A 57,487-nucleotide genomic window follows, 5' to 3' on the forward strand; every position below is an offset into this window, starting at 1 on the left:
CTACGTCACCTGCCTGGACCTGGGCCAAGCCGGCGCGCTGTTCACGCGCGGCTGGGAGCGCAAGGTGGAAATGGTCGGCAACGCCGCCAAGAAGACGAAACGCGAGATCAACACCCTCTGGATCTATCCGCCGAAGGCCGAGCGCGCCGCCGCGCTCGCGTCGGCCGATCCGGAGCGGGTCACCGATCTCTGATCCTGCAATCCACCGCCAGCAGTATTCAACAGGAGCTAAAAATGAACCAAATGGTCAGCAACATTCAAACGCAATCGAAAAAGAGTCCGATCAAGCGCGATACCCATACCGACATGGGCCTGGTCAACCCGCCGCAGGAGCTGGTGCCCTCGCGCTACGCGCTGCGGCTTGGCAAGCTGGACGTGCTGGTGATCAGCGACGGCGTGCTGCCCCTGCCCGCTTCGACGATGGCCACCAATGCCGCCCAGGCCGACCTGGCGGTCTGGCTGGACGAGAATTTCCTGCCGCAGGAGACCTACGACTGGCCCTTGAACGTGATGGTGGTGCGCAGCGGCGACCAGACCATCCTCATCGACGCGGGGCTGGGCGGCCAGTTCCCGGGCTTCCCGCGCGCCGGGCAGTTCCCCCAGCGCCTGGAGGCTGCCGGCATCCGGCTGGAGTCCGTGACCGACGTGATCATTACCCACATGCATATGGACCACGTGGGCGGGCTGCTCGTCGACGACGTGAAGAACCGCTTGCGTCCGGACGTGCGCATCCACGTGGCCGCCGCTGAGGTCAAGTTCTGGACCTCGCCCGATTTCTCCCACACCGACATGCCGAAGCCGGTGCCGGACGTGCTGCGCTCGACCGCTGCCAGCTTCCATAGCGAGTACCGCGACCGGATCCGGTTATTCGACGACAAGTACGAAGTCGCGCCGGGCGTGGTGGTCCGTCTCACCGGCGGTCACACGCCGGGCCACAGCGTGGTCGACCTGGAATCGGACGATGAACGGCTGGTGTTCGCCGGCGATGCCATGTTCCCGGTCGGGTTTGACCATCCGGAGTGGCAGAACGGCTTCGAACACGACCCTGAGGAGTCGGCCCGCGTACGCATTCGCCTGTTCCAGGAACTGGCGGAGAATGGCGGATTGCTGGTGGCCTCCCACTTGCCGTTCCCCTCAGTCAGCCGGGTGGCGAACCACGGCGGCGCCTTCCGTTGGGTGCCGGTGATCTGGGACTACTGACCGCCAAGCTGCCGCTGCACCGCCAGCTTGCAAACGCCACCGTTCCGGGTGGCGTTTTTGTTTAGCTGGCATTCGCGGCAGGAAAGTCGCTCATGTGTAGCTATACTGTCCTGTCTCCATAAGAAAGCGAATCCATGCGCCTCCTTCTGACTTTCATCGGCACGGTTCTCGTCCATGGCATTGCCGCAGCCGGCTGTCCGCCTGCGGGCGCCTCACGCGCGCAGCTCGCTGAACTCCAGGCGACGAAATGGGAGATAGCGGACGACGCGAGGCGGCAGGCCCTGGCGCTCGGCATGCTGGACTGCCTGGGCGATCCCGATCCCGTACTGCGCGACGGCATGGCCTATGAGGCCCTGAACGCATGGATGCGGACCGGGAAACTGGACGCGGCAACGCTGGACCGTGTCCGCAGCAGCCAGCTGGCCGCCCTGCGGGAGCCGGATGCAGCCGGCTTTGCGCGGCCCTTTGCGGCCCTGGTGCTGGCGGAAGTGGCGCGCACCGACCGCATCAAGCCCTGGCTGAGCGAAGCGCAACGGAATGAACTGGTGGCGGAGGCGAGCGCCTATCTCTCCACCGTGCGGGATTACCGTGGCTACGACGAGAAGGAAGGCTGGCGCCATGGCGTGGCCCATGGGGCCGATCTGATGCTGCAGCTGTCGCTCAACCCCGCGCTTGGAAAACGCGAGCAGAAGCTGATCCTGTCTGCCGTGGCTGCCCAGCTGTCCGCCACCGGCGCCGCGGCATCCGCGCATTTCTTCCATTACGGCGAAGGCGAACGGCTGATGGCGCCGGTGTTTTATCTGGCCCGGCGCAGCGAACTCGATGCCGCCGAATGGGAGGCCTGGATAGGCAGCATCGCCATCACGCCGGCCGATCCCTCGTTCCGCACCCAGGCGGGCCTGGCACGCCGGCATAACCTGAAAAGCTTCCTGCTGCCGCTCTACCTGTCCCTCAGCGAAAGCAAGGACGACGCCCAGCGCGAGCGCCTGCTGCCTGCCGTGCGGAAGGCGCTCAGGCCGGCGGGATAAGGCGTACCGGGGCAAAAAAAGCGCCGGCCCATATAGGCCGGCGCTCTTCACTTAACACATGATAACCCATGCCCGTGCTGCCGTGGTGGTCTGTTTCAAACCATAACAAAGCCGCCGTTGACGCCGATCTGCAATATTGGCAAGGTACGTTCCTGGCCTTTTGCGGAGCGATGAAAAATGAGCGGCATCGACACCACTGAACCCCTGTACCACGGCACCCGCGCCGACCTGAAACCGGGCGACCTGATTGCGCCGGGCTTCATGACGAACTACGGCACCGGTAAGAAGGCCAACCACGTCTACCTCAGCGCCACGCTGGAAGCTGCGGTTTGGGGCGCCGAGCTGGCGCAGGGCAGCGGCCGGGAACGGATCTATATCGTGGAGCCGACGGGGCCCATCGTGGACGACCCCAACCTCACCGACAAGAAATTCCCCGGCAACCCCACCAGGTCCTACCGCTCGCGAGATCCGCTCAGGGTGGTCGGCGAAGTGCTGGAGTGGCAAGGCCATTCACCCGAAGCACTGGCGGCGATGAAGGCGGGCATCGAACGCCTGCGTCAGCAGGGCATGGAAGCGGACGACTGAGAGGCGGCCAAACAAGTGCGGGACAGGCTTAGGACTTCACGCCGGCCGCACTGCGGCGCTCATTGAAGCAGGACTCAAGCTGGGCGCGCAGTTCGCGCACTTCGGCCTCGAAGCTGTCGCGTGCCGTGACGGCGCCGACCAGTTCCATTTCGGCCGCCAGGCGGCGGTCCGATTCGGCCGCCGAAGCGGCCACATTGCGCTCGATCTGGGCGCGCAGGTCGGCCAGCTGCAGATCCTTGCCGTCGATGGCCAGCTGGTCCTTCGCCTTGCTGACCAGGGCATCGGTGGCGATCTGGCGCGCATTGCGCAGTTCCGCATTCAGGCGCTCAATCTGTTCCGCGCGTTCCGCCGCCAGCGCCCGCGCGTCGTCGCGCGCTGCGGTCAGGGCCGCCACTTCATCGGCCAGTTCGGCGCGTGCCGCTTCCAGCTGCGCGCCCGATACCGCCATGGCATCCAGCTCGCTCTCGGCCTGTGCCAGCGCCGCGCGCGAACCGGCGCCCGCATCCTTCGCATACTGCTTGACCCAGCTTTCCAGCGCAGCGGCGACCGTCTGCGGAATCTCCACCTTGGGCATCTCCACCGGTCCCGCGTGCACGGCGCGCCACTCGGCCAGGTGCTTCTGGATTTCGCCGAGGGGAGCGTTGCCGAGGATCCCGCTGACAGCCTCGATGGACACCCGTTTGCCCTCGTCCTGCAAGTTCTCGGCCGCTTCCGCAACGTCGTCGAAAGTGACTTCCTGGGGCTCCATGGCCGTCTCCGATGGGGAAAGAGTTGTCATTTGTGAATACTTCAAAATCGTCTGCGAGTTCAACACGATACAGGATGACCTTACCTGCCATCAAGACTTTAGCCGACATAAGGCCCGCCGATTGTTGTTTCCGGAAACGCTTGTCCCCATCAGCCGTGCTCAAGTAGACTGTTTGACACGTTTTATTTGAAAGGAAAGCAATGACTGCCCAGCGTCTCCGCCTCGCCTGCCTGCTCTCTGCCGCCCTGCTGGCCGCCGCGCCCGGCCATGCCCAGGCGCCTCAGGGGGGTTTTGCCGCAGCCGTGTTTACGGACACGGACCGCGCCGCCCGCATCGAGGCCCTGCTGCCCGAGATCGACAGGCTGTACCAGGAACAGGCTAGCAAAGTGCATGCGCCGGGCCTGGCCTACGGCATCGTGGTGGATGGCAAGCTGGTGCATGCGAAAGGCCTGGGCTATGCGAATGTGGAGGATAAGCTGGCCGCCGCGCCCGACAGCCGCTTCCGCATCGCTTCCATGAGCAAGAGCCTGGTGGCGCTGGCCGCGCTGCAGCTGCGCGACGAGGGCAAGCTGCGGCTGGACGATCCGGTGTCGAAGTACCTGCCGGAAGCGGGCAAGCTGCGCCGCCCGACGGTGGATTCGCCGCCCATCACGGTGCGTCACCTGATGACGATGAGCACCGGCCTGCCGGAAGACAATCCCTGGGGCGACCGCCAGATGGAGCTGAGCAATGCCGCGCTGGCGCAGTTCGTCGGCGGCGGCCTGTCGTTCTCGAACGCAACCGGTCCGGTCTTCGAATACAGCAACCTGGGCTTTGTGATGCTGGGCAAGGTGGTGTCGAAAGCATCCGGCATGCGCTTCCAGGACTATGTGCAGCGGCGCATCCTGAAGCCGCTGGGCATGGGCAGCACCGGCTGGGAATACGCCAGCATGCCGAAGGATAAGCTGGCGCTCGGCTACCGCTGGACCGGCAGCGCCTGGGAGCTGGAGCCCATGCTGCATGACGGCGATGCGGCGGCGATGGGCGGCCTGATCACCACCATCGAGGATTTCGCCCGCTATTCCGCCTTCCTGCTGAGCGCCTGGCCGCCGCGCGACGAGGCCGACAACGGCCCCGTCAAGCGCGCCACCTTGCGCGAGCTGCAGGCGCCGCAGTCCTTCGCCGGACTGCAGGCCGACGCCAAACTGGCGGACGGCAAGCCCAATCCCACGGTCGGCTTCTATGCCCACGGCCTGGTATGGTCGCGCGACAGCCGCGGCGTTACCGTCGTCACCCACAACGGCGGCCTGCCCGGATTCGGCAGCCATTACCGCATCCTGCCGGACTACGGCATCGCCATCATGGCCTTCGGGAACGTGCGCTACGCCTCCCTGTCCGGCACCAGCGGCAAGGTGATGGACCTGATACTGGACAAGGGCGGACTGCAGCCGCGCACCGTGATGCCCTCGGCGATCCTGCTGAAACGCCAGCCGCAGGTGCTGCACATGCTGCAGCACTGGGACGCCGCGGCCGATGCCATCGTGGCCGGCAACTTCTTCCTCGACCGCTCGCGCGCCGACTGGGCCGAGCATGCGGGCAAGCAGCTGGCGGCGATCGGCAAGATCACGTCCGTAGGCCCGCTGAAGGCGATAAACCAGCTGCGCGCCAGCTTCCAGCTGGTGGGTGAGCAGGGCACGCTGGAGGTCTTCTTCACGCTGACGCCGGAGCGCGAGCCCAAGGTGCAGGAGCTCCAGCTCAAGCCGGTGAAGGCGCAGTAAGGGCCGGCCCCGCCGCCGGCGCGGCCGGCTTTATCTGCGCGGCTTGCCCGCCGCCTTGCTGGCCAGGTAGATGGTTTTGGCGTCCTTGTGCGCCTGGTCGATATTGCGCATGGACGCCACATCGTCGTGCTGTACGAAGAACTCTTCGTCCTGCGCTTTCACCACCATGCGGATCGCCTCCTCGTCCGCCACATCGTATTTTTCGGTGATGAGGGTCGTTACCTCATCCAGGTATTCTTCATAAGTCATCGCAGGCTCCTTGGTCCGGCAGCATTGTAGCGCCCCGCCCCCGGCAGTGACAGGCTGTGCAATACCGCGTACTATTGGTAGAACAGTAACATCAACCATCTGTTCGGGGAGCTTGCAATGGAAGCGCGAGACCATCTCGCTCATTGGCGTGCGCAGATCCTGGCGCGCATCCTGCTCGTGGTCGTCACGCTCGGCGGCCTGACCGCCATCCCAAGCATCCTGCTCGCCATCGGCGAAGGCCTGTGGTCCGTCGCCGTCATCGATTCGGTGGCCATGGTCTGGATCACCGCCATCTGGCGCATGAAGCACCTGAGCCACACAACGCGCTCAACGCATTTTCTCGCCGCCGCCTTCATGGTCGGCGTGGGCCTGCTGGCCAAGGTCGGGCCGGTCAGCCAGATCTACCTGATGGCCGTGCCGGTGCTGACGGCGCTGCTCATGGGCCTGCGTCCCGCACTGGTGGCGCTGCTGGGGGCCACCGTGGCGGTGCTGGCGCTCGGCTACCTGCCCTCGCCCGGCGTGGAGCTGGTCGGCCTGCCGCAGGCAGGGCTCCTGAAGGGCGCCATCCTGGCCCTGAACTTCCTCTTCATTACTTCGGTGATCACACTGTCCTGTGCGGTGCTGCTGCGGCATCTTGAACGCTCGCTGGAAGAACTGGCCAACAGCGCCGAGTCGCTGGAGAACAGCCGCAATGCGCTGCAGATGCTGAACATGGAACTGCTCACCACCATCCAGGAACGCGACCGCTCGGCGCAGGACATCCACCAGCTGGCCTTCTACGATCCGCTCACCGGCCTGCCGAACCGCCGCCTGCTGCTGGACCGCATCAGCGCCCTGCTGGCCAGCTCCGCGCGCAGCCAGACCCTGAGCGCCGTGCTGTTTATCGACCTGGACCGCTTCAAGGTCATCAACGACGCGCGCGGCCATGCCACCGGCGACGCCGTGCTGAAAAACACCGCCGCGCGTCTGCTGCAGCTGGTGCGCAAGAGCGATACCGTGGCCCGCATCGGCGGCGACGAATTCGTGGTGCTGCTTGCGCACGTGGGCACCAACGCCGACGGCGCCATCAGCACCGCCCTGCGGGTGGCCGAAACGGTGCGTTCCGCGCTGGCCGAGGAAATCGAAATCGACGGCCATTCCTACAGCTCCTCGGCCAGCATCGGACTCTCCCTGCTGCCGAAGGAAGGCCAGACGGCGGACGACCTGCTGCGCGAGGCCGATACCGCCATGTACCGCGCCAAATCGCAGGGCCGCAACAGCATCGCCTTCTTCGAAGACGCCATGCAGGCCGACGTGGAACGGCGCCTGACCATGGAAAGCGAGCTGGCGGCGGCGATGGACGAGGGCGCGCTGCAGATGCACTTCCAGCCGCAGTTCGACTGCCACGGCAAGGCCATTGGCGCGGAGCTGCTGATGCGTTGGCCGCGCCAGGACGGCAGCATGGTGCCGCCTTCCGTCTTCATTCCGCTGGCCGAGGAGTCGGGACTGATCGTGCGGCTTGGCCTGTGGGCCCTGCGCGAGGCCTGCGCGGCGCTGAAGGAACTGGGGCAGCGCGGGCGCATCATGCCGCTGTCCGTCAATGTCAGCCCGACCCAGTTCCGCCAGCCGGACTTCGTGGATACGGTGCGCCAGGCGCTGGCGGAATCCGGCGCGCCGGCCCACCTGCTGATCCTGGAAGTGACGGAAGGCCTGCTGGTCGAGAAGATGGACGAGACCATCGCGCGCATGCACGAGCTGACCGCCATGGGCCTGCGTTTTTCGATCGATGATTTCGGTACCGGCTATTCGAGCCTGGCCTACCTGAAGAAGATGCCGCTGTATGAGCTGAAGATCGACCGCAGCTTCATCATGGACACGCCGGAAAACCCGAGCGGCACCGCCATCGTGCAGTCCATCCTCGCGATGTCGAAGCACCTCGGCCTGCGCGTGGTGGCGGAGGGAGTGGAGACCGCAGCGCAGTCGGCCTTCCTGGCCAGCCAGCGCTGCGACGCGATGCAGGGCTATCTGTTCGCCCGCCCTGCACCGCTGCCAGCCTTGCTGGCAATGCTGGAGGCAGATGGCCTGGCGGCATCTGCCTGAGCACACTTACTTCAGCGGCACCGTCATCGCCTTGCGGATGGCGACGCAGCGCGCGTCTTCCTGGTGCGCGATCAGCAGGCCGCGGCGGGTGCCGGCCGCCAGGTCCTTGTACTCGTCCGCAGCGGCCTTCAGGCGCGCCACGTTCTCAGGCGTGCAGGTCATCGGCAGCATCGAGGTAGCATAGGCGCGCATGTAGACCGGGCCTGCGGCCTTGTCCAGCGCCGGCAGCTGCTTCAGGCGTTCGGCGGCGGTCTGCTCGTTCAGGCGGGACTGCGCCATCGGATAGATATTCTCCATCATGGTGCGCACGCGCGAGAACGGCAGCTTGGTCTGCAGATCGTGGATCTGCGCCAGGCGCTCCGCCTTCACCTTGGCATCCGGCCGCAGCACGGTGGCTTCCAGCGCGGCGGACTGGCCGCTGTCGGACTTGTCGCGCTCCTGCTCGGCGGCGATGCGTGCATCGATGCCGGCGTAATTGCGCAGGCTCAGGGCCTGCAGCATGGTCCAGCGCAGGTCCTGGCTCAGCGTCACGCCTTTCAGTTCCTGCTTGCCGTCCAGGATGGCGGCCAGGCGGTCCAGGTCAGGTTTGCTCATGGCATGGCCGATATAGGAGTTCAGCCAGCGGCGCTTGTAGTTCTGGTCGCCCTTGTCGGACTGGCTCAGCTCCCATGCCATCTTTTCGAAAGCGTCGTTGGTGCGGCGGGAGTAGGCAGCATCCGGCGCCATCTTCTCCAGGGTGCTCAGGCCGGCGCCGGTTTTGTCCAGCACGGAGCCCAGCAGCGCATAGTCCTGCTCCGCCGGCAGGTTGTTCAGCGCCGTCTGCAGGAATTCGTTCAGCGGCAGCTGGCCATCCCGCACGCTGTCCCACATGCTTTGCCACAGCATGGTGCGCAGCATCGGGTCGGTGACCTTGCTCACGCTGCTGCGCGCGGTGGCGAAGGAGCGCTTGTCCAGGCCTGCCTTGACGAAGCCCCAGTCTTCATAGTTCGGGTACACCAGCGCCGGGCAGGCCGCGCCTTTCAGTTCCGGCACCTCGGTCGAGGCGCCCTTGTAGGTCACGGCCAGCTTGCGCTCCAGTTTCAGTTCCTTGCCGGCGTCGCTGAACAGGCCAAGCTGCACGCGCTGCTCGCGCAGCACAGGGTACTGGGCGCCGGCAGTCTGCTTCAGGCGGAAGCTGCTTACCTTGCCGCCCTTGCAGCTGAAGTCCGCGGCAATGGTGTTTACGCCCGGCTGGTACAGCCAGTCCTGGGTCCATTGGCCGAGGTCACGGCCCGCCGCTTCGCCCAGGCTGCCGATGAAGTCATCCAGCTTCGCGTTCTGCCAGCTGTATTTCACCAGGTAGTTGTGCACGCCCTTGCGGAACACTTCCTCGCCCAGCAGGTGGCGCAGCTGCTTGAGCGTGGACGCGCCTTTCGAGTAGGTGATGGCGTCGATATTGTCGAAGGCGTTGGCCGTGGTCGGCACCGGCACCTCGATCGGGTGGGTCACGACCTGCTGGTCCAGCACATAGGCGGCCGTTTTGCCTTGCGTGTAGAAGTACTGCCAGGCGTTCTTGAATTCGGTCGCCTCGGCGGTCGCCAGGGTGCCCATGAAGGAGGCGAAGCTCTCGTTCAGCCACAGGCCGTTCCACCATTTCATCGTCACCAGGTCGCCGAACCACTGGTGCGCCATCTCGTGCATGATCACGCTTGCCAGGCTGTGGCGCTGCGCCGTGTTCATTTTGTCCTTGTGCAGGAAGCCGTGTTCGGCGAAGGTCACGGCGCCCGCGTTCTCCATGGCGCCGTACAGGAAGTCCGGCACCAGCAGCTGGTCGTATTTCTCGTACTGGTAGGGAATGCCGAAGTAGTCGTCGAACCAGGCCAGGCCCTGCTTCGTGAAGGTGAACCATTCCTCCGGTTCCACCTGCGCCGCCACCGACTGGCGCGCAAACAGGCGCATCGGGTACTTGGCGCTCTTGTCTTCCCATACCTTGTACGGGCCGGCGTGCATGGAGAAGTTATAGGTGCTCAGCTTCTTCGAGACCGGGAAGGTCCACAGCTTGCCGCCTTCCACGTCCTTGACCGAACTTTCGCGCGTGGTGGACACCACGGTCCAGTCGGCGGGCACGGTCACGTTGAGCTGGTAGGTGGCTTTCAGGTCCGGCTGGTCGAAGCTGGGGAACATCTGCTGCGCCGCGGCAGGTTCGAAGTGGGAATAGGTGTAGACGCGTTTGTCCACCGGGTCCACCATGCGGTGCAGGCCTTCGCCATTGGTGCTGTGCTTGCGCGTGTAGTTGATGACGATCTGGTTGCGGCCCTGCTTCAGGTCTTCCGCCGCAATGGTCAGGAAGGTCTGGTTATACGCTGGCTTGACGGCCTTGCCGTTGGCGGTGACTTCACCCAGTTCAGCCTTGTTCAGGTCGATCGTCAGCGGCTCGGAAGCGTCCTTCAGGTCGAACTGCATGGTGGTGCTGCCGCTGAAGCTTTCCTCGCCGGTGAGGCGGAAGGCCAGCGTGTAAGTCACGTTCGATACGCGCGCCGAACGGGCTTCCGCGTCGGCTTGCGACAGCCAGGGTTTGTCAACACGGGGAGCGCTGGCGGCCTGCACGGCCGGCGCAGCAATGAAGAGGGAAGCAATCGTCAGCGCGAGCGCGCGGGGTACCAATGATTTCATCGTCGTCCTTATGTTTTTTATTGCCCCCAGTCGGCCCCGATTGGGCGGCGCAGGAATGATAGCATCGAAGATTGTCACAATTTGTCTTTTTATTTCACATGAAAAATCCCCTCGACACGGCCGGCGACGGCCTGCCAGCGGACACGCTGACACTGCTGCGCGAGCGCACCCGCGCCTTTGCCGATGCACGCGACTGGGAGCAGTACCACACGCCCAAGAACCTGGCGATGGCGCTGTCGGTTGAAGTGGCGGAGCTGGCCGAACACTTCCAGTGGCTGAAGACGGGAGCGCCGCAAGAACTGGATGACAAGGCGCGCGAAGGCATCCGCCACGAGCTGGCGGACGTGCTGCTCTACCTGGTGCAGCTGGCCGACCGCAGCGGCGTGGACTTGCGTGCCGCCGCACTGGAGAAGATGGCCCTGAACGCAGTCAAATACCCCGCGCCGGGCGCCTAGAGGCCGAGTGCTTTGCGGATTTCGGCGGAGACGATTTTCCACGAAGGCGAGGTCGCGGCCACTTCGTCGTAGTGGCTGCCGCCCGGCAGCAGCACCACGCTGGCGGTGTCGCCCGCAGCGCGGGCGCGCCGGGCGTAGGCTTCGCCGGTCGAGATGGGCGATACGGTGTCATGCTCGCCGTGGACCAGCACCGTATGGATTTTCGCGGGCAGCATTTCGGCGGGCGAGGTGTCGAGGAACACATCGGGACGCGCCGCGCTGGGTTTGCCCGCCAGCTGTTCGGTATCGCGCTCGCAGCTGCTCTTGATCAGCGCCGCCTGCAGGCGCAGGTCGGCCAGGCCGCCCAGGCTGATCACCTGCGGAATGGCCAGCGGGTCCTTCACCCAGGCCGGGCTCCAAGAGGGCAGCCTGTGGCGCGACGCGGCCCACTGCGCCAGGTGCCCGCCTGCCGAATGGCCGACCGCCACCACGCGGGTAAGATCGAGCTGGCTGGCGGCCGCTTCCTGCTTCAGGCGGTCCACCGCAGCCGCCACGTCCTGGTACATGCCGGGGTAGCCGCCGCCCGGTTCGTCGTAGCGGCGGTATTCCACATTCCACACCGCGATGCCCTGCGCCGCCAGGCTGCTCGCCATATTGCGCATCTGCGTAATGCCGCCGAACTGCACGGTCCAGCAGCCGCCATGAATCAGCACCACCACCGGGAACGGGCCCTTGCCGGCGGGCCGGAACAGCTCCACGAACTGGGATGGCGCTGCGCCGTAGGCAATGTGCTTGTCCGGCGCGCGGCCGTTCAGCGCCAGGTAGTCCTGCAGCGACATGGGCGCGGCGGCCGCGGCGGCGCTGCCGGCAACGGCGGCGGCGCACAGCGAATGGCGGATGATCCTGAGCATGCGATCCTCTGAACGAAAAACGGGGCAAGGCGCAGCATACCGCGCCTTGCCCCGCCTGTCATGCACGCTTAAAACTTGAAGCTGGCGCGCGCGTAGTAGTAGCCGCCGTTGATGCCGAAGGGCGAGAAGGTCGGCAGCACCGTCACCGCGCTGTTGTCCAGGTTGGCGCGGTAGACCGACAGCAGCTCGGCGTTCACGCCGTCCGGGTACTTGTTGAACAGGTTGTTGGCGCCCACGGTGAGGGTCCAGTTGCTGTTGTAGCGGTAAGCCACTTCAAGATCGGTAATCGCGGTATTGCCGATTTCGTTCTTGTAGTAAGTGCCGCCGTCCGGCGATTCCCAGTTATAGGACTTGCCGTACAGCGCCTCGCGCAGGTTGAGCGTCCAGTTCCCCACCTTCCACAGCGCGCCCAGGTTGACGCGGGTGCGCGGCGATGCGGTTTCCAGGTTGGAGATCGCCGTGCGGTCCAGCAGGTTCTGTGGCAGCAGCTGGGCCGGAGCCTGGTTCACCTTCGTCACGCGAACCTGGTTCCAGTTGGCGGCGGCGCTCCAGTCCACGCGGCCCATGTCGCCGTAATTGCTGTTCAGGGTGGCCACAACTTCCAGGCCGCGCGAACGGGTGTTCACCGCATTCGAGAAGATGTTGATGCCGGTATCGCTGACGGTCGGGTCGAGCACATTGCCGTTGGCCAGGATCGCCGCCACCACGGCCGGCGAGTTCACCGCGCCGCCGGATCCATACAAGGCGCCGGAACCGACGATACGGTCGCGGATCTTGATCTGGTAGGCATCGACCGTCAGCGAAACATTGCGCGCCGGGTTGATCACGATACCCGCACTCAGGTTGGTGGAGGCTTCGGGTTTCAGTCCATCGATGCCCACCAGCTTCGCGCCCTGCGAGTTCGGCGCCAGCTGCACGAAGGCGCTGGTCGGCGATACGTTGGTGGCCGAGTAGTACTGCTCCGCCAGCGTCGGCGCACGGAAGCCATTGCTGAAGGTGCCGCGCAGCGCAAAGGCGTCGCTGAAGTCGTAGCGCGACGTAAGCTTGCCCACTTTCGCCTTGCCGAAGTCGCTGAAGTCCTCGTAGCGGCCCGCCAGGTCCACCGTCCAGCCCTTGAGCGGGAAACTGATGAAGTTGAGGTAGATGGCCTTGTTGTTGCGGTCATGCTTGCCCGCGTCGGTGAGCGAGAAGCCGGGGTAGGACTGCGAGCCTTCCTTGTAGCGCGAATATTCATCGCCGGCGCGGATCTCGTATTCATCCTTGCGATGCTCCAGGCCCATGGCGAAGGTGGATGGCTTGGCCCAGCCCATGTCGAACTCGCGGCTGATGTCGAAGTTGTTGGTCCACTGGGTGGCGATGAAGTCGCCGGCATGGAACACGGTCGGGGTAAAGCCCTTGTCCTTGTAGAGCGAGACGTTGCCGGTATCTTCCACGCCGATTTCCGCCTTGTCGCGGCCATAGGTGGTGCTCAGCTCCCAGTGCCAGCCAGCGCCCAGCTTGCCCTTCGCGCCCGCAGTGAAGGCGTAGTCGGTCTCCTTCATCGTCTCCTTGGGGTCGAAGCCCAGCGGATAGACGGCAGGCAGGCGGTTCGGCATCCGGTAGTTCTCGTGCGCGCGCGCCTGCTTCTTGCCCCAGGTGGCGAAGGCATAGAGCGATGTGTCGTCGTCGATGTCGTAGCCGGCATTCAGCGCCAGCGTATGCAGGTGGTATTGCGCATCGCCCGCGATCTTGTTCAGGTGCGGATAGCCGGGCGCCTGCAGCAGCGGCATGTTCTTGATGTTGTTCGGGTCCAGCACGCGCGGGTCGATGCCGCCGCGGTCGCTGTAGCCGTGGTACTTGGTTTCGGCCGTCAGGCTGATGAAGGCGTTCTCCATCGGCGTGAAGCCGATATTGGCCGTGCCGTCGCCGGTACGGCCGCCGCCATCCACGTAGCCGCCGCCGTTCACATTGCCGCTCACGCCCTTGTTGTTCGATTTCAGGATGATGTTGACCACGCCCGCAATCGCATCGGTGCCGTATTGGGCCGCGGCGCCGTCCTGCAGCACCTCGATATGGTCGATGGCCGCCACCGGAATGAAGTTCAGGTCGGCCGCCGCACCGCCCTGGTATGGTCCGCCCAGCACGGCGAGGTTGGAGGTTCCGTGGCGGCGCTTGCCGTTCACCAGCACAAGGGTGTTGTTCGGGCTGAGGCCGCGCAGGCGCGCCGACAGCGTGAGGTTGGCCGTATCGCCGCCGAAGGCCTGCGCCGTGAACGACGGCAGGTTCTGCGCCAGCGCCTGCACCAGGTCGGGCTGGCCGGTGCGCAGCAGGGATGCTGCGTCCAGAACCTGGATCGGCGATGCGCTGTTTTCCGCTTTCAGGCCGCTGGCGCGGGTGCCGGTGACAATCACGGCCCCCACCGAAACCGGTGCGGCGCCCGCCACATTCTCGGATTGCGGATCGGCCGGTTCCACCGGTTCAGGATTTGCAAGTGCCAGGCCCGAATGCAGGACCATGGCGGCGGCGCCCGTTTTGATGATTCCCTTGTGCATGGATATTTCCTTTTTTATGAGTGAAACGAATCGGTACGGCGACTTATTTTTTTGCAGCGACAACTTCGATCTCGACCAGCCAGCCCGGCACATTCAGCGCCGCCACCTGCATCACGGCGCGCGCAGGAAGGTTCGGCTGCGCTCCGCCGAAGAACTGGGTATAGCCCTCCATGAAGCCCTTGATATCGGCCTTCCCGTTTTTCGCGGGGTCGCCTACCAGGAAGACCTGCATCTTCACGACATCGCCCATGGCCAGGTTCATGGACTTCAGGATTTCTTCGATCTTCTTCAGCACGCCGACCGTCTGCGTCTTCGTGTCGCCGTAGGCGGCGATGGATTCCGGAGCGGCGGCCTTGTCCACCACCGGCGGCACCTGGCCGCTGATGAAGTGGATGGTGGAACCCGGTGGCAGCGTCACAGCCTGCGCGATCGGGAAGTCGGAGCCGGGAATCTTGTGGCGGACGATGCCCTGCGCCTGTGCGGACGCGGCAAGCAGGGACAGGGACAGGAAAGCTGCGGTGGTGAAGCGTGGTTTCATGCGGTCTCTCACTTTCATCAATGTTTGTTGGACATGCGGCCGCCGGCGAACTTCGGCACCTGCAGCGTGGCGCGCAAGGCCGCCACCTGCGCTTCCTCGATGCCGTCCGCCTTGTTGCCCCAGCTGCTGCGCACGAAGCTCAGCACCGCGGCGATTTCTTCATCGTTCATGGCGCTGCTGAAATCGGGCATGCCGCCCCGCCCTTTCAGCAGCACTGCCGATACCTCGTCGGGCGCGCCCTGCACGAAGGCGCTGCCGGCCAGCGCGGGGAATGCGCCCGCGATGCCCTGGCCTTTGGCCTGGTGGCAGGCGGCGCAGTTCTTCGCGAACAGGGCCTTGCCGTCCGCGGCCTGTGCGGCATAGGGCACGGCGAATGCCAGCAAGGCGAGAAAAATGATGTTGGACTTCATGCACTGGCCCTTTCATGGATGCGGGCCAGCTGTTGCCAGGCCGATTCGATGGCGCCGGCCTGCCAGCCGGTGAGATAGCTCAGGTGCTCGCCGGCGAGCAGCACCCGGCCCTCACCTTCCAGCAGCACCGGGTAGGCGCTCTTGCGCGACTCCTCGCTCCATTCGGCCCAGCCGCCCAGGTTGTACTGCACGCGGTGCCATGCCACGGAGAAGGACTTCTCGAAGGAGGCGCGGTAGGCAGGGAATATCTTTTCGCCTGCGGCCAGTGCGAATTCGGCGCGTTCGGCGGGCGTCATCGCGCTCACCTCGATGGCTGCGCTTTGGTAGTTGTAGTAGCCGAGCAGCACCCCCTTCTGCTTCTGCCATTGCGAAGACGGCAGGGAAATGGTGTTGATGCCCTTGAGGTCCGTGAACACGTGGCCGCCGTAGATATGGTCGTCCTCTTCCCAGAAGCGGCGCTTCATCTGCAGGCCGATCTTGCCGACCGGCGCATAGGCGACCGCCTTCACGGCGGCCTTGAACTTGTCGGAGAAATCGGTGTCGATCATGCGCAGCACGGAAAGCGGAATGGTGCACAGGCAGTAATCCGCACTGAGCGATTGCAGCTTGCCGGTTCCGGTGTCTTTGTATGTCACCGTGACGTTCTTCTCGCCGTGGCGGATGGTCTGCACTTCCGCCTTGTAGCGGATGAAGCGCCCGACACGCTTTTCGAAAGCCTTTGCAATCGCATCCATGCCGCCCACCGGCTGGAACATGGTGTTCTGCATCGGGAAGTCCTGCACCGCGCTGTACACATTGCTGACGTGGGAGGCCAGCAGTTCCCTGAAGCCCAGCGGATCGGACGCCGTGCCGGGGCCGGGATTCATGCCCGCGCCGGGATTGACAGCGAAGCCGCGGCCACTGCGGCCCTTGTAGCGCAGATCATCGTTATCGAGCTGGCCTTCATGCACCAGGTAGTCCAGCAGCAGGCGCTGGTCTTCGGCATTGAGCTTTTTGTCCAGCGTGTGGTCCTGCACCGACTTGGCCAACAGCTCGGCAACGTGGCCACGCATATCGGCCTTGATCTGTGCCGGGCGCAGGCGCTGGCGCGACAGCGGGCCGCCGTTCTCCAGGTAGACGATGGAGTGGTCGTTATCGTTGACCATCACCTCGAGTGGAACACCAAAGCTGCGCGTGTAGTGCAGCGTCGACTGATGGTGCAGCGGAATGCGCCAGGGCCCGTGGTTGATGTAATGCCCGTCGTCGAACTCGCAGCGCTGCGGCTCGCCGCCCAGCTCCGCCAGCGTGAAGCCCTTGCGTGCGGTCTGGCAGCGGCCGCCGGCGAAACCGCGCGCCTCCAGCACCTGCACACGGTAGCCGAGCTTCCCCAGCTCATAGGCCGCCGTCATGCCGGCCAGGCCGGCGCCGAGGATAAGGACGGACTTTCCCTTGCCGTTGCCGCTCAGCACCGGCGGTCCCGCCATGCGCGATGCGATGCCCATGCCCCATGCATCCATCGTATTGAACAGGAGGCCGGTTCCTCCCACAGCAGCGGCGCGATAGAGAAACTCGCGCCGCGTGATTGCACCTGAACTTTGCATCTGCTTCCTCCACTTGGCTGGATGAAGTGATCAAAGCAATCGCTGTGCCACGCAGCAGCCGAAAACACTCTATTCGGCGCATCGAATAAACTTGTTTCGGCAGGCTCCCGCATCGAAGCGCGCCAGCAGGCATAAGGCCTTCCGCGAACATACTTTGTTATTCCCCAGCAGCAAAGAAAGCTGCCGTGGCCTTTGTGGTGCGGCGCACCATCGAGATGCGCATCAGAAGCTGGCGTGCATCCCCGGCGCATGCGCCGCGCTCCGCGTTGCGTCCGCAGCGAGATGGCAGACATGAAAGCGCATCGGCGCTACCGGGTCCAGAAGGTAGATGAGGGAGCGGTCGGATGCGTCATACGCCACGCGCACCGGCCAGCGCCGCTGGCGCGCACGCTCGAACCAGCGTTCCGCCAGCGCATGCGCACAGCTGTAATACAGGCCGTGCAGGCAGATGCCATCCGGCGTGACCATGGCTTCCTCTGTCGGCAGCAGGCAGCAGCGCACCGTCTCTTCCGGATACTGGCGCAGGGCTCCGCCACGCTGGCGCAGCCCCCATTCCCACAGCTGCAGCGGCGCCAGCGCCCCCGGGCCTTGCTGCCGCAGGTTGTACTCGAGGATACTGTCGATCACGGCACGGGTGAACTGCACGATGTCGATGGCGGCGTCCATGGCGCCGGAGATGTCATCCGGGGCGCGGACCGGTGCGGCGGCATCGAGCAGCGGAAAGCGCTTGCCGAGATCCTCGCGCCACCATGCGGACTGCGCGGTACCCGCCGTACAGCGCACGCCGAAGTTATTGAACAGCACATCGGTCTGCGCTTCCCCGGCCAGCAGCGGATCGATACGCAGCATCTCCGGCAGCTGGCGTGAAGGCCATTCGCCGGCATGGATGCTGCGGCCGAATCGCTGGCAGTAGCGGGCCTTGTCGGCAGCACAGTGGACCAGCGCCATCATGCCCTGCCGCCAGTGCGGCGCCTCCAGGCTGACGTGGATGCCGGCCACGAGGCCGCTGAAGACATCGGACACCACATATAGCAGCGGCATGCCCGCCAGCCGGCTGCGGTCGTCGGCCGATACCAGCTGCACGTCGGCCCGCACCGCGTCGAGCTGGAACACGGCGCCGGGCCGGCCGGGCTGCGGCACATGCCACTCCGCGGGCAAGGGTGCAGGCCGGCCCGGCTGCCCAGGCACGCCGTCCTGCGTCAGCCAATAGCTGAACTGGCCGAAGGTCGGCACCGCATCCGCTCCCGCTTCGCGCCGTATACGCCGCGTCTCGTGGTCGACGCTGGGCCGGCTGAAGAAGTCGCGGACCATGGCCTCATATACCGCGCGTCGCGAGAAACGGCCCTGCGCCGCGGAATAGCTGGCAGCGGCCACTCGGAAGATGCGGCGCATGCCGTCGCCGACGTTTACACCTGGCGCGGCGCCGTGCTTGCGTGGCCGTCCGCGCTTCACTCCCTCCGAGGAGCGGCGGGTTTTGCCGCGTGCACCGGAATTGGCGTAGTCGGGCAGCAGCGCATTCGGCGTCATGCCGCGCTGCCAGTAGCGGCGCAGGTAGCGGTAGAGCGTGGGATGCGAGAACCCGTGGCGCCCGGCGTAATCGGCAATGAGCGGGCCGCGCTTGCGCGGCTGGTAGATGGCAGGCTCCATGCAGGCCAGGTCGCGGATGATGGACCAGGCCCGGTCACGCAGCTGCAGGTGTTTGGGCGGCAGCAGGTCCTGGTTCACCAGCACGGTGAAGGGATCTTCCTCCAGCCTGTGCGCCCGGCCCTCGTCAAGGTCAGCCTGCAGGCTGGCCAGGGATAGCAGCTCCGCATCGCTGGAGCGCGCGTGGACATCGAATGCATACGCCACCGTGCGGGCCGGGTCGATCCACAGGATACGCAGGACGCGGCGCCGCGGCACCGCCAGCTCGATCAAGTCGTTTCGCGATAGCATCTGCCGCCCTCAGAGGACTAAATGCAGATGTCTATGCAAATACCAGACCAGGCAATGCTGCGCCGGGGCGCAGGGGGAACGGCCCGGGCCGCGGCAGGCTCCGGGCCTTATTCTGGTGCGGCGAAGGGCGGCGCCCGCACCGCAGCCGTGCGCAGGCGCTTACTTCTTCTTGCCCTTGCCCGGCACGGACTTCTTCGGCGGGGTGTGCTTGGCCGATTCCGGCGGCATGCTGTCGGCAAGGCTGATCTTCAGCTGCTGGCCGCCCACCCATACCTTGCCGAGGTGCTTGAAGATCTCGTCGGGCATCCCGTCGGGCATCTCCAGCATCGAGTGGTCGTCGAAGATCTCGATACGGCCGATGTAGCGCGCTTCCAGCCCGCTTTCGTTGGCGATGGCGCCCACCAGGTTCGATGGCGTGGCCGCGTGCCTGCTGCCCACTTCCACGCGGTAGGCGCGGATGCGCATCTCGCCCTTCGGCGCTTTTTCCTTTTTCTTCTTCGGCGCGGGCTCTTCCTCCGCTACCGCCGCTTCGGCGACGAGCGCGTCCAGCGTGCGCGGCTTGCTCTTCTTCGGCGCCGGCGCTGCAGCAGGCGCTTCGCCGTCACGGCTGATGCGCAGGAACTGGCCCGCCACGCGCACGCCGGACAGCGTGGACAGGGTATCGGGGCTCAGGTCGTCCGGCATATCGAGCACGGTGAAGTCGTCGAAGATCTCGATGCGGCCGATATATTTGGAATCGATGCCGCCTTCGTTGGCGATGGCGCCGACGATATTGCCCGGCTTCACGCCGTGCTGGTAGCCGACCTCGATGCGGTAGGTCTGCATGCCCGGCTCGGATTCGCGCGGCACGCGCTCCTTTTTCGGGAAGCTGCGTTCGGCGCGCTCCGGACGCTCTGCACGCTCCGGGCGCTCGGCACGGGCCGGCGCCTTGCCGTCTTCATGCCAGCCTTTCTCGCGGCTCTTGTCCAGCAGCAGGGGCACGTCGCCACGCGCGATCTTGGCGAGCGCAGCGGCAATCTCGATAGCGGGAATATTCTGTTCGCGTTCGAAGTCCTCGATCAGCGACCGGAAATGCTCCAGGCCGCCCTCGGCCAGCGTTTCGCTGATCTGGTCCTTGAACTTCGCAATGCGCACGTCGTTGACGGCCTTGATGCTCGGCAGCTCCATCGGGCTGATCGGCTGGCGCGTGGCGCGCTCGATGGATTTCAGCAGGTTGCGCTCGCGCGGCGTGATGAACAGGATCGCCTCGCCGCTGCGGCCCGCACGGCCGGTGCGGCCGATGCGGTGGGTGTAGCTTTCCGCGTCATACGGCACGTCGTAGTTGACCACGTGGCTGATGCGCTCCACATCCAGGCCGCGCGCCGCCACGTCGGTGGCCACCAGGATGTCGATCTTCCCTTCGCGCAGCTGGCCGATGGTGCGCTCGCGCGCCGCCTGCTGCATGTCGCCGTTGATGGCGGCCGCGGAGAAGCCGCGCGCCTGCAGGCGCTCCGTCAGCTCCTCGGTGCCAAGCTTGGTGCGCGAGAAGATGATCATGCCGTCGAAGTTCTCCGCCTCCAGGATGCGGGTCAGCGCATCCAGCTTGTGCATGCCGCTCACCAGCCAGTAGCGCTGGCGGATATTCTCGGCGGTGCCGGTCTTGGCCGCCACCGTCACTTCGGCCGGATTGCGCAGGTAGGTGGTGGCGATGCGCTTGATCTGGCTTGGCATGGTGGCCGAGAACAGCGCGGTCTGGCGCGTTTCCGGCGTCTCCTGCAGGATGCGCTCCACATCGTCGATGAAGCCCATGCGCAGCATTTCATCCGCCTCGTCCAGCACCAGCGTCTTCAGCTTGCTGAGGTCCAGCGAGCCCTTTTCGATATGGTCGATGATACGGCCCGGCGTGCCCACCACCACGTGCACGCCGCGGCGCAGCGCCGACAGCTGCGGGCCGTAGCTCTGGCCGCCGTACACCGGCAGCACATGGAAGCCCGGAATATAGGCGGCGTAGCGCTGGAAGGCCTCGGCCACCTGGATCGCCAGCTCGCGCGTGGGCGCCAGCACCAGCGCCTGCGGCGCGCTCAGTTTGGTGTCGATGCGCGACAGGATGGGCAGCGCGAAGGCGGCCGTCTTGCCGGTGCCGGTCTGGGCCTGGCCCAGCACGTCGCGGTTCTGCAGCAGGTGGGGGATGGTGGCGGCCTGGATCGGGGAAGGGACTTCATAGCCCACTTCCTTCAGGGATTTGATCAGCGGCGCGCTGAGGGATAGATCGGTAAACAGGGTAACGGGGGATGGAGCTGTTGCAGACATGGCGGCACTCGCTGAAATTATTGTTCGAATCGCCCAATGCGACAGAAAGTGCGTAGTTTACCCTGTCCGCGCCCCCTGTGCCGTTTTCCTATACCACGCCGGCCAGATAAGCCGGGCGCGCGGGCCGCACCAGGCGCAGCTCCCCCTGGGCCTCGGGCGCCAGGCGGAATACGCCGATGGCGCGCGCCAGCAACGAGGCCTGCTCTTTCAGCGCATTGGTGGCGACAGCCGACTGTTCGACCAGGGCGGCGTTCTGCTGCGTTACCGTGCCCAGCTCTGCAATGGCCACGTTCACCTGTTCGATGCCCTGGCTCTGCTCGCGGCTGGCGCCGCTGATCTCATCCACGATGGCGGCCACGCGCTTTACGCTGGCGATGGCGCCGTCGATGGTGCTGCCGGCATGGCTGACGCGGCGCACGCCCTCGTCCACCTTGGCCAGGGAATCGTCGATCAGGCCGCGGATCTCCTTGGCCGACCCGGCGCTGCGCTGCGCCAGCTGGCGCACTTCGTTCGCCACCACGGCGAAGCCGCGTCCCTGTTCGCCGGCGCGCGCCGCCTCCACCGCGGCGTTCAGGGCCAGCAGGTTGGTCTGGAAGGCGATGCCGTCGATCACGCTGACGATTTCCGTCATGCGCTTCGAGGCCTCGGTGATGCGCTGCATGGTCTCCACAATGTCGTTGACCGCCACGCCGCCATCGACGGCGACGCTGGCCGCCGATGCTGCCAGCGCGCTGGCCTGCTGCGCATGTTCGGCGTTCTGGCGCACCGACACGGTCAGTTCTTCCATGGCCGCCGCCGTTTCCTCCAGCGCCGCAGCCTGCTGGCTGGTGCGCGAGGCCAGGTCGTCGTTGCCGCTGGCCAGCTCGATGGCGGCGCTGGCGACGGTATCCGCACCGCGCCGCACATTGCCGACCGCCGACTGCAGGCGCTCGTTCATGGCGCGCAGCGCTCCAAGCAGGCGGCCCGTCTCGTCACGCGTGACGGCGCCGATTTGCGTACTGAGGTCGCCATCGGCCACCCGCTCGGCCACCAGCACGGCGGCACGCAGGGGCGAAGCGATCATGCGGGCGATGCGCCAGGCCAGCAGGCCGCCCAGCACCAGCGCCGCGGCCAGCAGGCCGATAATCAGGTGGCGGGCATGCAGGTAGGCCTGTTCGGCACGGGCCTGGGCGGCTGCGCCGCCGGCCAGGTCGATGTCCACCAGCTTCGTCACCAGATCGGCGCTCTCGAAATTGTATTTGCGCGATTCGCCGCGCACTGCCTGGCGGGCGCCATCGAGGTCGCCGCTACGGGAGATGGCGGCCGCCGCATGGGCAGCCGTGTCGTAATTGCGCAGCGAAGTTTCCAGCTGGGCGAAGGTGCGGCGCGCTTCGGGGCCGGCCTCGATCTGGCTGTAGCGCGCCATCAGCAGGCGCAGCTCGGCCATCTTGTCGTCCATCTTGGCGGCATAGCCGTCGAAGTCGGCCTCCTGGTTCGACAGCACATGCTGCAGCTCATAGGTGCGGTAGCGGATCAGCCCTGCCTTGATTTCGAGGATGGTGCGGATGGCCGGCGACCACACATTGTTCACTTCATACGTCGCCTGGTTGAGCACCCGCAGCTGCGCAATCGAGAATGCGCCGAGCACCGCAGTCAGCGACAGCACCAGCACGATGGCCAAACCCAGTTTGTGGGCAATCCTCAGATTCTGAAACCAGTTCATTGCGATCTCCTTGTTGTCCCGCCCCATGCGGCATGCAACAAAGATTAGGCCTGCGCGCAACGCCGCGCCATGGCATCTGCGTATAGAAACCTATACCTTGGTTTAGGTTTCGGTCCGGCCCGCTGCACAAGCCGGAAGCCTGCTTTATACTCAACAGTCACCATGAACCGCACACCGCCTCCCCCCTTGCTCAAGCCCGTGATCGGGCTGCTGACGCTGGCGATCTTCATGATCGACGCGTTTACCATGCTGGACATCGCCATCGCCGTGCTCTACGTCGTGGTGGTGCTGGCGTCTGTCCATGCCTGGCCGCGCTACCTGCTGCGCATCACGGCGCTGTGCGTGGTGCTGACGGTGGCGGCTTATCTCCTGTCCAGCTGGGGCGACCTGGCGGATGCTTCGGCCGGGCGCTGCCTGGTGAGCCTGTCGGCCATCGGCATCACCGGCTACCTGGCCTATGCCGGCCACCGCGCCAACGAGCGCCTCTGGCAAAAGGAAGAGTCGCTGCGCGAATCGCGCCTGCAGCTGGCCCATGCCAGCCGTGTGACGACGCTGGGCGAGCTGGCCGCCTCCATTGCCCATGAAGTGAACCAGCCATTGGCCGCCATTTCGGCGAATGGCGCGGCGGCCCTGCGCTGGCTGAACCGCCCGCAGCCGGAACTGGAGGAAGTGCGCGCCGCCATTGGCCGCGTGCTGTCCGACACCGAACGCGCCAGCGATGTGATCAAGCGCATCCGCGCGCTCGCGCGCAAGAGCGATCCACAGCAGCAGGCGCTGGACCTGAACGATATTGCAAAGGCCAGCGCGGCGCTGGTGCAGCGTGAGCTGGCCGCGCACCGCGTGCGCCTGCAGCTCGGCCTCGCGCCGCAGCTGCCGCAGGTGGAAGGCGACAGCGTGCAGCTGCAGCAGGTGGTGATCAACCTGCTGATGAACGGCATGCAGGCGATGGACGCCCAGGGCGGCGGCGAGCTTGGCCTGCGCACCTTCGTGCAGGACGGCGCCGTGCACCTGGCCGTCAGCGACAGCGGTCCGGGCATCGCGCCCGAGCACAGCGGCAAGCTGTTCGATGCCTTCTTCAGCACCCGCGCCGACGGCATGGGCATGGGGCTCGCCATCTGCCGCTCGATCGTGGAGAGCCACGGCGGCCGCATTGCCGCGGTGCCGAAGGAGGGCCGCGGCGCCTGCCTGCAATGCAGCTTCCCGCTGCACGCGGCGGAGGCGGCATGAACGCGCCGGACGCCATGGTCTATATCGTCGACGACGACGAGGCGCTGCGCTCGGCCCTGCATTCCCTGCTGCGCTCCATCGGCCTGCAGGCCGAAGCCTTCGATTCCGTGCCGGCCTTCCTGGCCCATCCCCGTGCCGGCTGCGCCAGCTGCCTGCTGCTGGACGTGCGCCTGCGCGGGAGCAGCGGCCTCGACTTCCAGGCGGAGCTGAACCGCCAGGGCACCACCCTGCCCATCGTCTTCATGACCGGGCATGGCGATATCCCGATGTCGGTGCGCGCCATGAAGGCGGGCGCGGTGGACTTCCTGGCCAAGCCTTTCCGCGAGCAGGACCTGCTGGATGCCGTGACGGCGGCGCTGGAGACCGACCGCAAGCGCCGCTCGCAGGACGAAGCGGGCGCCGCGCTGCAGCGCCGCTACGCCACCCTGACGCCGCGCGAGCGCGAGATCATGGCGCTGGCGGCGCGCGGCCTGATGAACAAGCAGATCGCGGGCGAAGTGGGGACCAGCGAGATCACGGTGAAAATCCACCGCGGCAACGCGATGAAGAAAATGCAAGCCCGCACCTTCGCCGACCTGGTGCGCATGGCCGAAGCGCTCGGCGTGACCGCCGCTTCCTGAAGGCCTATACCCTTGTATGATTTCCCGCCGCGCGGCGGGAGGCTATGCTGGCTCCATATTGTCGCGGCATGCGCCGCTCACGGGAGTCGCAAGTGTTACAGAATCAGCTGGTTGCCATTATCGACGACGACGAATCGGTCCGCCTCGGGCTCGGCGCGCTGGTGCGTTCGCTGGGCTGGACGGTGCGCCTGTTCGCCTCCGCCGAAGAATACCTGGAGGCCTGCCATACCTGCAACGCCGGCTGCGTGGTGAGCGACGTGCAGATGCCCGGCATGAGCGGCATCGAGCTGCAGGAGCTGCTCGCCGCGCGCGGCGGCTGCCCCCCTTTCATCATCATGACCGCCTTCCCGCAGGAGGCGCTGCGCAGGCGCGCACAGCGCGCCGGCGCCATCTGTTTCCTCACCAAACCTTTCGACAGCGGCGCCATCATCGCCTGCCTCGAAACCGCACTGGCCCAGAACAAGGAGAAGCCATGAGCACCGTTACCGGACGCCGCCACCGTTTCGCCATCTATGCACTGCTGCTGCTGACGATTGTCTGCGGCGCCATCGTCTCCGTGCTGATCGAGCGCTACGCATCGATGCGCGCCATGGTCCACCTGTTCAACCTGATGGCGCTGGCCACGGCGGCCTTCATGATCTACCACGCCTGGTCGCGCTTCCGCTCCGAGGACGAACTGGCCCACCTGGCCAACCACGACCCGCTCACCGGCCTGCCGCACCGCCGCTCCTTCGAGCACCGCCTGCGCAACCAGCCGGCGCGCCCGCACACCGTGGTACTGGGCACCATCGACCGCTTCTCGCGCGTGGTGGCCGGCGTCGGCCACGGCGTGGCCGACGCCATGATGCAGGGCATAGCGCAGCGCATCCGCGATGCGGCGGCGGCCCACGGCGGCGAAGCGTTCCGCCTCGACGGCGCCAATATCGCCGTGCTCTACCCGATCGACCAGCGCGCCGCCGCCTTCGGCGCCGCACTGGCCGCGCTGCAGGACGAGCTGCGCACGCCCTTCGTCTGCGGCAGGCACGAAATCCATTCGACGCTGAGCCTGGGCGCCGCCACCTTTCCGCAGCATGGCGCCGATCCCGCAGCGCTGCTGCGCAATGCCGACGCGGCGCTGCAGGCCGCACGCCGCGCCGGCGGCGACCTGCTGCTGTCCTATAGCGAGGAGCTGAATGCCAGCAGCGGCCAGCGCCTGGACATGGAAGCCGACCTGCGGCACGCGCTGGAACGCAAGGAGCTGGAGCTGTACTACCAGCCGCAGCAGTCGCTGCGCGACGACGGCCTGGCCGGTTTCGAGGCCCTGCTGCGCTGGCGCCGCAACGGCGAGATGGTATCGCCCGCCCAGTTCATTCCGCTGGCCGAGGAATCCGGCCTGATCGTCAGTATCGGCAACTGGGTACTGGAACAGGCCTGCCGCCAGGCCAGCGAATGGAGCGCAAGCAGCGGCCGCGCGCTGACCATCGCCGTCAATATCTCGCCGCGCCAGTTCGCGCATCCGGGCTTCCTGCCGCATATCGAAGCGCTGCTCGAAGCCACCCATATCGACCCGGCCTGCATCGAACTGGAAATTACCGAAGGCGTGATGATGGAAAACGCCGAGCATGCCATCGCCCTGCTGCACCGCCTGCGCGGCCTGGGCCTCAAGCTGTCGATCGACGATTTCGGCACCGGCTATTCCAGCCTGGCCTACCTGAAGCGCTTCCCGCTCACCAAGCTGAAGATCGACCAGTCCTTTGTGCGCCAGCTGGCAGCGGACGACACGGCCGCACGCGCGGACGCCGCACGCGCGGACGCCGCACGCGCGGACGCCGCGATTGTCCAGGCGGTGATTGCGCTTGGCCGCAACCTGGGCATGAAGGTGATTGCGGAAGGCGTGGAGACGGCTGCGCAGCGCGCCCTGCTGCGCCAGTGGGGCTGCGACGAGATCCAGGGCTACCACTACGGCCGGCCGCTGCCCGCACGCGAGGCGCGGCGCTTCCTGCGCGGCCTGGCCGCGCCGGCCCTGCAGGCCGCCTAAGGCGTGCGCGGCAAGGGATAGAGGCTGACCATATCGGCCGCCGAATACTCCTGGCGGATGCGGCCGATCAAGGCCCCGTCCTGCCGCAACTGCACCAGCAGCGCCGTCAGCTGCGCCACATCGGCCGCCGGCAGCAGGCGCGACACGTACACGCCATTGGTGCTGGGCGGCAGGCCGGCCAGCCGTGTATACCGAATGCGCGGCCCCAGGGTGGCGCGCAGGCCTGCTTCGTCCAGCGCGCCGGCGAAGGTATTGGATGGCATATAGGCGAAATCGGCGCGCCCGGCCTGCATCTTGCGGGCGATGGTTTCCGGGTCCGCCACATACTCCAGCTTGCCTGCCGCTTCCAGCGCGGCCATCATGGCCTGGTAGGCCGGCCCGTAGTTATAGCTGCGCACCGCATTGACGCGGATGCCAGGCAGCGCCAGCAGCTCGCCGACAGTGCGCGGCGGGTGCTCGCTGGTCGACACCAGCATCCATTCGGTGCCGAGCAGGGGAACGTAATGGCCCCAGGCCTCGCGTTCCTGCACCTGGATCGCGCCGACGAACAGGTCGCCGTCGCCCTGCCGCATCATGGCCTCGGCGCGGGCGCGCGGCACGATGGGGAACACGAAGCGGCAGCCGACGCGGCGGCCGCGCTCGCGCAGCAGCTCGGGATAGACGCCGCCCACTTCCTGCTTCGCGGCGTTCACGGTCAGCAGCCGTCCCAGCGCCGACGCAGGCACCACAATGGGGCGCGAACAGGCGGCCGTGGACAGCGCAGGCAGCAGTGCCGCCGCGAGGCTGGCAAGGATGAGGTATCTCATGCGGCCAATGTAGCACGGCGTGCCGCCGGCTGCAGAAAAGCCGTGGGTCAGAACTGCAGCGCGGGCTGGGCCTCACTCTCGTCCAGCAGCTCGCCGAAAGCGGCCGGCGGCAGCGGCCGGCCGAAGAAGTAGCCCTGCATCTGGGTGCAGCCATGCCGGCGCAGGAAGGCCAGCTGCTCCTGCGTTTCCACGCCTTCGGAGATCACCTGCAGCTGCAGGTTGGCGGCCAGCGCAATGATGGTGCTGACGATGGCCGCATCGTCCGGGTCGACCGTGATGTCGCGCACAAAGCTCTGGTCGATCTTCAGCACGTCGACCTCGAAGCGCTTCAGGTGCGACAGGCTGGAATAGCCGGTGCCGAAATCGTCGATCGCCAGCTTCACGCCCAGCTTCTTCAACTCGTGCATCACGCCCACCGCGCGTTCCACATCGTTCATCACCTGGCTTTCGGTCAGTTCCAGCTCCAGGCATTCGGGCGCGATGCCGGTTTGCGCCAGCACCGCCGCTACCGAAGACACGAAGTCCGGCTCCGCCATCTGGCGCGCCGACACATTGACGGCCACCCGCAGCTGCGCCCTGCCCTCGCGCTGCCATGCGCGCAGCTGTTCGCAGGCGCTGCGCAGCACCCAGGCGCCGACCGGCACAATCAGGCCGGTCTCCTCGGCCAGCGGAATGAAGCGGTTCGGCGCCACCATGCCCATCTCCGGATGCTGCCAGCGGATCAGCGCTTCCACGCCCACGATACGGCCAGCTTCGATATCGACCTGCGGCTGGTAATGCAGCACGAATTCGCGCCGCTCCAGCGCCGTGCGCAGCGCGGACTCGATCAGCAGGCGTTCGCCCAGCTGCTCGTTGAGGGCCGCCGTGTAGAACTGGTAGTTGTTGCCGCCCATTTCCTTGGCGCGGTACATGGCGATATCGGCACGCTCCACCAGCACGCCCGGCTCCACGCTGTCGGCCGGGTAGACGGCAATGCCGGCGCTGCAGGTCATGAACAGCTCGGCGCCATCGAGCACCAGGCGCGAAGACAGGCTGTCCAGCACCCGCTGCAGCTGTTCCACGCGCGGCTGCATGGCGCCCGGCTCGGGCAGCAGCAGCAGGGCGAATTCATCGCCACCCAGGCGCGCCACGGTATCCACCGCGCGCACCGCCGACTGCAGGCGCGCCGCCACCACCTGCAGCAGGCGGTCGCCGCCCTTGTGGCCCAGGCGGCTGTTGGTGAACTTGAAGCGGTCAAGGTCGATCGACACCACCCACAGCGCATGGCCCTTGCGTTCCGAATGGGCGATGGTCTGGGCGATGCGGTCCTGCAGCAGCACGCGGTTCGGCAGGCCGGTCAGCGCGTCATGGGTGGATTGGTGCAGCAGCTCGGACTCGTAGGCCTTCATCGCCGTCATGTCGTGCTGGATCGAGACGAAATGCGTCAGCCGGCCCTGCTCGTCGCGCACCGGCGACAGGTAGGTCTCGTTCCAGAACATGGTGCCGTCCTTGCGGTAATTGCGCAGGATGGCGTGCACGTCGCGCGCCTCGGAAATCGCGGCGCGGAGGTCGGCCAGGCCCGGCTGGTCCAGGTCCTCCCGGCACAGGATGCCGGCATTGCGGCCCATGATCTCGGCCGCGCTGTAGCCGCTGCTGCGCTCGAAGGCAGGATTCACATACACCACCGGGTTGCCCGGCCCGGCCTCCATGATGATGATGGAATTGGTGCTCGATTCGATGGCGCGCTCGCGCAGCTGCAGCGCCTTGTTGAGTGACTTGAGTTCCGCCGTGCCCTCCTCCACCCGGCGCTGCACCTCCACATGCCGGCTGGACAGCATGGCCGCGAAGGCGGTGCCCAGCGCTGTCAGCACCAGTCCCAGGGCCAGCACCGCCAGCGAGGCGAGATGGTCGGCCGGCTGCACATGCTGCGCCCCGCCTGCGCGCAGCAGCCAGCGCTCGCCGGCCACCTCCACATGCCTGTCGATGGCCTGCGGCGGAGCCGGGTACAGCCAGTCCAGCCAGGCGCCGGCGCCCTCGCTGCGCAGCGGCGGCGACTGGTAGACCAGGGAGTCGGCGCTGGCGCCGGCTGCCGCATACACTTCCACATTCACCGGATGGCTGCGCTGCTGCGTGGCCTGCGCCCCGTGCAGGCCGGCGTCGGCAAAAATCTTGGCGATCATTTCGCCGGGCAGCAGCGCAATCGAGGTTTCCCCCACCAGGGCGGCACGCCTTTCGGCAACGCTGCGCGGCGCCGCACCGAAACGGTAGACCGGCATGGCCACCACCAGCCCCACGCGGTTGCCGCCGCGCTGCGCCAGCGAGATCAGCCGGCCGGCCGATGGCTGGCCCGTATCGTAGGCACGCTGCCGCGCCGATTCGTCCTTCACCGGATACATGGTGTCCAGGCCGAGCGCCAGCTCATTGCCCTCGGTGGGCGCTACATAGTCGATCACGCGGTATTGCGGGCGGCGGCCGGCCGGCACCGGGCGCCCGTGGCGCATCTCCGTCACGCCGGCGCCGGGCCGGAAACGCGCCAGTTCCGCTTCCAGCGCGGGCCGCTCGGCGTCGCTGACGAAACGGATATAGCTGATGCCCAGCACATAGGGATGGCGCGCCAGCAGCGGTTCGGCAAAGCGGTGGTATTCATCCCGGCTCACGGCCGGGCGGCTGGCAAACAGCTGGTTGACGGCATACAGGCCGCCCAGCGCATGGCCGATGCCTTCCTTCAGGGCGAACACGCGCATCTGCGCGCGCTGCACCAGCGACAGTTCCAGGCGCTTCTGTTCCAGGTGGCTGGCGCCGGCAAACAGCAGCGCGCTCAGGCCGAGCCCGCCCAGCAAAGTGAGCAGGGCAGCCGCAGGCAGCCGCCACGGGCGCGGCGGCCTGCCTTCCTTCATCTCCTGCATCGCGCTAATCGTGCCACCCTTGAATGTTACAAATCGTCAAAGACCAAGGTTAGCACGCCATGCCCCATTGTGTGACCGGCAATAGGACGCCGGCCCGGCGGCGTATGATATATGCCACAAAGCAACAACCCGCAGCGCCTATAATATAGGCAAGCCCGTCTATTCTGGATGCCATGAGCCCCAACCGCCCGTTCTTCGCCCGTGCCGCGCTGTGCCTGCTGCTGACTGCCCCGCTGTCCGCCGCCCATGCCGCGACGACCACTTTCAGCGGCGGCGGTGTCGCCAACTGCAACTACACGCCCGCCAGCAAGACCTATGTCTGCAGCGCGCTGCCGCTGCCCGAGTGGGACAGCAAGATCGCCATCGCGGACGGCTATACGGTGCAGGTGACGGGCAACGTCGCCCTCGGCTACAACAACGGCCTGACCATGTCCGGCACCGCCAAGCTGCAGTCGACCACGGGCAGCCTGGATATCGGCGACATCAACCCGGCCAACCTCAGTATCACCGGCGGCACGCTACAGGCCCAGACCCAGTTCAAGATGGGCTCGCAGGCCCAGACCATTACCGCCAATATCATTGCCGCCACCATGAACCTGGGCGGCGGCTCGGCGATCAAGATCACCGGCTCGCTGACGGCCACCGGCACCATCAACATCCCCTCGCATGCCGTCATCATCGGCCCGATCTCGGGCGGCGACATCAACACCAATTCGCCCGTGACCATTACCGGCAACGTGACCTCCACCGGAAACTTCGAACTGGCCTCGGGCAGCACCGTCACCGGCAATGTCACGGCGGTCAACGTCACGCTCAATCCCTCGCCGTCCAAGGTGATCGGCAACGTCACGGCCAGCAACCACGTCGACATCGGCTCCGGCAGCGGCATCCAGGGCAATATCACGGCGGACAGCGCCACCTTGCGTCCCTCGGAAGCCTATGTGACGGGCACCGCGGCAGTAAACACCATCCAGCTGGGCTACCACGGCACCATCCAGCAGGGCATCACCTGCCAGGCCGGCGACTGCAGCTGCATCACCAACAACAGCGACTACCCTGCCTCCTGCACGCCCAGCACGCCGCCGGTGAATGGCCTGGACCATATCCTGATTGAATACAACGGCTCCCAGCTCAGCTGTGCGCCGCAGGTCGCCACCATTACGGCCTGCGCCGACGGCAGCTGCGCCACCAAGTTCACCGGCGGCCTGACCGTCAAATTCGTCAGCAATCTTATTCCCAACGTGGTGATCGGCGCCAGCGGCGTGGCGACCTTCACGCCGCCGTTTGACGCCGGTGCAACGACACTTAACCTGCAAACCTCCGTGCCGGGCTCGGCAAAGACCCAGTGCGATCCGGCCGGCTGCCAGATCAACTGGGTGCGCAAGGGCCTGACCATCTCCGCACCGCACCACAAAGCGGGCGAAACGGTGGACGTCAGCATCCAGATCCGCGATGCCGGCGGCAACGGTACAACGTGTACGCCGTTGCCGGCGATGACGCGCGATGTCAACCTGACCTGCGACCGCAATAATCCGCTGGCTGGCACGGTGTGGCCGAAAATGGGCGTTAACAGCGCCACCGCGGAATGCAAGAACACCTCGACGCTGACGCTGTCCCTGCCCTTCGATAGCAACGGCCTGGCGAAGGCCAAGCTGATGTATGAGGACGTAGGCGAAGTCAGGGTATCGGGCAATTACGTCAAGCCGAATCCGCAGGGCGGCACCTATTCCGGCGAATCGCCCGATATCGTGGTGGCGCCCTACAGCTTCAAGTTCACCACCACCGGACTCACTACGCCGAGCTTCCCGGCGCCGACCGGCAGCAGCGCCCAGGCCTTCGCCAAGGTCAACCAGTCAGTCCCGGTGCGCATCTATGCCGTCAACAAGGCCGGCAACCGCACGCCCAGCTTCGGCAACGAAAGCCCGGTGGAAAAGGTCCGCCTTACCAGCGAACTGAGTGCCCCCGTGGGCGGCGTCGCGGGCATTTTTACGGCGGACAACGACTACACCTTCACCAACGGCGCCAGCGACGAGATCCCGCTGGCCTGGGACCAGGTCGGCCTGCGCAAGCTCACCGCAAAACTCAAGAACACCGGTGGCTACCTGAATGCAGGCACCAACCTGATCGCGGAAGGCGAACAGCTGGCGCGCTTCGTACCGGACCGTTTCGTGGTCAAGGCCACGGCCGATGTCGCCGGCATGTGGTTCCAGCGCCTGCTGGCCTGCGCCGATGCCGCCACCTGCGAATATGTGTTCAGCCAACAGCCCTTCCTGCTGAGCATTACCGCGGTCGATGGCGCCAACCAGCCCATGCAGAACTACTCCGGCACCTTCCCGCTGCAGCCCACCGTGGTCGCGCTGAAAGCGCAAGATGCCGACAATGTGGCGGCCAACCGCAACCCCTCCTACATCACCGCGCCCGGCACCGGCCCTCTGTTTTACACGGACAAGAGCAATCTTGTGCAAAACGGTATCGAAGTCACCCCCGATGGCGACTGGCTTAACGGCGTCTGGACCAAGACCCTCAACTACAAGCTCTCGGGCAAGGTCGGTCCCACGTCCGCCTGGTTCCGTGCCTCCAGCGCCGACGCCACCTCGCGCAACAGCGTCACGCCGACCGCCTCGGGTGACGGCCGCCTGCGCGTGGTCTACGGCCGGGCGCTCGTCGAGAACAACTACGGTTCGCCCCAACTCAAGATGCCGGTCAAGGTGCGTGCCCAGTATTACAGCGGTACTGGAAACAACTACCTCAACAGTACGCTGACGGTGCGCAGCGACCTGCCGCTGCCGCCCGCAGCGGCAAAGCCGCCGGTGCAGATGAATACCAATGCCGTGTTCGTCAAGTGCGAGCGCCAGCTGGCCACGGATGCGGCAGGAACCTGCAATACCGGGCTCGTCAAACTCGACGGCACTCCGGTCTATGACTTCCAGAACGGCATCGCGCAGTTCAGGCTGGACAAGCCGAATGCAAGCGGCAGCGTGGTGATGACGGCGACGCCCTTCTCTTTCCTTGAAGATCCGGCACCGCAGCCCGGCCAGCTCACCTTCGGCGTCTACAAGTCCGGGCCGGTCATCTATATGCGCGAGGTGTACTGAGCGCCGGCGCACGATTGGGCTGGGTATAGTCCGGGGATCACCCTTTGGCAGATGCGGGCCGCAGCGCAGGCGTGTATCGTGCATTGCGGGCCTGCGACAAGGCCGCATTCCCTATCTTTCCCCGGAGATCTGCAATGGCAAAAGTTCTGGTCCTGTACTACTCATCCTATGGCCACATCGAAACCATGGCCAATGCCGTGGCCGACGGCGCGCGTGAAACGGGCGCCGCCGTCGATATCAAGCGCGTGCCGGAACTGGTGCCGCAGGAAGTGGCCGAGAAATCGCACTACAAGATGAACCAGCCCGCCCCCATCGCCACGGTGGACGAGCTGGCCAACTACGATGCCATCATCATCGGCACCGGCACCCGCTTCGGCCGCATGACTTCCCAGATGGCCAACTTCCTCGACCAGGCGGGCGGCCTGTGGGCGAAAGGCGCGCTGCACGGCAAGGTCGGCGGCGCCTTCACCTCCACCGCGACCCAGCATGGCGGCCAGGAAACCACGCTGTTCTCCATCATCACCAACCTGCTGCACTTCGGCATGACGGTGGTCGGCCTGAACTACGGCTTTGCCGGCCAGATGAAGCTGGACGAAGTGACCGGCGGTTCGCCTTACGGCGCCACCACCATCGCCGGCGGCGACGGCAGCCGCCAGCCGAGCGAGAACGAGCTGGCCGGCGCACGCTACCAGGGCCGCGCCATTGCCGAGGTGGCCAACAAGCTGCACGGTTGAGGCCGGCCATGGACCGCCAGACCCGCTGGATCGATGTCAAGGTGGCCGACGGCAGCTTCGGCGCCTATCTTGCGCTGCCGCGCGGCGGCCGGGGGCCGGGCATCGTGCTGATCGAGGAGATTTTCGGCGTCAACGCCCATATCCGCAGCGTTTGCGAACAATACGCGGCGGACGGCTACGTGGTGCTGGCGCCGGACATCTTCTGGCGCCAGGCGCCGCGCATCGAGCTCAGCTACGACGAGGCGGACTGGAAGCGGGCGGCGGCGCTCAAGCAGGCCACCGACCCGCAGCAGGCGGTGGCCGACATCGCCGCCACCGTCGAGGTGCTGCGCGGTCTGGACGGCGTGGGCCCGAAAGTGGCCTCGATCGGCTACTGCTTCGGCGGCCTGCTGTCCTACCTGACGGCCGCCGCGGGCAAGGTGGATGCCGCCGTGGCCTATTACGGCGGCGGCATCCAGAACCAGCTGGACCAGGCAGACAAGATCGGCGTGCCGCTGCTGATGCACTTCGGCGGCCGTGACAACCATATCCCTGCCAGCGCGGTGAAGCAGATCGCGCAGCGCTTCGAAGACCGCGAGAACGCCGAGCTCCACATCTACCCGGACGCCGAGCACGGCTTCAACTGCTCGCACCGCCCCATGTACCACCAGCGTTCGGCGGCCGAAGCCCACGGCCATACCCTGCTCTTCCTCAGCGAAGTGCTCTAGCTGCCGAGCCCGTGTCCACCTTGGGGTCAGACGGGGGCGCCGAGCCCCCAAGGTTGGACACGGGCTCGGCCGTTACGCGGACTTGCGCAGGGGGGCGATGCTGTTACGCTCGCCCGCCCGCAGACGCCGTACCTGCAGGAAGGCGCCGATCAGGAACAGCAGGAAGAGGATGCCGGCCGCCGCCTTCAGCGCTTCGGCCTCCGGGCTGTCCACCAGCGGCTTGCCGGCCGGCAGGCGGGTCGAGGTTTCCGTGATGGCGGGGATCAGGTGGAAGTAGAAGGTCAGCGAATAGCTGACGGTTTCGATATACGCCGACCTGGCGCCGAGCTTGCCCTGCCCCGCCGCCCAGGCCAGGCCCAGCACCAGCAGCGTGATCACGCCCAGCACGTGCGCCTTGCCGAAGCCGCCATGGTTGAAAATGCCGAAGCCGGTAAGGCAGGTCAGCACCGTGGCGATCACATAAACCTTGCCCAGGCCGTTGTCCGAACTGATGCCCTTGTCGCGGAAGAAGGCCATGACGGCGGCGCCCACGGCGACCAGGCTGATGGCGGTGTGGATGATGCCAAGCGTCGATAATCCTAGCATGATGAAATCCTCAGGTTGGTAGGGATAAGCCATCGTATGTCCTGCAACTGCCTGCGGTCCTGCCCCCAAAGGCAGAGCGCACGCTCCCGCAGTGGCTGCGTGCCGCGCTCGGCTACAATAGGGCCATGAAACGCTTTCTTGCGACATGCCTGCTGCTGGCCGGCTGTGCCCTGGCGCAAGCGGCGCCGCTCAAGGTGGGCGGCTTCGTGGTGGCGCCCCTGATCAGCGGCCAGCCCGGCGTGCCGCTGCATGGCGTCCTGCGCGACTTCATGGAGCTGCATGTCGCAGGCCGGGGCGTGGCCCTGGAATGGATGCCGCCGTCCTCGCTCAGCCGCGCGATGGAGAGCCTGCGCAACGGTTCGCTGGACATCCTGCTGCTGACCAGCGGCAGCCAGGACCGCGGCCCCGGCATCGGCAGCTTCGACTGGACCTATCTGCGCACCCAGCCCCACTTGGCCGTGCGCCGCGATTCGCCGCTGCAGAGCGTGGCCACGCTGCAGGCGCTGGCCGGCATGGAGATCGGCTGGGTGGCCGGCTCCGAGATTCCGGAAGGTCTGAACCGCGTGCCCATCCGCTGGCAGCGGCTGGCGGCCACCGACTGGCAGGCCGCCAACCTGCGCAAGCTGCAGGCGGGGCGCATGGACGCCGCGTTTTTCGAGAACGAGTTCTCGCCGCGCTATTACGCCCAGCGCGAAGGCGTGGACGTGCGCCTGCTGCGCCTGCCCATGGCGGAGCGCCACTTCTTCATGGCCTATTCGCTGAAGGCCGATCCCAAGGCCATTGCCCAGTTCGACAAGGTGGCGGGCGCGGCTTTTGCCGATGAACAATTCCGCCAGTTCCTTGAGCAGGCCATGCGGCGCCAGGCCTCCGTGCGCTGGCGCACAGATGGGGCGGTAGCCGGACGGTAGGCTCAGCATGGGTTCCCACTTTTGCGGGAACGGCGGCGCGGGGAGGCAATATGGCAAGGCTGGCGACGGGCTTCACAAGTGCGGCGTGCGCAGCGGCGGGCGCGCTGCTGCTGGGCTGCGGTGGGGGTGGTGGTGGCGGCGCCGCGCCGCCGGTGACACCGCCCGTAACGCCGCCGGTCACGCCGCCCGCCGCCCTGGCGCTCAAGCTGAGCGAAGTGGCCTCCGGCCTCAGCCAGCCGCTGCTGCTGACGGCGCCGGCCGGCGACAGCCGCCAGTTCATCGTGGAGCGGCCCGGCCGCATCCGCATCCTGGCCGGCGGCGCCCTGGCGGCCAAGCCCTTCCTCGATATCAGCGCGGTCATCGGCACGGGCGGTGAAGGCGGCCTGCTCTCCATCGCCTTCGATCCGCAATATGCGCAGAACGGCAGTTTCTACCTCTACTACACGGACAAGTTCGGCAATATCGCCATCGACCGCGCCAGGGTGTCGGCCGACGCCAACGTGGCCGATGCCGGTTCGCTGAGCCGCATCATCACCATCCCGCATCCGGATGCCACCAACCACTACGGCGGCATGCTGGCTTTCGGGCCGGACGGCTACCTGTACGCCGGCACCGGCGACGGCGGCGGCGCCGGCGACACAAAAGGCAATGCGCAGAACCTGGATTCCCTGCTGGGCAAGATGCTGCGCCTGAACGTGCGCGGCACCGTGACCATTCCGCCGGACAACCCCTATGCAGGCCAGCCGGGCCGGCGCGGCGAGATCTGGGCCAGCGGCCTGCGCAACCCATGGCGCTTCGCCTTCGACGGCAGCCAGCTGTACATCGCGGACGTGGGCCAGGCCGAGCGCGAGGAAGTCAATATCATGCCCGCCACGCAGGCCGCCGTGAACTACGGCTGGAACCGGATGGAAGGCACGAAATGCTATAACAGCGGCAGCTGCGACCAGACCGGCCTCACCCTGCCGCGCTTCGAGTACGAACATGGAGCCAACGGCGCCAACGGCTGCTCCATCACCGGCGGCTACGTCTACCGCGGCGGCGCGCTGCCGGAGCTGGCCGGGCGCTACCTGTATTCGGATTACTGCAAGGGCTACCTGAAAAGCTTCCTGTACAGCGGCGGCGCCGTCAGCGAGGCCAGGGACTGGAACATCGGCAATGTGGGGTCCATCCTTTCCTTCGGCCAGGATGCGCAGGGCGAGCTCTACATGCTGTCGGACAATGGGCGGGTTTACAAGATCGTGCGCCAGTGAGGCTACAATGGGATTTTTAGCCTCACCGTTTTCCCATGGCCAGACTGAAACTTGAATTCCCCGACGAGCTGTTCTGCTTTTCCACCCAGCTGACGGTGCGCGTCACCGATATCAATGCCGCCAACCACCTCGGCAACGATTCGATGATCTCCATGATCTCGGAGGCGCGCGCGCGCTTCCTCTACGAGAACGGCATGCCGGAAGTCGATGGCGACGGCACCGGCATCATCGTGACCGACCTGGCCACCATGTACCGCGCCGAAGCGCATGCGCGCGACGTGCTGGTGTTCGAGGTGGGGGTGATGGACTTCAATAAATACGGCGGGGACATCATCTTCCGCATCACCCGGCCCAAGGACCGCACCCTGGTGGCGATGGCGAAATACGGCTTCGTCTTCTTCAACTACCAGCGCAGCGAAGTGGTGCCGATGCCGGAAGAATTCCGCGCCAAGTTCCCCCGCGTGAACGAGATCGACTAGGCGCGGAGCCTGCGGATTACTTGGCCAGCTTCACCTGGCTCAGCTCACCGGTCAGGTAACCCACCGCTGCGCTGAACTTGCCGTTGTACTTGCTGTCGATGGCCTTGTTGATCTGGTCCTTCAGCGCCGCCGGCAAGGTCGGGAAGCGATTCCATTCGTCGCCCGGATGCTGGAAGTTGCTCATCACATAGGTGAAGCCATTGATCTCGTCCACCGCATGCAGGCCGGTCGATTCGGCGCCGGCGGGGCAGGACAGCAGGCGCTCCAGCTTCTTCGTATCGACGTTGTAGGCCCACAGGAAGTTGTTCAGGTGGTTGCCGCTGTCTTCGCCGATAAACAGGGTGCGCAGCTTCTCCGAGAACTTCAGGTTGTCCGGGCTGGCGATCCGGGCCGGATCAGCGGTATTGCCCAGGGCATCGCCGGCGATGTCGGCGCCCGCGATCAGCAGGCTGGACTCGCTCGGCACCCATTCACTGTCGATGGCCGCGCCGGTGTCATCCTTCTGGCCGCCGGCCAGCTTGTGCTGCATTACACCGCCTGCCACCAGCTTCTTGAACTTCACGTTGTGGGTGGCCACGTAGCCCGAACCGCCCTCCACCATCGAATCCTGGATATTGGCGTAAGCCGAATAGGCGATCTTGTCCTTGGCGTTGACGGTGGTGCCTTCGTTCTTGGTGAAGGCCATGCTGCCGCCCTTCATCGCCGCATAGCGGTGGGTTTCCAGGAAGGCCGCAGCCTTTTCCTGCCCGGCCTTGACGCGCACCCAGGCGGTCTTCTTGTTGAGGACGATTTTCCTGTAGCTGGCGTCGGCCGGGTCGGTCAGCGTGGAATCCATGATGTCCGTGCCCTTGATGCCGCCATCGACCATGGCCTTGATTTCGGCGTGGGTCGCATGGCCCAGCTTGATCCACTGCAGCTTGCCGGTGGTGGTCTCGGTCAGCGGCGTGGTGTACTGCGCCACGTACAGGGTGCCGCCCGCAGCCAGGTCGCCGGCCTTGTCGGCCACGAACATGAACAGGCCGCCGTTGGTGTAGTCGTCGCCGCCCAGGATGGTGCGCTGGTCCGGCATCACCTGCACCAGCTCACGCGAGTAGCGGCCCAGGTTGTAGTGCTTCCTGATGGTGCCGGTGCCGTCCGGGTTCACCGTGACTTCCGGCAGGTGGCCGTAGTCATAGGGATTGGCGGTGGCCGGATCGCCGAACACGTTCTTGCTGAACTCCTTGAGCACGGCCAGCGACTGGCCGCCCAGGCCCTGGTCGAAGGCATCCGGTTCGTACTCTTCGCTCGACAGGTGGGTGCCCCATGGCGACAGGCTGGCGCCGCAGGTGATCCACAGGCCCTTGACGGCCGAGGTATCGACGTTGTGGTACTTCACCAGCGCCAGCTTGCCGGTGGCCTGGTCCTGGTCCAGCGTGAGCACGGCGATCGGCGACGGCAGCGTGCCGTAGGTCGAGGCGCCGGCCTGGTTCAGCGAGTTGTATTCGAACTGCACCACGGCGAACACCGGCTTGCCCTTGACGCCGGCCACATTGGCGTTCGGCACGGTCAGCAGCGAGCTGCCGTCCGGCGAGTCGGAGAAGAACTGGCGTTCCTTGCCCGGCACCGATTTGTCGATGATGGGCTGGTTCTTGATGTCCACATAGCCGCCCGCGACCACGGTGCCGCCCTTGCCGTCCGGTACCTTGTCGCCGGTCAGGAAGAAGGGCTGGTAGGCCAGCTTGTAGGTATTGCTGCTGCCGTCGCTGAAGTTGACCTTGAGGCTGGAACCGACGGTGGTGGAGGCCAGCGCAGCGACATCGGCGGCCGCCGGCGCCGCCATGCCGGTGAATTCGGCCGTGGTAAACGTTGCAGGCGCCGCAGGCGGCGGGGCTACCGGCGGGGCGACCGGATCATCCGAGCCGCCGCAGGCGGACAGGAGGGCGCTGACACCGGTTGCGCCGGCCAGGGGCAGCATGGGGGCGCCGGCGATCAGTTGCAGCAGGCGGCGGCGGGTGGATTCCGGAGTGGAATTGGACATTTCTTGTGTTCTCCTTGGTATGAACGAATGCCTGGAGGGGACAGGCGCAAAAGATTCGGCCTGATCCTAAACAAGAAGTGTGTCCGCCTGATGACACAGCGGCCGCGCAGCGCTGAACGCTGGGCGGCCGCCGGCAGGCTGTCAGGGGTGCGTCAGTGTGCGCTCAGCTTGGGGGCGCTGATATCGCGCTTGAACCATTCGTCGACCATCTGCTTTTCGAAGCGCAGCGGGTCGCCGGAAGAATAGCGGTTCAGGCGTTCCAGATACATCATATTGTTGATCGATGCTTCGCCGCTGCGCAGCACCTGGCCGTTTTCTTCCAGCACATAGCTCAGCTTCATGGTCGGCCAGTCGGCGCCGCCGCGCAGCAGCCGGATATCGTTATTGAAATTCCAGCGCGCCGGTTCGATGCGGCCGGCCAGGTCGATATCCTTGACGGTGATGCGCAAGTCCTGCCCTTGCGGCAGCTCCTGGCCCAGCTTGCCGAAATGCTCGCTCAGCTGGCGCAGGATCTCATCGCGGTCCACCTGGCTGTACGGCATGTCGCGGAATTTATCAGGCTGCTCATAGGTGACGGTAACGCCGGCGGACGCAGCACCGGCCGTGGCTACCAGGAGCGCGGCAGCCAACAGATTGCGTAAGTGACGTTGCATGATGGGTTTCCTTTCCATGTCCATGCTTCCCATATTACGCCAATTGCAGGTAAACGCAGGGCCGGAAAAATTTGCTTACGAAAAAAACCCGCCGGATACTTTCGCCGCCCCAGCGTGCGGGCGCGCACAGCGCGGCAGGGTGGCGCCGCCTACACTGGACTCCCGACCATCAGGAGCACGCCATGCCGGAAGGACCGTCCATCGTTATCCTGCGCGAACAGGCGCAGGAGTTCGAAGGCCGCACCATCGCCACCGCCCGCGGCAACAGCAAGGGCCTGCGCTACGAGGAGCTGCCGGGGCAGCCCATCATTTCCCTGCGCAGCTGGGGCAAGCACTTCCTGATCGAGCTGCCGCTGTTCAGCCTGCGCGTGCACTTCCTCATGTTCGGCACCTACCGCATCAACGAGGTCAAGGAAAACAGCCCGCCCCGGCTCGCCCTCACCTTCGAGGAAGGCGGCGAGCTGAATTTCTACACCTGCTCCATCAAGGAAATTGACGGGGAGTTAAGCGAACACTACGACTGGCGCGCCGATGTGATGGCCGGCGAATGGTCGTCCGCCCTGGCACTGAAAAAGCTGCGCGCCAAACCGGAGATGCTGGCCTGCGACGCCCTGCTCGACCAGACTATATTTTCCGGCGTCGGCAATATCATCAAGAACGAGGTGCTGTTCCGCATCCGGGTGCATCCCCTGTCCACCATCGGCTGCCTGCCGCCGGCCAAGCTGCGCGAGCTTGTCAAGGAAGCACGGCAGTACAGTTTCGACTTCCTCGAATGGAAGAAAGCCTTCGTGCTGAAACAGCACTGGCTGGCGCACACCAAGCGCATTTGCCCGCGATGCAACATTCCCTTCCACAAGGCCCACCTCGGGCAAACGCGGCGCCGCAGCTTCTGGTGCGAGCGCTGCCAGAAGCGTTATGACACGCCGAAGGTGTTGTAAATGCTGCGCACGGTTTATTGCCTGTTGTTAATGGGATGAGGTAAGAATACAATCGATCAGTGCGCGTTAACAAGTCGCGCAAAACCTGGCGTCTTTATCCGGAACTCACCCCTATGTCCTTTCTGTCTTCTGCATCGCCTAAGCTGCCGCCCTGGAAAATTCTGCTGGTCGATGACGAACCCGATATCCACGACGTTACCAAGTTGACATTAAGCCGCTTCCGCCTGGACGGACGCGCGCTGACCTTCCTGCATGCCTATAGCGGCGACGAGGCCAAGCAGGTGCTGTCGCAGGAAAAGGACATCGCGCTGGTATTCCTGGATGTGGTGATGGAGAAGGAAGACAGCGGCCTGGAAGTGGCGCGCTGGATGCGCCAGGACCTGGACAACCAGTTCACCCGCATCGTGCTGCGCACCGGCCAGCCGGGCCAGGCGCCGGAAGAACGCGTGATCGTTGACTACGACATCAACGACTACAAGGAAAAAACCGAGCTCGATCGCACCAAGTTGTTTACGACAACGTTTGCTGCACTGCGCGCCTACCGCGACATCATGAAGGTGGAGGAAGCGCACCGCCAGCAGATGAATTTGCGCGAGGGGCTGGAACGGGTGATCGAAGCCTCCGCCCATATCTTCCAGCAGCGCAACCTGAAAGACTTTGCCAATGGCCTGCTGCAGCAGGTCGTGGCCCTGCTGCGCCTGGAGAACAGCATCCTGGTGCGCCTGCGCGCGGCCACGGCCATCACGGGCGAGCAGGACTATGAGGTGCTGGCCCAGATCGGCGAGGAACAGCTGCTGACGCCGGAAGTGCTGGCCCGCCTCGACGCCACCCAGAGCAACCGGATCGCGCGGCTGGAAGGCGACACCTATGTAGGCTACTTCCCGAACAGCAGCGGCAAGGCCTCGGTACTGGTGCTGAAGGGCGTGGAAGAAATTTCGGACATCGACGCCAAGCTGCTGGAGATCTTCTGCAGCGGGGTGGCGATTGCCTTCGACAATATCCTGCTGAACCAGGAAATCACTGACACCCAGGCCGAGCTGATCATGCGTCTCGGCGACGTGGTGGAATCGCGCTCCAACGAAGCGGGCAACCACGTGCGCCGCATGGCCGAGATCTGCAACCTGCTGGCGCAGGCGGGCGGGCTGCCGGACGACGAGCGCGCCGTGCTGAAGCACGCGGCCCCGATGCACGACATCGGCAAGATCGCCACGCCGGATTCGGTGCTGCTGAAGCCGGGCAAGCTGGACGCGGCCGAATGGGAGATCATGAAGCAGCACCCGGCGGTCGGCCTGTCCATCCTGGACGGCTCGCAGCGCCCGATCCTGAAGGCGGCGGCGGTGATCGCCCACCAGCACCACGAAAAATACGACGGCACCGGCTACCCGCAAGGGCTGCGCGGCGAAGACATCCACCTGTACGCACGGATCGTGGCGGTGGCCGACGTATTCGACGCCCTGATGCACAAGCGCTGCTACAAGGACGCCTGGCCGGTGGAGCAAGTGGTGGAGCACCTGCGCGAAGTCGCCGGCCACCACCTCGACCCGCACTACGTCGAGCTGCTGATCCAGAACATGGACAAAGCCCTCACCATCACCGAGCGCTTCCCCGACTGAAACATTTCCAGGAAAATGGGGACAGACCCTAATTTCTAAAATCCGGGTCCGTCCCCAATTTCTAAGCAACTATTTGCGCTGGTCGCGGGGGAAGCGGAGGTGGTAGTGCAGGCCGTTGCCCGGCGAGCTTTCGACTTTTACCGTGCCGCCCAGCGCACCCGTCACCAGGTTGAACAGGATGTGCGCGCCCAGGCCGCTGCCGCCGCTGCCGCGCTTGGTCGTGAAGAAGGGGTCGAACAGCTGCCCCAGCGTTTCCTTGTCCATGCCCACGCCGTCGTCGCTGTAGTCGAACACCACGTGGTCGCCGTCCAGCCGGCCCTGGATCGAGATGCGGCCCGGCTTGCCTTCCTCGAAGCCGTGCACCAGCGAGTTCATCACCATATTGGTGATGATCTGCGAGACCGCGCCGGGGAAGCTTTCGAGGTTGATGTCGATCGGGCAGTCCACCTCCACCTTCACCGGCTTGCCCTTCAGCTTGGGCTGCAGCGACAGCAGCACTTCGTCGATGTATTTCGCCAGGTTGAAGCTGCGGATATTGTCCGAAGACTGGTCCACCGCCACCTGCTTGAAGCTGCGCACCAGCGCCGCCGCCCGCTGCGTGTTCGTGGTCAGGATGCGCAGCGACTGGTCGATGACGTCGAAGAAGCTGTTCAGCCCCTCTTCGTCCAGCCGGCCATCCGCCAGGTCTTCCTTGGTCAGTTTCAGTTCCTGCACCAGGTGCGAGGTGGCCGTGACGCAGATGCCGAGCGGCGTATTGATTTCGTGCGCCACGCCTGCCACCAGCCGCCCCAGCGAGGCCAGCTTTTCCTGGCGCACCAGTTCCGACTGCGCGTCCTGCAGCTGGGTGAGCGCCGTGTTCAGCGCCGCGTTCTGTTCCTCCAGCGAGGCCTTGGCCTTGCGGATCGCGCGGTCGGCATACAGCCGCGCCAGCGCCACCGCCACGTGGCTGGCCATGAAGGCCAGGATATCGAGCTCGGACTGGGTGTACCACACGCTGTCGTCATAGCTCTGCACAATGATCACGCCGTAGGCCTGGTCGCCCAGCAGCATCGGCGCGCCCATCCAGCTGGCAATGCTTTCATTCCCCAGCGGCTCCGAGATTTCCCCCGCCTCCACCAGCTGGCGGTAGCTCCAGGCATCCAGCAGCTGCGGCTGTTTGCGTTTGAGCACATAGGAGCTCATGCCGATGCCGTACTGGAAGCGCTTGACCGGCGCTTCGCCGTCCTTTTCATCGACAAAATAAGGGATGCTGATTTCCTGCGTATCCGGGTGGTACAGCGCGATCAGGAAGTTCGGCGCCACGATCATCTTGCTGATGATCTGGTGCAGGCGCTCCGGCAGCGCATTGGTATCCGCAGCCGAGGCGGACAGGCTGGCAATTTCGTACAGCGCGGTCTGCAGCTTTTCCGCGCGGCGCCGTTCGGCCACCTCATGCTCCAGCCGCAAGGTGCGCTCGCGCACCGCCCGTTCCAGGCGGTCCATGCTCTGCAGGCCCTGCAGCGCGCTCGATACATGGTTGGCGATCAGCGCGAACAGCGCCTGGTCTTCCTCGTTGAAGGTGTGCTGCTTGTCGTAGCTCTGGATCACGATGGCGCCCAGCGGCTGGTGGTCCTGGTCCAGCAGCGGGCAGCCCATCCAGTGTTCGGCCACGGTGCCGATGCCGAAGGCGTCGCCGCTGCTGTTGCGCGCGATGTGCTCGGCGGCCGTCATCACCAGCGTCTGGCGGTTCAGGATCACCCATGCGGTCGGGGACTGGTCGGCCGAGGCCAGCGCCACGACTTCCCGCGGGTCCGGCGGTTCGTCCACCTCATCGACGAAATACACGAAACGCACCGAATTCGGTGTGCCGTCCACGCTCAGCGCCACATAGAAGTTGGCCGCATACATGATGCGGCCGAGCGCCGCGTGCACGGATTGCAAAAACTGGCGGATATCGGTGCAGGTGCTGGAGAGCTGCCCGATTTCGAGCAGCATGCTCTGGACGGCTTCCAGGCGGCGCAGACGGCTTTCCATCAAAAATCCTGTGAAAGATGCATCCGATCAATATATCAGGCCCACCCATCCGAGGCCAGCAGCAAGGCTCAAAATGCAACATGCGGCCGCCGGAGAGCCCGCACTCGTCAGCGTGAGGGCTTGCGGTAGCCGCTCTCGATCCAGTCCGAAGCGCTGCCGGGCGTCAGTCTGAAGGCAGGCGCCACGCGCACGCGGCCCAGTTCTTCGCCATAGGCGTCGATGGCGCTCAGCGTCGCATAGGGATCGTCCTCGTCCGGCACGATGTCGAGGTTGACGGTGATGCCGTCCACTTTCACGGATTTGTGCAGCTGGGCGTGCAGCTGCTGTTCGTGGCGGCGTATCACTTCGGTGGCGGTCTTCACCAGCGTGTTGAAGGCGTTCACGTCCAGCGGCTTGGGGTTCTTCTTGTCGCGGCCCATGGTCCAGGGGCCGACCAGCGCCGGTTCCGGCTCGCCGTCCATGATCATGGCGACTGCCCAGCCGTCGTCGTCCTCGTTCTTGATGACGCGCGCCGTCCAGCCGCTGCCCTGCCAGACACGGTCTTCCTGAATCGGTCCCTGCTCGAATTCCTCGCTCATTGCTGCCCGCTGCCCCGTGATGTAAGGGCAGCATCATAGCAGCTCGATGGCTCAGTTGCCGCGGCGGCGTGCGTGCCGGCGCAAGGCCGGGAGCGCCACGCAGACCAGCGGCGGCAGCGCAGGCGGACGCACCGGCAGCCCGGGCGGCTCCACCAGCGGATCGATGGCGGCCTGCGGCATCTGGTAGCGGTAGGGATTGATGATAATCGGGGGAATGGTGGGCGGGGCCGAAGGCGGCCCTTTCGCCACGCGAATGCGGATCGGCGCGCTGCGCTGGCGCTCGTCGCTGCTTGTGGAGGGTAGCGGTTGACCCTCGATGGTTTCCAGCCTTGCCATCATGTGCTCCATGTGCGAAGACAGAGTTTCAGTATAGGCAGGAGTGTCCGAAATTCAAGTTTTCCGCGGAACATTTTCGCGTCCCACCGCTTATCGGCGCGAACTCGCCCTTTGTCCCGCGAAATCCGCCGTTTATCGCAATCCGGTGGCCCGTGTCAGGCGCCGCGCGTACAGTTCAAGCATACCGCACAGGTTAACGAACGAAGAAAAGAGGACACCATGAAAAAGCTGCTTGCCGTGACTGTGATTGCCCTTCTGGCTATCGCCGCATTCAATTCGATAGACGGCCACGATATGGTCGTGCACTGGAATGGCGAGGAGATGGACGGGCCCCTGGAGTGGCTGTTCGGCATGCTGTTCGCCGGTGGCGGCCTGGTGATTGCGGCGATTGCCATCACCTGCGCAGCGGTCTTCGTCGGCTTCCTGTTTGCCGGCCTGGGCATCCTGATGGTGGTGGGCCTGGTGCTGCTTGGCCTGGTGCTGGCCGCCGCGATCGCGCCCTTCCTGCTGCCGCTGCTGATCCCGCTGGGCATCTGGTGGGCCATCCGCAAGCGCAACAAGCGCGATGTGCTGGTGAAGGAACCTGCCGCAACCGTGTAAGGAAATCAGGAGCAGGCTTCGGCCTGCTCCACGCGGTTCCGGCCGCCATGCTTCGCGCAGTACAAGGCCTTGTCCGCCCGCACCAGCACCGCATCCAACTTCTCGTCGGATGCCGACATCGCAGCAATCCCCACACTGACCGTGACCGCCAGCCGCAGGCCATCCAGCTGCAGCGGCGTCAATTCGATGCGCTGGCGCAGGCGCTCGGCGAACACGCGCGCCGCTTCGTTGTCCGCGCCCGGCAGCAGGGCCGCGAATTCCTCGCCGCCGACGCGGCCCAGCACGTCCACCTTGCGCTGGCTGTCCTTCATCAGCGTGGCGAGATGGCGCAGCACGGCGTCGCCGACCGCGTGGCCATGCTGGTCGTTGACGTTCTTGAAGTGGTCGATATCGAGCATCAGCACGGCGGCGCGCTGGTCCAGTTCGCGCTGCAGCCTTCCCTGCTGCTCCTGCAGCCTGCGCATGAATTCGCGCCGGTTCGGCAGGCCGGTGAGCGAATCGGTCGTCGCCAGCATCTGCAGCTCCTCGTTGAGCCGCTTGCGCTCCGTGATGTCGATGGTGGAAACGATCACGAAATCCAGGGTGTGGGCATGGCCCGGCATGACCAGCAGCGTCAGTTCATTCTGGCGCAGCACCCCGTCCAGGCGCTGGAAGCTGCTCTCGCAGGCAAACAGCTGCGCCCCGCGCGCCAGCGCCACCAGCGCGGAGCCGAAACAGGGCATGGCGCTGTCGGCGAAATTCTGGGCGATGGTCAGTACCGCCAGATCCTTGCCCTGCGCCGCGCCGCCGACCTGGGTCAGCGCGGCCGCATTCACGTCCGTAATGCGCACCAGTGCCGCCAGGCGTTTGAGCTGGCTGGGATTGGCCTGCAGCCAGGCTTGCAGGTCATCGATGCCGGATGCCGCGATGTCATGCAGCGCGGCCCGCACGGCGGACCAGTCCTGCTGCCACAGCGCGACGGGCGCATTGTCATACAGGCTGCGGAAGCGCGCTTCGCCGGAACGCAGCGCCTCGGCGGCCTGCGCCTGCTCGATGGCGATGCCCGCGAGGTTGGCCGCCTGCTCCGCCAGCGCGATATTGGCCACGCTGCGCCGATGCGTTTCGCGGTAGTAGATGGCGAAGGCGCCCATCACCTTGCCGCTGGAGGAATGGATAGGATCGGACCAGCAGGCCACCAGCCCCGCGCGCAGCGCCAGTTCGCGGTGCGCCGACCAGAGCGGGTCGCGCCGGATATCGTCGACGATCACGCGGCGGTTGGTCATGATGGCATGCACGCAGGAACCCACGCCCTGCTGCAAGGGCGTGCCGTTGATGCCCTTGTTGAAGAAATCCGGCAGGCTGGGCGCCGCGCCCACCACCAGGTGCTTCTCCTCTTCATCCAGCAGGATGATGCTGCACAGCGCGCCCGGATTGCCCGCTTCCACCCCCAGCACCACGCTTTCCAGGATCGCGGGCAGGGGCGCGCCGCCGGCCAGCAGTTCCAGCACGCGGCTGCGCGTCTGTTCGCTCTGCGCCGCCAGTGTGGACTCGGTCACGTCGCGGAAGGACCAGAGCCGGGCCGGCTCGTTCGCCAGCCGCAGCATGCGCTGGCGCAGTTCGATCACGCGGCCGTCCTTCAGGTGCAGTTCGGCCGTGTGCTCGCCGCCATCGGCAAAGGGATGCGCAGCTGCATCGCGGAAGGGCTTGGCGTCCTGCAGCTGGCCCGCCAGGTGCGTCATCAGGATGCTGCCGTCGGCCTGCCAGTCCAGCTGCTCCGGCACGTCCCAGATCTGGCGGAAGCGGCGGTTCGAATTGAGCACGCTGCCGCGCAGGTTGTCGACCAGGATGCCGTCGATGGTGGAGTCGAGAATGCTGCGCAATACGGCCTGGCTGTTCTGGGCGCTCTCCGCCATCACCAGCAGGCTTCGCTGGCCTTCCTTCAGTTCCTCGGCCATCGCACGGCTGCTTTGCAGTGCCGCGCGGGCGCGGCGGCGGCCTTCGGCCAGCACCCAGGCCAGGAAGGTGAGCAGGATGCTCAGCACGATGCCGATCACGGCAACGAGGCGCGGCTTGTCGCCGAACAGCGAGCGCTGGGGCGGCGGCGCGGCGATCTGCAGCGTCCACTGGTGGCCGGCGATGCGCAGCTTCTGCACGGTGCGCGAGGCATTCTCCGGCAGGACGCCGCGGCGGCTGTCGTACATGCGGCGCGCGGTATCGAGGCCGTCGCCATCGAACAGCTCGATCTCCAGCGCGCCCATCTGGTCGCTGCCGACACCGGCCATCACATCGCCGATCCGGAACGGCGCATAGACCCAGCCCATGATGGCGGCGCGGCGCTGCGCCAGCGTGCCGCGCGGCTCGCCGTTGCGGTAGACCGGCAGGGCGATCAGGAAGCCGGCCTGGCCCTCGGCATCGGTTTCCTGCACCAGCCGGATCTTGCCGGTCATGGCGGGCAGGCCGGAATCGCGCGCCTGCACCAGCGCGGTACGCCGCACGGGATCGTGCCAGGGATCGAAGCCGAAGGCTTTCAGGTTGGTGCCGCTGAAGGGTTCGAGGTAAACCACGGGCGCATAGGTGCTGCGCTCCCCGGCCGGATAGACCTGATAATCCGGAAAGCCTTCGCGCCGCAGCGCGGCAATGTGCTGCGCGAGCCTGTCCTGCGGCACCAGGCGCATGAAGCCTACGCCCTGGATGCCGGGGAAATGCGTGTTCAGTTCCTGGCCGGCGAGATAGGTGCGGAATTCGGTGCGGTCCACATAGTCGGAGCTGGCGAACAGGCCCTGCACGCCGTACAGCACCTGCTGGTAAGTCTGCATGCGTAGCGCGATGTTGTTGACCAGCTCGCGCACGCGGAAATCGAATTCGGCCTGGGTGTCGCGCTGCGCATCGCTGCGCGCGCTGTGCCATGCGGCGCCGGTGGCGCCCAGGCCGACGGCCAGCACCAGGCCGGACAGCCAGGCAGGGCTGAGCAGGCGTTGCAGGGGGCGGCGGCGCGAGGGCCGGTTAGGACGCAATTCCATCGCGGATCAGGTAAGCCAGCAGTGAAGCCATGGTACGTGAGCCGGACGGCGGGGGCAACGACTATCCGGCTCTATGGGCCGCATACTGGCGGTAGCCGCGCGCCCGCAGTTCGCAGGCCGGACAGGCGCCGCAGCCATAGCCCCAGTCATGCAGCGCGCCGCGCTCGCCCTTGTAGCAGGTGTGGGTGTCGGAGCGGATCAGGTCCACCAGCGCCTGGCCGCCGAGGCTTTCGGCCAGCTGCCAGGTCTGGGCCTTGTCCAGCCACATCAGCGGGGTTTCCAGCTTGTTGCGCGTGTCCATGCCGAGGTTCAGCGCCACCTGCAGGGCTTTCATCGTGTCGTCGCGGCAGTCCGGATAACCGGAAAAATCGGTTTCGCACATGCCGCCCACCAGCACGTTCAGGCCGCGGCGGTAAGCCAGCGTGGCGGCCACCGTCATGAACAGCAGGTTGCGGCCGGGGACGAAGGTATTCGGCAGGCCGTTGGCCTGCATGGTAATTTCGATATCTTCCGTCATCGCCGTTTGCGACAGCCGGGAAATCAGGCCCAGGTCCACCATATGGTCTTCGCCGAGGCGTTCGGCCCATTGCGGCGACTGGGCGCGCATCTTGGCCAGCAGCGCGGGCCGCACGGTGAGCTCGATGGCATGGCGCTGGCCGTAGTCGAAGCCGATGGTTTCCACCCGCGCATAGCGCTCCAGCGCCCAGGCCAGGCAGGTGGTGGAATCCTGCCCTCCGCTGAACAGGACGAGGGCGGCATCGGTTTTCATCATGGCGGGTCTTTCGTGGCAATTCTGCAAAGCTTAGTGGTACGCCATGAGGTCAGCCTTTCCGGTAACATGCCGAAAATACCACTCATCACATGGCAGGACTACGAATTTTGGCACAAGTCGTCACAAAAGTAATGCGACGCCTGGCGTTTGCCGCCGCCACGCTCCTGCTGCCGCTGGCCGTGCTGGCGCAAGGACTGCAGTACCGGGTGCAGGTGAATGCGCCGGGCAGGCTCGATGAGCTGCTCGCGCAGAACCTCGACCTGGAACGCTTCCGCGGCAATCCGCGCATGAACCGGGAGCAGCTGCAGCGCATGGTGCGCACCGCGCCCGAACAGGCTAAAACGCTGCTCGCCACGGCCGGCTACTACTCGCCGGTGGTCAGCGTTCGCCTGGAGGAAGGCGCGACGCCGACCGTGATCGTGGACGCCGATCCCGGCCAGCCGACGCTGGTGGGTGCGGTCGAGATCGTGCTGAACGGCTTCACCTCCACGTCCGAATCGCCGTTCGACAAGGACGCGCTGCGCGCGGGCTGGACGCTGCCCGAAGGCGAAGTGTTCCGGCAGGACGACTGGGAACGCGCCAAGCGCGCCATCCTGCGCGCCGTGGTGCAGACGCGCTACCCGCGCGCCCAGCTGACGGAGAGCCTGGCCACGGTTGACCCCGATACGCGCCGCGCCCTGCTGCGCGTGGTGCTGGAAAGCGGTCCGGAAATGCGCTTCGGCGCGCTGCGCATCGAAGGCCTGAAGCGCTATCCGGAATCCGTGATCCGCAATCTCAACCAGATCAAGCCGGGCGACTACTACAGCGAAGCGGCGCTGCAGTCCTATCAGTCGCGCCTGCAGGACACCGGCTATTTCGCCAGCGTGGAGGTGAGCGCGGACCTGAACGCCATCATCGCCGAGCAGATGGAGGCCGCCGATGAGAAACGCGAGGGCGCGCCGCCACCCGCCGCCCTTGAGCCTTTGCCGCTGCTGGTGCGCGTGATCGAGAACAAGCGCCGCAATGCCAGCGTGGGCGTGGGTATCAGCACCAATACCGGCGGCCGCACGCAGGTCAACTACGACGACCTGAATGTCTACGGCCTGCGCCTGAAGAGCGCGCTGACGGTGGAACAGAAGCGCCAGACGGCACGCGGCGACTTCTATTTCCCGACCACCGCCGACGGCTATAACGACAGCTTCGGCGCGGCGCTGGAACGCAACGATATCCAGGGCGAGGTCACGCGCACGGCATCGGTGAATGCCAAGCGCGCCTGGGGGTCGCCGCTGCTGGAACGTTCGATCTCGGTCGAGTACCTCACCGAAAGCAAAACGGTGGCAGGCGCCGAGTCCAGCCACGCGCAAAGCCTGCCGCTCACTTACGCCGTCACCTGGCGCAAGCTGGACAACCTAATCTTCCCCACCAAGGGCTATGTGCTGAATGCCTCGGTCGGCGGCGCGCTGCTGCCAGTATTGACGGACGAAAAATTCATCCGCGCGACGGCGCGCGGCATCACCTACCGCCCGCTCAACCCCACATCGACCGTCATCCTGCGCGCGGAGCTGGGCGTGCTGGGTTCCGCCAAGAAGGATGGCGTGCCTGCGACCTACCTGTTCCGCGCCGGCGGCGACAATTCCGTGCGCGGCTACGGCTACCAGGAACTTGGCGTGCGCGAGGGCGATGCGACGGTAGGTGGACGCTACCTGATGACGGCCAGCGCCGAATACCAGTACTGGTTCAAACCTGAATGGGGCGCGGCCGTGTTCTACGACGCGGGCAACGCGGCGGACTCGCTGAAGAGCATTCATCCCAAATCCGGTTACGGCATCGGTGCGCGCTACAAGAGCCCGGTGGGCCCGATCAATGTCGATATCGCCTACGGCCACGCGGTCAAGAAAGCGCGTCTGCACTTCTCACTGGGGTTCACTTTCTGATGGACGAACAGAACGACACGCCGGTTCCACGCCCGCGCCGCTGGCCAAAGCGCCTCGCAATTGGCGCCGGCATCACGGTAGTGCTGCTGGGCGGCGCCGTGTGGTACCTGGGCCGCGAAGCCACGCTGCAGCAGATTGCCGAACGTGTGGCGCGCGCCAGCGGCGGGCAGATCACCATCACCGGCGTGACCGGTTCACTGTATGGACGCATGCATCTGGGCCGTGTGGTCTACCGCAGTCCCGAAAGCGTGATCACGGCGGACAACATCGACATCAACTGGTCGCCGCTGCAGTACTTCTCCGAGGGCGTGGCGATCAGCGAGCTGCATGTGGCGAGCACCGTCATGCAAAGCCTGCAGCCTTCCAAACCGCCCACCATGCCGCTGTCGCTGGCGCCGCCCTTCCGCCTCAGCATCGGCGATGCGAAGCTGGCAAAGTTTGTCATGATCGACGAACTCGGTGCGCGCACCGCCATCGACAATGTGGCGCTCAAGCTGTACGGCGACAGCAAACAATGGCAGCTGAAGGATGCCAGCGCCATCACGCGTTTCGGCCGCGTGACGGCGGAAGGCACGGTTGGCGCACGCCTGCCCTTCCCTGTTGAGGCGAAGGGCAGCCTGTCGCAGTCCGTGGCCGCGCCGGGCCGTCCCACCGCACAGCTGGCAGCGGCGGCCACCGGCGATTTCAAGCTGCTGACGCTGGCCATCAAAGGCAGTTCATCGAATGCAACCGGCGACGGCGTGCTGACGCTCGCACCCTTCGACCCGATTGTCCTGCGCACGCTGGACCTGCGGGCGCATGGCGTCGATCCATCGCGCTTCAATGCGGCGTGGCCGAAAGCCAGCCTGGAACTGGCGGCAAAAGCGAATATCGGCGAAGGCCAGCGCGTCAGCGGTTCGCTGTCGCTGGCAAATACCGGCGACAGCGGCCCGCTCGACCAGCAGCGCCTGCCCCTGCGCTCCATCACGGGCCGTCTTGGCGGCACCCTGAAGGTAGCCACCATTGACGACGTGCTGATCGATCTCGGCGCGGCGGGCAAGCTCTCCGGCAGCGGCAGCATCCACCGTTCAGCGCCGGACGGCGGCATCGAGACGGCCGATTTCCGCCTGCAGACCAGCCGCATCGACCTGCACGGACTGCACAGCAGCGCGAATCCCACGGCGATTGCCGGAACGATAGCGGCGAGCAGCCAGGGCAAGGTGCAGCGCCTGAACGCGCGGCTGGCGGACAAGGGCCTGCGCCTCGATGCGCAGGCAACGCTGGAAGATTCCGTGCTGCGCGTGAGCGAAGCGCGCATCGCGGCCGGCAAGGGCAGCATTGCCTTGAAGGGGGAAGCCGGCCTCGTTGGCGACAAGCCGTTCAAGGCCTCGGCCAGCATTGCGCACTTCGATCCATCGGTTCTTGGCAGCTATCCGGCGGCGGACCTGAATGCAAGCCTGAACGCCAGCGGCAGGCTCGCGCCTGAGTGGCAGGCTAGCGCCAGTTTCGCGATTCAAGCCAGCCGGTTCATGAACCAGGCCCTGTCCGGCAAGGGCAAACTGCAGGCGGACGCACGCCACCTGAGCGGCATCGACGTGGACCTCACCTTAGGCGGCAACACAGCCGAGGCACGCGGCGCCTTCGGCCTGCCGGCCGACAAGCTAACCTGGCGCATCGACGCCAGGCAGCTCGCGGCACTCGGCATCGCGCCTGCCTCCGCCGGCCCCACGCCTTCACGCAGCGCCATCACGCCGGCCGATGCCGCGCCCATGGCGCCCGGAACCGCAAAGCGTGGCGGAATGCGGGAAGCAAGATCCACTGCCGCTGCCGTGCCGGACCGCCTTCCCGCAAAGCGCGGTGCAAGCGCGGCGGCGGGAGTGCGCAGCACGTCCGGGGCGAATGCAGCAACCGGCCTGCGCGGGGCACTGAGTGCAAGCGGCGTAGCAACGGGCGGCTATGCGGCGCCGCGCAGCAGCTTTGAGGCGACGGCGCGCGGGCTCGCGATGGCGGGTGCAAGGGCCAGGGGCGAAGACAGCGTACTCTCCGTGCGCGGTGACATTGGACTGGCCGGACCGAAGCGGGATATCGAGATCACCGCAAGCGGCAGCGCAAGCCGCTTCAATCCCGCCGCTTTCGGCTCCGCGCCGGCCGGCAGCATCAGCGCGGAATTCAGCGGCAGCGGGCGCATCGCACAGGACTGGCGCGGCAAGCTCAATCTGAAACTGCTGCCGTCCACGCTGTCCGGCGCCCCGCTGGCAGGCCATGCCAAGGTCAGCGCCACCAGCCAGCACGTGGAAAGCTCGGACATCCACCTGCAGCTAGGCCAGAACACCCTGCAGGCGCAGGGCGGCTTCGGCAGCACGGGCGACCGCCTCGACTGGAAACTGGATGCGCCCCAGCTGGGCAACCTCGGCCCCGGCTTCGGCGGCGTGCTGCGCGGCACGGGCTCGCTGAGCGGCACCGCCGGCAAACCGTCCATCGCCTTCAGCATGGACGGCAACAGCCTGCGCCTGCTGGAGCAGCACCAGATCAAGGCCATCAAGGCCAGCGCCACGCTGGGCGCAGGCCAGGGCGCGGCCGATGCGGTGATCAGCGACATCGACCTTACCGGCTACAGTTCTCCCGCCATCACGATCGGCAAGGCGCACCTGCAAACCAGCGGCACCCGCGCCGCCCACCAGCTGCAGCTGACGGCAAGCGGCGACCGCTTCGACGCCAGCCTGCGCGTGCGCGGCGCCATGAACGGCGACACCTGGACCGGCGCCATTGAATCCCTGCAGAACAAGGGCCGCTTCGCGCTCGCGCTGCAAGCGCCTGCCCCGCTCAGCATCACCGGCCCATCCGGCAAGGGCGTGCTCGGACTGGCGCAGCCGGAAAAGCTTGCATTGAGCCGCGCCGCCATCACGCTCTCCGACGGCGGCGCCCTGCGCATCGACAGCCTGGAAAAAGACGGCGTCCACTGGCGCAGCAAGGGCGCGGCAGCGGGCGTGAACGCCAGCTACCTGGCCCAGCTCTCCGATGCATGGCGCGACAATGTCGTGAGCGACCTCACGCTCGGCGCCAACTGGGCCATCGGCCTGACAGCGCCCGCCAGCACCGGCGCTGCGCCGGCGCTGGACGGCTCGCTCAGCGTCTTCCGTGAAAAAGGCGACATCACCGTCACCGGCGGCGACCGCCCCATTCCGCTCGGCCTGAGCCAGCTGGAGGCACGCGTGAACGTCAGCGGCGACATCCTGCGCGTGCAGACCGCCCTGAACGGCGCCCGTTCCGGGCAAGCCCGCCTCGATGCCACGGCACAGCTGCGTAACGGCCGCATTCCGGATGACAGCCCGCTCAGCGTCAGCGGCAATATCGACATGCCCTCGATTGCATGGCTGTCGCCGCTGGCCAGCATGCAGGGCCTTGAGCTGGACGGCGCGCTGAAAGCAGCGCTGAGCGGCAGCGGCACCATCGGCAACCCGGTGCTGAACGGCGACATCAGCGGCCAGCGCCTCGCCGTCAACTGGGTGGAGCAAGGCATCAAGCTGAAAAACGGCGAGCTGCAGGCCCGCATTGCCGGCGACCAGCTGCAACTGCAGCGCCTGCGCTTCGACGGCGAGGAAGGCAATATGCAGGCCGATGGCTGGCTGCGTCTTGCGAACGCCGAAGCCACCATGCAGCTCAAGCTCACGGCGAGCAAACTGGAAGTGCTGGCCCGCCCGGACCGCATCCTGGTGCTGAGCGGCGAGAGCACGCTGGTGCGCGATGCGAAGCACTTCCAGCTCGACGGCAAATTCCGCGCCGACCGCGCATCCATCGAACTGCCGAGCGAGAACACGCCGACCATCAGCGATGACGTGGTCATTCTCGGCAAAACGAAACCCACGGTGAAATCCGCAGCCGAATCCATGCCCCTCAATATCGACCTGGAAGCGGACCTGGGCAACGATTTCCGCCTCAAGGGAAAAGGACTGGACGCGGAACTTGCGGGCGCGGTGCGCGTGCGCATCGCCGACCGCCGGGCGCCGCGAGTCAACGGCAGCATCCGCGTCGTCAGCGGCACTTATGCGGCCTACGGCCAGAAGCTGGCCATCGAACGCGGTGTGCTCAATTTCACGGGCGCTTACGACAATCCCGGCCTGAATATCCTGGCGCTGCGCAAACGTCCGGAAGGCGAGCAGCTGAGCGTGACGAATGTGGAAGCGGGCGTGGAAGTGCGCGGCACCGCGCTGGCGCCGGTGGCCAAGCTGGTGTCCACGCCCACCGTGCCGGACAGCGAGAAGCTGTCATGGCTGGTGCTGGGCCACGGCCTGGAGGATATGCAGGGGAACGAAATGGGCCTGCTGGGCACCGCGGCCGGCGCCCTGTTCGGCGGCAAGGGCGGCGGCAGCCTGGCCAACAAGGTTGGCCTCGATGAACTGGGTGTATCGCAGGCGAAAGGCCTGGAGAGCACCGTGGTCACGGTCGGCAAGAAGCTGTCCTCGCGCGCCTACCTGAGCTTTGAACAGGGCGCGGGCACGGCCACCAGCCTGGTCAAGCTGCGCTACAAGCTCACGCCGCGCATCACGCTGCAATTCCAGACCGGCACCAACAACGCGCTGGACGTGCTCTATACCTGGGCCTTCGACTGAGCGAAGCCCAGTTCGGGCTTATGGTCGGGAATGGGCTCGTCGTCCGGCACCGGCTGCTGGTGGTGGGGATGGGCAGGCTGCGGATCGGGGTGCGGCTCGTCCACCGGCACCGGCAGGTCCGGCGCGCGGTGCGCGTGGATCATTGGCTCGTTCATGATGCCTCCTTGCGAAAACCTCAACGTTACCATTCCTGCTCAGGGCCTGGCGTCCTTCACATGCTTGTCCAGCCAGGCATTGGTTTCATACAGCATGTGCAGGATGGACTCGCGCGCGCGGTAGGCATGCGATTCGTTCGGCAGCATTACCAGGCGCGTGGTGCCGCCCAGCCCCTTCACGGCCTGGAACAGGCGCTCGCTCTGCATGGGGAAGGTGCCTGAATTGTTGTCCTGCTCGCCGTGGATCAGCAGCAGCGCATCCTTGATCCGGTCCGCGTGGTTGAAAGGCGACATGGCCTGGTACACCTCCTGCGCCGTCCAGAACGGCCGGTCTTCGGACTGGAAGCCGAAGGGCGTGAGCGTGCGGTTG

General features: G+C 65.9%; 45 protein-coding genes (2 of these 45 only partly in view). 22 read left to right on the top strand and 23 right to left on the bottom strand.

Translation table 11 applies throughout. The annotated features are described in order from the left end of the window. The 4 genes from ACJRPG_RS22275 to arr form a co-directional block, all read left to right on the top strand. Positions 1-193, top strand: the final stretch of a protein-coding gene (locus tag ACJRPG_RS22275; protein WP_408002299.1) for an NAD(P)/FAD-dependent oxidoreductase. It extends 1,013 nt beyond the left edge of the window; 193 of the gene's 1,206 nt are visible here — the last part of the coding sequence; its start codon lies beyond the left edge, outside the window; it ends in the stop codon at positions 191-193. A gap of 113 nt (positions 194-306) precedes the next feature. Then, positions 307-1,200, top strand: coding sequence for an MBL fold metallo-hydrolase (locus ACJRPG_RS22280; protein WP_408002359.1), 894 nt, complete (start codon positions 307-309; stop codon positions 1,198-1,200). Between the two features lie 134 nt (positions 1,201-1,334). Next, positions 1,335-2,228, top strand: a complete 894-nt coding sequence (locus ACJRPG_RS22285; protein WP_408002300.1) for a DUF2785 domain-containing protein — start codon at positions 1,335-1,337, stop codon at positions 2,226-2,228. A gap of 177 nt (positions 2,229-2,405) precedes the next feature. Continuing rightward, positions 2,406-2,813, top strand: coding sequence for an NAD(+)--rifampin ADP-ribosyltransferase (gene arr / locus ACJRPG_RS22290; RefSeq protein WP_408002301.1), 408 nt, complete (start codon positions 2,406-2,408; stop codon positions 2,811-2,813). A gap of 28 nt (positions 2,814-2,841) precedes the next feature. Here the strand turns inward: arr and ACJRPG_RS22295 are convergent, their stop codons facing one another. Continuing rightward, positions 2,842-3,591: a DNA-binding protein gene (locus ACJRPG_RS22295; protein WP_408002302.1), complete on the bottom strand. Its 750-nt coding sequence runs from the start codon at positions 3,589-3,591 to the stop codon at positions 2,842-2,844. Positions 3,592-3,761: 170 nt separating this feature from the next. On the opposite strand from ACJRPG_RS22295, the gene ACJRPG_RS22300 reads away from it, so the two are divergent. Beyond that, complete coding sequence (locus ACJRPG_RS22300; protein ID WP_408002303.1) at positions 3,762-5,318, top strand: serine hydrolase domain-containing protein; 1,557 nt, start codon at positions 3,762-3,764, stop codon at positions 5,316-5,318. A gap of 30 nt (positions 5,319-5,348) precedes the next feature. On the opposite strand, the gene ACJRPG_RS22305 is transcribed toward ACJRPG_RS22300, so the two are convergent. Continuing rightward, on the bottom strand, positions 5,349-5,567 hold the full coding sequence (locus ACJRPG_RS22305) for a hypothetical protein (RefSeq protein ID WP_408002304.1): 219 nt from the start codon (positions 5,565-5,567) through the stop codon (positions 5,349-5,351). A 117-nt stretch (positions 5,568-5,684) separates the two neighbouring features. Here ACJRPG_RS22305 and ACJRPG_RS22310 point away from each other — a divergent pair, with 117 nt between their 5' ends. Beyond that, entirely contained in the window at positions 5,685-7,646 is a 1,962-nt protein-coding gene (locus tag ACJRPG_RS22310; RefSeq protein WP_408002305.1) for a putative bifunctional diguanylate cyclase/phosphodiesterase, read from the top strand. 6 nt (positions 7,647-7,652) lie between these two features. On the opposite strand, the gene pepN is transcribed toward ACJRPG_RS22310, so the two are convergent. Then, positions 7,653-10,298 (bottom strand): aminopeptidase N, encoded by a 2,646-nt coding sequence (gene pepN, locus ACJRPG_RS22315; RefSeq protein ID WP_408002306.1) that lies wholly within the window; start codon positions 10,296-10,298, stop codon positions 7,653-7,655. A gap of 98 nt (positions 10,299-10,396) precedes the next feature. Here pepN and ACJRPG_RS22320 point away from each other — a divergent pair, with 98 nt between their 5' ends. Continuing rightward, positions 10,397-10,753, top strand: a complete 357-nt coding sequence (locus ACJRPG_RS22320; protein ID WP_408002307.1) for a nucleotide pyrophosphohydrolase — start codon at positions 10,397-10,399, stop codon at positions 10,751-10,753. On the opposite strand, the gene ACJRPG_RS22325 is transcribed toward ACJRPG_RS22320, so the two are convergent. The 8 genes from ACJRPG_RS22325 to ACJRPG_RS22360 form a co-directional block, all read right to left on the bottom strand. Further along, positions 10,750-11,643: an alpha/beta hydrolase family protein gene (locus ACJRPG_RS22325; RefSeq protein ID WP_408002308.1), complete on the bottom strand. Its 894-nt coding sequence runs from the start codon at positions 11,641-11,643 to the stop codon at positions 10,750-10,752. The genes ACJRPG_RS22320 and ACJRPG_RS22325 overlap by 4 nt on opposite strands. Positions 11,644-11,711: 68 nt before the next feature. Beyond that, the gene (locus tag ACJRPG_RS22330; protein ID WP_408002309.1) at positions 11,712-14,174 is read right to left on the bottom strand and encodes a TonB-dependent receptor plug domain-containing protein; all 2,463 of its coding nucleotides are present in this window, start codon (positions 14,172-14,174) and stop codon (positions 11,712-11,714) included. A gap of 43 nt (positions 14,175-14,217) precedes the next feature. Next, positions 14,218-14,712 (bottom strand): RidA family protein, encoded by a 495-nt coding sequence (locus ACJRPG_RS22335; RefSeq protein WP_408002310.1) that lies wholly within the window; start codon positions 14,710-14,712, stop codon positions 14,218-14,220. 17 nt (positions 14,713-14,729) lie between these two features. Then, on the bottom strand, positions 14,730-15,122 hold the full coding sequence (locus ACJRPG_RS22340; RefSeq protein WP_408002311.1) for a c-type cytochrome: 393 nt from the start codon (positions 15,120-15,122) through the stop codon (positions 14,730-14,732). Continuing rightward, entirely contained in the window at positions 15,119-16,702 is a 1,584-nt protein-coding gene (locus ACJRPG_RS22345) for a flavin monoamine oxidase family protein (protein WP_408002312.1), read from the bottom strand. The genes ACJRPG_RS22340 and ACJRPG_RS22345 overlap by 4 nt, the downstream gene beginning before the upstream one ends. 222 nt (positions 16,703-16,924) lie before the next feature. Beyond that, on the bottom strand, positions 16,925-18,637 hold the full coding sequence (locus ACJRPG_RS22350) for a TnsB C-terminal domain-containing protein (protein WP_408002313.1): 1,713 nt from the start codon (positions 18,635-18,637) through the stop codon (positions 16,925-16,927). A gap of 159 nt (positions 18,638-18,796) precedes the next feature. Further along, a complete protein-coding gene (locus ACJRPG_RS22355; protein WP_408002314.1) occupies positions 18,797-20,926 on the bottom strand; it encodes a DEAD/DEAH box helicase in 2,130 nt (709 codons plus the stop codon). 88 nt (positions 20,927-21,014) lie between these two features. After that, positions 21,015-22,628, bottom strand: coding sequence for a methyl-accepting chemotaxis protein (locus ACJRPG_RS22360; RefSeq protein WP_408002315.1), 1,614 nt, complete (start codon positions 22,626-22,628; stop codon positions 21,015-21,017). Positions 22,629-22,790: 162 nt separating this feature from the next. Here ACJRPG_RS22360 and ACJRPG_RS22365 point away from each other — a divergent pair, with 162 nt between their 5' ends. The 4 genes from ACJRPG_RS22365 (at position 22,791) to ACJRPG_RS22380 (ending at position 26,492) form a co-directional block, all read left to right on the top strand. Continuing rightward, entirely contained in the window at positions 22,791-23,855 is a 1,065-nt protein-coding gene (locus ACJRPG_RS22365) for a sensor histidine kinase (protein WP_408002316.1), read from the top strand. After that, on the top strand, positions 23,852-24,475 hold the full coding sequence (locus ACJRPG_RS22370; protein ID WP_408002317.1) for a response regulator transcription factor: 624 nt from the start codon (positions 23,852-23,854) through the stop codon (positions 24,473-24,475). The genes ACJRPG_RS22365 and ACJRPG_RS22370 overlap by 4 nt, the downstream gene beginning before the upstream one ends. Positions 24,476-24,567: 92 nt before the next feature. Then, positions 24,568-24,951, top strand: a complete 384-nt coding sequence (locus tag ACJRPG_RS22375; RefSeq protein WP_408002318.1) for a response regulator transcription factor — start codon at positions 24,568-24,570, stop codon at positions 24,949-24,951. Beyond that, positions 24,948-26,492: a putative bifunctional diguanylate cyclase/phosphodiesterase gene (locus ACJRPG_RS22380; protein WP_408002319.1), complete on the top strand. Its 1,545-nt coding sequence runs from the start codon at positions 24,948-24,950 to the stop codon at positions 26,490-26,492. The genes ACJRPG_RS22375 and ACJRPG_RS22380 overlap by 4 nt, the downstream gene beginning before the upstream one ends. On the opposite strand, the gene ACJRPG_RS22385 is transcribed toward ACJRPG_RS22380, so the two are convergent. Together ACJRPG_RS22385 and ACJRPG_RS22390 are read right to left on the bottom strand one after the other, a co-directional pair. Then, positions 26,489-27,298, bottom strand: coding sequence for a substrate-binding periplasmic protein (locus tag ACJRPG_RS22385; protein ID WP_408002320.1), 810 nt, complete (start codon positions 27,296-27,298; stop codon positions 26,489-26,491). The genes ACJRPG_RS22380 and ACJRPG_RS22385 overlap by 4 nt on opposite strands. A gap of 47 nt (positions 27,299-27,345) precedes the next feature. Continuing rightward, positions 27,346-30,183 carry a bifunctional diguanylate cyclase/phosphodiesterase gene (locus tag ACJRPG_RS22390; protein ID WP_408002321.1) on the bottom strand — a complete coding sequence of 946 codons (2,838 nt, stop codon included), beginning with the start codon at positions 30,181-30,183 and terminating at the stop codon, positions 27,346-27,348. 173 nt (positions 30,184-30,356) lie between these two features. On the opposite strand from ACJRPG_RS22390, the gene ACJRPG_RS22395 reads away from it, so the two are divergent. The 3 genes from ACJRPG_RS22395 (at position 30,357) to ACJRPG_RS22405 (ending at position 34,719) form a co-directional block, all read left to right on the top strand. After that, complete coding sequence (locus tag ACJRPG_RS22395) at positions 30,357-33,278, top strand: DUF6701 domain-containing protein (RefSeq protein WP_408002322.1); 2,922 nt, start codon at positions 30,357-30,359, stop codon at positions 33,276-33,278. Positions 33,279-33,412: 134 nt separating this feature from the next. Then, entirely contained in the window at positions 33,413-34,012 is a 600-nt protein-coding gene (wrbA, locus tag ACJRPG_RS22400) for an NAD(P)H:quinone oxidoreductase (RefSeq protein WP_408002323.1), read from the top strand. 8 nt (positions 34,013-34,020) lie between these two features. Beyond that, positions 34,021-34,719, top strand: coding sequence for a dienelactone hydrolase family protein (locus tag ACJRPG_RS22405; protein WP_408002324.1), 699 nt, complete (start codon positions 34,021-34,023; stop codon positions 34,717-34,719). Positions 34,720-34,791: 72 nt separating this feature from the next. On the opposite strand, the gene ACJRPG_RS22410 is transcribed toward ACJRPG_RS22405, so the two are convergent. After that, positions 34,792-35,304, bottom strand: coding sequence for a hypothetical protein (locus ACJRPG_RS22410; RefSeq protein WP_408002325.1), 513 nt, complete (start codon positions 35,302-35,304; stop codon positions 34,792-34,794). A 125-nt stretch (positions 35,305-35,429) separates the two neighbouring features. On the opposite strand from ACJRPG_RS22410, the gene ACJRPG_RS22415 reads away from it, so the two are divergent. From ACJRPG_RS22415 to ACJRPG_RS22425, 3 genes are read left to right on the top strand one after another with little or no spacing between them, the layout of a single operon-like run. Then, positions 35,430-36,212: a substrate-binding periplasmic protein gene (locus tag ACJRPG_RS22415; protein ID WP_408002326.1), complete on the top strand. Its 783-nt coding sequence runs from the start codon at positions 35,430-35,432 to the stop codon at positions 36,210-36,212. 50 nt (positions 36,213-36,262) lie between these two features. Then, positions 36,263-37,462 carry a PQQ-dependent sugar dehydrogenase gene (locus ACJRPG_RS22420; protein ID WP_408002327.1) on the top strand — a complete coding sequence of 400 codons (1,200 nt, stop codon included), beginning with the start codon at positions 36,263-36,265 and terminating at the stop codon, positions 37,460-37,462. Between the two features lie 35 nt (positions 37,463-37,497). Continuing rightward, the gene (locus tag ACJRPG_RS22425) at positions 37,498-37,941 is read left to right on the top strand and encodes a thioesterase family protein (RefSeq protein ID WP_408002328.1); all 444 of its coding nucleotides are present in this window, start codon (positions 37,498-37,500) and stop codon (positions 37,939-37,941) included. Positions 37,942-37,957: 16 nt separating this feature from the next. Here the strand turns inward: ACJRPG_RS22425 and ACJRPG_RS22430 are convergent, their stop codons facing one another. Further along, positions 37,958-39,958 (bottom strand): PhoX family protein, encoded by a 2,001-nt coding sequence (locus ACJRPG_RS22430; RefSeq protein WP_408002329.1) that lies wholly within the window; start codon positions 39,956-39,958, stop codon positions 37,958-37,960. Between the two features lie 152 nt (positions 39,959-40,110). After that, a complete protein-coding gene (locus ACJRPG_RS22435; protein ID WP_408002330.1) occupies positions 40,111-40,611 on the bottom strand; it encodes a DUF3016 domain-containing protein in 501 nt (166 codons plus the stop codon). Positions 40,612-40,793: 182 nt separating this feature from the next. On the opposite strand from ACJRPG_RS22435, the gene ACJRPG_RS22440 reads away from it, so the two are divergent. Further along, positions 40,794-41,549, top strand: a complete 756-nt coding sequence (locus ACJRPG_RS22440) for a DNA-formamidopyrimidine glycosylase family protein (RefSeq protein WP_408002331.1) — start codon at positions 40,794-40,796, stop codon at positions 41,547-41,549. Positions 41,550-41,662: 113 nt separating this feature from the next. Next, on the top strand, positions 41,663-43,162 hold the full coding sequence (locus ACJRPG_RS22445; protein ID WP_408002332.1) for an HD domain-containing phosphohydrolase: 1,500 nt from the start codon (positions 41,663-41,665) through the stop codon (positions 43,160-43,162). A gap of 69 nt (positions 43,163-43,231) precedes the next feature. Here ACJRPG_RS22445 and ACJRPG_RS22450 read toward each other — a convergent pair whose 3' ends face one another. The 3 genes from ACJRPG_RS22450 to ACJRPG_RS22460 form a co-directional block, all read right to left on the bottom strand. Then, entirely contained in the window at positions 43,232-45,175 is a 1,944-nt protein-coding gene (locus ACJRPG_RS22450) for a GAF domain-containing sensor histidine kinase (protein ID WP_408002333.1), read from the bottom strand. 107 nt (positions 45,176-45,282) lie between these two features. Further along, positions 45,283-45,753 carry a hypothetical protein gene (locus tag ACJRPG_RS22455; protein ID WP_408002334.1) on the bottom strand — a complete coding sequence of 157 codons (471 nt, stop codon included), beginning with the start codon at positions 45,751-45,753 and terminating at the stop codon, positions 45,283-45,285. 51 nt (positions 45,754-45,804) lie between these two features. Next, positions 45,805-46,092 carry a hypothetical protein gene (locus ACJRPG_RS22460; protein ID WP_408002335.1) on the bottom strand — a complete coding sequence of 96 codons (288 nt, stop codon included), beginning with the start codon at positions 46,090-46,092 and terminating at the stop codon, positions 45,805-45,807. A gap of 216 nt (positions 46,093-46,308) precedes the next feature. On the opposite strand from ACJRPG_RS22460, the gene ACJRPG_RS22465 reads away from it, so the two are divergent. Further along, complete coding sequence (locus ACJRPG_RS22465; RefSeq protein ID WP_408002336.1) at positions 46,309-46,689, top strand: hypothetical protein; 381 nt, start codon at positions 46,309-46,311, stop codon at positions 46,687-46,689. A 5-nt stretch (positions 46,690-46,694) separates the two neighbouring features. On the opposite strand, the gene ACJRPG_RS22470 is transcribed toward ACJRPG_RS22465, so the two are convergent. Next, entirely contained in the window at positions 46,695-49,688 is a 2,994-nt protein-coding gene (locus tag ACJRPG_RS22470; protein WP_408002337.1) for a sensor domain-containing diguanylate cyclase, read from the bottom strand. A 61-nt stretch (positions 49,689-49,749) separates the two neighbouring features. Further along, positions 49,750-50,460 carry a 7-cyano-7-deazaguanine synthase QueC gene (gene queC, locus ACJRPG_RS22475; protein ID WP_408002338.1) on the bottom strand — a complete coding sequence of 237 codons (711 nt, stop codon included), beginning with the start codon at positions 50,458-50,460 and terminating at the stop codon, positions 49,750-49,752. 131 nt (positions 50,461-50,591) lie between these two features. On the opposite strand from queC, the gene ACJRPG_RS22480 reads away from it, so the two are divergent. Both ACJRPG_RS22480 and ACJRPG_RS22485 read left to right on the top strand, forming a co-directional pair. After that, entirely contained in the window at positions 50,592-52,373 is a 1,782-nt protein-coding gene (locus ACJRPG_RS22480) for an autotransporter assembly complex protein TamA (RefSeq protein WP_408002339.1), read from the top strand. Continuing rightward, positions 52,373-56,962, top strand: a complete 4,590-nt coding sequence (locus ACJRPG_RS22485; RefSeq protein ID WP_408002340.1) for a translocation/assembly module TamB domain-containing protein — start codon at positions 52,373-52,375, stop codon at positions 56,960-56,962. Before ACJRPG_RS22480 ends, ACJRPG_RS22485 begins: the two co-directional genes overlap by 1 nt. On the opposite strand, the gene ACJRPG_RS22490 is transcribed toward ACJRPG_RS22485, so the two are convergent. Together ACJRPG_RS22490 and ACJRPG_RS22495 are read right to left on the bottom strand one after the other, a co-directional pair. Further along, positions 56,941-57,117 carry a hypothetical protein gene (locus ACJRPG_RS22490; RefSeq protein WP_408002341.1) on the bottom strand — a complete coding sequence of 59 codons (177 nt, stop codon included), beginning with the start codon at positions 57,115-57,117 and terminating at the stop codon, positions 56,941-56,943. The genes ACJRPG_RS22485 and ACJRPG_RS22490 overlap by 22 nt on opposite strands. Positions 57,118-57,156: 39 nt before the next feature. Then, positions 57,157-57,487: the end of a S9 family peptidase gene (locus ACJRPG_RS22495; RefSeq protein WP_408002342.1), read on the bottom strand. The gene runs 2,108 nt beyond the window's last position; only the last 331 of its 2,439 coding nucleotides appear in the window; the start codon falls outside the window, past its right edge; the stop codon is at positions 57,157-57,159.

Origin of the sequence: Pseudoduganella rhizocola, from assembly GCF_045984285.3 — a bacterium.
GTDB lineage: Bacteria > Pseudomonadota > Gammaproteobacteria > Burkholderiales > Burkholderiaceae_D > Rugamonas.

Bases quoted from the DNA above. Each gene is read 5' to 3' on its own strand.
- ACJRPG_RS22420 (WP_408002327.1), top strand. From the start codon at position 36,263: ATGGCAAGGCTGGCGACGGGCTTCACAAGTGCGGCGTGCGCAGCGGCG.
- ACJRPG_RS22405 (WP_408002324.1), top strand. From the start codon at position 34,021: ATGGACCGCCAGACCCGCTGGATCGATGTCAAGGTGGCCGACGGCAGC.
- ACJRPG_RS22295 (WP_408002302.1), bottom strand. From the start codon at position 3,591: ATGACAACTCTTTCCCCATCGGAGACGGCCATGGAGCCCCAGGAAGTC.
- queC (WP_408002338.1), bottom strand. From the start codon at position 50,460: ATGATGAAAACCGATGCCGCCCTCGTCCTGTTCAGCGGAGGGCAGGAT.
- ACJRPG_RS22415 (WP_408002326.1), top strand. From the start codon at position 35,430: ATGAAACGCTTTCTTGCGACATGCCTGCTGCTGGCCGGCTGTGCCCTG.
- ACJRPG_RS22300 (WP_408002303.1), top strand. From the start codon at position 3,762: ATGACTGCCCAGCGTCTCCGCCTCGCCTGCCTGCTCTCTGCCGCCCTG.
- ACJRPG_RS22330 (WP_408002309.1), bottom strand. From the start codon at position 14,174: ATGCACAAGGGAATCATCAAAACGGGCGCCGCCGCCATGGTCCTGCAT.
- ACJRPG_RS22460 (WP_408002335.1), bottom strand. From the start codon at position 46,092: ATGATGGCAAGGCTGGAAACCATCGAGGGTCAACCGCTACCCTCCACA.
- ACJRPG_RS22305 (WP_408002304.1), bottom strand. From the start codon at position 5,567: ATGACTTATGAAGAATACCTGGATGAGGTAACGACCCTCATCACCGAA.
- ACJRPG_RS22345 (WP_408002312.1), bottom strand. From the start codon at position 16,702: ATGCAAAGTTCAGGTGCAATCACGCGGCGCGAGTTTCTCTATCGCGCC.
- ACJRPG_RS22325 (WP_408002308.1), bottom strand. From the start codon at position 11,643: ATGCTCAGGATCATCCGCCATTCGCTGTGCGCCGCCGCCGTTGCCGGC.
- ACJRPG_RS22280 (WP_408002359.1), top strand. From the start codon at position 307: ATGGGCCTGGTCAACCCGCCGCAGGAGCTGGTGCCCTCGCGCTACGCG.
- ACJRPG_RS22450 (WP_408002333.1), bottom strand. From the start codon at position 45,175: ATGGAAAGCCGTCTGCGCCGCCTGGAAGCCGTCCAGAGCATGCTGCTC.
- ACJRPG_RS22335 (WP_408002310.1), bottom strand. From the start codon at position 14,712: ATGAAACCACGCTTCACCACCGCAGCTTTCCTGTCCCTGTCCCTGCTT.
- pepN (WP_408002306.1), bottom strand. From the start codon at position 10,298: ATGAAATCATTGGTACCCCGCGCGCTCGCGCTGACGATTGCTTCCCTC.
- ACJRPG_RS22340 (WP_408002311.1), bottom strand. From the start codon at position 15,122: ATGAAGTCCAACATCATTTTTCTCGCCTTGCTGGCATTCGCCGTGCCC.
- ACJRPG_RS22470 (WP_408002337.1), bottom strand. From the start codon at position 49,688: ATGGAATTGCGTCCTAACCGGCCCTCGCGCCGCCGCCCCCTGCAACGC.
- ACJRPG_RS22435 (WP_408002330.1), bottom strand. From the start codon at position 40,611: ATGCAACGTCACTTACGCAATCTGTTGGCTGCCGCGCTCCTGGTAGCC.
- ACJRPG_RS22485 (WP_408002340.1), top strand. From the start codon at position 52,373: ATGGACGAACAGAACGACACGCCGGTTCCACGCCCGCGCCGCTGGCCA.
- ACJRPG_RS22395 (WP_408002322.1), top strand. From the start codon at position 30,357: ATGAGCCCCAACCGCCCGTTCTTCGCCCGTGCCGCGCTGTGCCTGCTG.
- ACJRPG_RS22490 (WP_408002341.1), bottom strand. From the start codon at position 57,117: ATGAACGAGCCAATGATCCACGCGCACCGCGCGCCGGACCTGCCGGTG.
- ACJRPG_RS22440 (WP_408002331.1), top strand. From the start codon at position 40,794: ATGCCGGAAGGACCGTCCATCGTTATCCTGCGCGAACAGGCGCAGGAG.
- ACJRPG_RS22380 (WP_408002319.1), top strand. From the start codon at position 24,948: ATGAGCACCGTTACCGGACGCCGCCACCGTTTCGCCATCTATGCACTG.
- ACJRPG_RS22425 (WP_408002328.1), top strand. From the start codon at position 37,498: ATGGCCAGACTGAAACTTGAATTCCCCGACGAGCTGTTCTGCTTTTCC.
- ACJRPG_RS22410 (WP_408002325.1), bottom strand. From the start codon at position 35,304: ATGCTAGGATTATCGACGCTTGGCATCATCCACACCGCCATCAGCCTG.
- ACJRPG_RS22430 (WP_408002329.1), bottom strand. From the start codon at position 39,958: ATGTCCAATTCCACTCCGGAATCCACCCGCCGCCGCCTGCTGCAACTG.
- wrbA (WP_408002323.1), top strand. From the start codon at position 33,413: ATGGCAAAAGTTCTGGTCCTGTACTACTCATCCTATGGCCACATCGAA.
- ACJRPG_RS22285 (WP_408002300.1), top strand. From the start codon at position 1,335: ATGCGCCTCCTTCTGACTTTCATCGGCACGGTTCTCGTCCATGGCATT.
- ACJRPG_RS22370 (WP_408002317.1), top strand. From the start codon at position 23,852: ATGAACGCGCCGGACGCCATGGTCTATATCGTCGACGACGACGAGGCG.
- ACJRPG_RS22355 (WP_408002314.1), bottom strand. From the start codon at position 20,926: ATGTCTGCAACAGCTCCATCCCCCGTTACCCTGTTTACCGATCTATCC.
- ACJRPG_RS22320 (WP_408002307.1), top strand. From the start codon at position 10,397: ATGAAAAATCCCCTCGACACGGCCGGCGACGGCCTGCCAGCGGACACG.
- ACJRPG_RS22480 (WP_408002339.1), top strand. From the start codon at position 50,592: ATGCGACGCCTGGCGTTTGCCGCCGCCACGCTCCTGCTGCCGCTGGCC.
- arr (WP_408002301.1), top strand. From the start codon at position 2,406: ATGAGCGGCATCGACACCACTGAACCCCTGTACCACGGCACCCGCGCC.
- ACJRPG_RS22350 (WP_408002313.1), bottom strand. From the start codon at position 18,637: ATGCTATCGCGAAACGACTTGATCGAGCTGGCGGTGCCGCGGCGCCGC.
- ACJRPG_RS22385 (WP_408002320.1), bottom strand. From the start codon at position 27,298: ATGAGATACCTCATCCTTGCCAGCCTCGCGGCGGCACTGCTGCCTGCG.
- ACJRPG_RS22465 (WP_408002336.1), top strand. From the start codon at position 46,309: ATGAAAAAGCTGCTTGCCGTGACTGTGATTGCCCTTCTGGCTATCGCC.
- ACJRPG_RS22445 (WP_408002332.1), top strand. From the start codon at position 41,663: ATGTCCTTTCTGTCTTCTGCATCGCCTAAGCTGCCGCCCTGGAAAATT.
- ACJRPG_RS22310 (WP_408002305.1), top strand. From the start codon at position 5,685: ATGGAAGCGCGAGACCATCTCGCTCATTGGCGTGCGCAGATCCTGGCG.
- ACJRPG_RS22455 (WP_408002334.1), bottom strand. From the start codon at position 45,753: ATGAGCGAGGAATTCGAGCAGGGACCGATTCAGGAAGACCGTGTCTGG.
- ACJRPG_RS22390 (WP_408002321.1), bottom strand. From the start codon at position 30,183: ATGCAGGAGATGAAGGAAGGCAGGCCGCCGCGCCCGTGGCGGCTGCCT.
- ACJRPG_RS22365 (WP_408002316.1), top strand. From the start codon at position 22,791: ATGAACCGCACACCGCCTCCCCCCTTGCTCAAGCCCGTGATCGGGCTG.
- ACJRPG_RS22360 (WP_408002315.1), bottom strand. From the start codon at position 22,628: ATGAACTGGTTTCAGAATCTGAGGATTGCCCACAAACTGGGTTTGGCC.